At 61.5% G+C, this 54,905-nt stretch carries 60 protein-coding genes and 1 pseudogene (1 of these 61 cut by a window edge); 24 read left to right on the top strand and 37 right to left on the bottom strand.

The features are described 5' to 3' along the window. The first annotated feature begins 30 nt into the window (after positions 1-30). Positions 31-219: a hypothetical protein gene (locus U5A65_RS06520; RefSeq protein ID WP_321910899.1), complete on the top strand. Its 189-nt coding sequence runs from the start codon at positions 31-33 to the stop codon at positions 217-219. A 62-nt stretch (positions 220-281) separates the two neighbouring features. Here the strand turns inward: U5A65_RS06520 and U5A65_RS06515 are convergent, their stop codons facing one another. Next, positions 282-1,268, bottom strand: coding sequence for an alpha/beta hydrolase (locus tag U5A65_RS06515; RefSeq protein ID WP_321935834.1), 987 nt, complete (start codon positions 1,266-1,268; stop codon positions 282-284). Between the two features lie 193 nt (positions 1,269-1,461). Here U5A65_RS06515 and U5A65_RS06510 point away from each other — a divergent pair, with 193 nt between their 5' ends. The 4 genes from U5A65_RS06510 (at position 1,462) to U5A65_RS06495 (ending at position 4,849) form a co-directional block, all read left to right on the top strand. Beyond that, a complete protein-coding gene (locus U5A65_RS06510) occupies positions 1,462-2,082 on the top strand; it encodes a carbonic anhydrase (protein ID WP_321945810.1) in 621 nt (206 codons plus the stop codon). A 112-nt stretch (positions 2,083-2,194) separates the two neighbouring features. Then, positions 2,195-3,724: a SulP family inorganic anion transporter gene (locus U5A65_RS06505; protein ID WP_321910902.1), complete on the top strand. Its 1,530-nt coding sequence runs from the start codon at positions 2,195-2,197 to the stop codon at positions 3,722-3,724. Between the two features lie 200 nt (positions 3,725-3,924). Further along, positions 3,925-4,251, top strand: a complete 327-nt coding sequence (locus U5A65_RS06500; protein WP_321945809.1) for a hypothetical protein — start codon at positions 3,925-3,927, stop codon at positions 4,249-4,251. A gap of 214 nt (positions 4,252-4,465) precedes the next feature. Beyond that, positions 4,466-4,849 carry a VOC family protein gene (locus tag U5A65_RS06495; protein WP_321935835.1) on the top strand — a complete coding sequence of 128 codons (384 nt, stop codon included), beginning with the start codon at positions 4,466-4,468 and terminating at the stop codon, positions 4,847-4,849. A 27-nt stretch (positions 4,850-4,876) separates the two neighbouring features. Here U5A65_RS06495 and U5A65_RS06490 read toward each other — a convergent pair whose 3' ends face one another. Together U5A65_RS06490 and U5A65_RS06485 are read right to left on the bottom strand one after the other, a co-directional pair. Beyond that, positions 4,877-5,344 carry a type II 3-dehydroquinate dehydratase gene (locus U5A65_RS06490; RefSeq protein WP_321910907.1) on the bottom strand — a complete coding sequence of 156 codons (468 nt, stop codon included), beginning with the start codon at positions 5,342-5,344 and terminating at the stop codon, positions 4,877-4,879. A 4-nt stretch (positions 5,345-5,348) separates the two neighbouring features. Further along, positions 5,349-6,692 carry an MFS transporter gene (locus U5A65_RS06485; RefSeq protein WP_415764252.1) on the bottom strand — a complete coding sequence of 448 codons (1,344 nt, stop codon included), beginning with the start codon at positions 6,690-6,692 and terminating at the stop codon, positions 5,349-5,351. A 126-nt stretch (positions 6,693-6,818) separates the two neighbouring features. Here U5A65_RS06485 and U5A65_RS06480 point away from each other — a divergent pair, with 126 nt between their 5' ends. Beyond that, entirely contained in the window at positions 6,819-7,604 is a 786-nt protein-coding gene (locus U5A65_RS06480; protein ID WP_321911322.1) for an IclR family transcriptional regulator, read from the top strand. A gap of 7 nt (positions 7,605-7,611) precedes the next feature. On the opposite strand, the gene U5A65_RS06475 is transcribed toward U5A65_RS06480, so the two are convergent. From U5A65_RS06475 to U5A65_RS06435, 9 genes are all read right to left on the bottom strand, one after another. After that, a complete protein-coding gene (locus tag U5A65_RS06475; protein ID WP_321945808.1) occupies positions 7,612-8,136 on the bottom strand; it encodes a GNAT family N-acetyltransferase in 525 nt (174 codons plus the stop codon). 51 nt (positions 8,137-8,187) lie between these two features. After that, complete coding sequence (locus U5A65_RS06470) at positions 8,188-8,892, bottom strand: hypothetical protein (RefSeq protein ID WP_321945807.1); 705 nt, start codon at positions 8,890-8,892, stop codon at positions 8,188-8,190. A 69-nt stretch (positions 8,893-8,961) separates the two neighbouring features. Beyond that, positions 8,962-9,600 (bottom strand): Type 1 glutamine amidotransferase-like domain-containing protein, encoded by a 639-nt coding sequence (locus tag U5A65_RS06465; protein ID WP_321945806.1) that lies wholly within the window; start codon positions 9,598-9,600, stop codon positions 8,962-8,964. Between the two features lie 196 nt (positions 9,601-9,796). After that, positions 9,797-10,087, bottom strand: coding sequence for a hypothetical protein (locus U5A65_RS06460; protein WP_321910914.1), 291 nt, complete (start codon positions 10,085-10,087; stop codon positions 9,797-9,799). 226 nt (positions 10,088-10,313) lie between these two features. Then, a complete protein-coding gene (locus U5A65_RS06455) occupies positions 10,314-11,009 on the bottom strand; it encodes a dienelactone hydrolase family protein (RefSeq protein WP_321945805.1) in 696 nt (231 codons plus the stop codon). Between the two features lie 101 nt (positions 11,010-11,110). Beyond that, entirely contained in the window at positions 11,111-11,794 is a 684-nt protein-coding gene (locus tag U5A65_RS06450) for an alpha/beta hydrolase (protein WP_321935841.1), read from the bottom strand. A gap of 42 nt (positions 11,795-11,836) precedes the next feature. After that, a complete protein-coding gene (locus U5A65_RS06445; protein ID WP_321910917.1) occupies positions 11,837-12,526 on the bottom strand; it encodes a dienelactone hydrolase family protein in 690 nt (229 codons plus the stop codon). 138 nt (positions 12,527-12,664) lie between these two features. Beyond that, positions 12,665-15,538, bottom strand: a complete 2,874-nt coding sequence (locus tag U5A65_RS06440; protein ID WP_321945804.1) for an ATP-binding protein — start codon at positions 15,536-15,538, stop codon at positions 12,665-12,667. Between the two features lie 71 nt (positions 15,539-15,609). Then, positions 15,610-16,251, bottom strand: coding sequence for an isochorismatase family cysteine hydrolase (locus U5A65_RS06435; RefSeq protein ID WP_321945803.1), 642 nt, complete (start codon positions 16,249-16,251; stop codon positions 15,610-15,612). A 149-nt stretch (positions 16,252-16,400) separates the two neighbouring features. Between U5A65_RS06435 and U5A65_RS06430 the strand changes: the two genes are divergently transcribed. After that, a complete protein-coding gene (locus U5A65_RS06430) occupies positions 16,401-16,958 on the top strand; it encodes a helix-turn-helix domain-containing protein (protein ID WP_321945802.1) in 558 nt (185 codons plus the stop codon). Positions 16,959-17,055: 97 nt separating this feature from the next. Here the strand turns inward: U5A65_RS06430 and U5A65_RS06425 are convergent, their stop codons facing one another. After that, complete coding sequence (locus tag U5A65_RS06425) at positions 17,056-18,579, bottom strand: PLP-dependent aminotransferase family protein (protein ID WP_321945801.1); 1,524 nt, start codon at positions 18,577-18,579, stop codon at positions 17,056-17,058. Positions 18,580-18,860: 281 nt separating this feature from the next. Between U5A65_RS06425 and U5A65_RS06420 the strand changes: the two genes are divergently transcribed. From U5A65_RS06420 to U5A65_RS06400, 5 genes and pseudogenes are all read left to right on the top strand, one after another. Continuing rightward, complete coding sequence (locus U5A65_RS06420) at positions 18,861-20,060, top strand: pyridoxal phosphate-dependent aminotransferase (RefSeq protein ID WP_321910922.1); 1,200 nt, start codon at positions 18,861-18,863, stop codon at positions 20,058-20,060. Positions 20,061-20,093: 33 nt separating this feature from the next. Continuing rightward, on the top strand, positions 20,094-20,810 hold the full coding sequence (locus tag U5A65_RS06415) for a transporter substrate-binding domain-containing protein (RefSeq protein WP_321945800.1): 717 nt from the start codon (positions 20,094-20,096) through the stop codon (positions 20,808-20,810). 35 nt (positions 20,811-20,845) lie between these two features. Then, positions 20,846-21,724 carry a PhzF family phenazine biosynthesis protein gene (locus U5A65_RS06410; protein WP_321945799.1) on the top strand — a complete coding sequence of 293 codons (879 nt, stop codon included), beginning with the start codon at positions 20,846-20,848 and terminating at the stop codon, positions 21,722-21,724. Positions 21,725-21,742: 18 nt separating this feature from the next. After that, positions 21,743-21,949 (top strand): annotated as a pseudogene (locus tag U5A65_RS06405) (aldehyde dehydrogenase family protein); the annotation flags it as partial. 155 nt (positions 21,950-22,104) lie between these two features. Continuing rightward, positions 22,105-23,082: a dienelactone hydrolase family protein gene (locus tag U5A65_RS06400; RefSeq protein WP_321945798.1), complete on the top strand. Its 978-nt coding sequence runs from the start codon at positions 22,105-22,107 to the stop codon at positions 23,080-23,082. A gap of 187 nt (positions 23,083-23,269) precedes the next feature. Here the strand turns inward: U5A65_RS06400 and U5A65_RS06395 are convergent, their stop codons facing one another. Beyond that, positions 23,270-24,019, bottom strand: a complete 750-nt coding sequence (locus tag U5A65_RS06395) for an SDR family oxidoreductase (RefSeq protein ID WP_321945797.1) — start codon at positions 24,017-24,019, stop codon at positions 23,270-23,272. Positions 24,020-24,226: 207 nt separating this feature from the next. Here U5A65_RS06395 and U5A65_RS06390 point away from each other — a divergent pair, with 207 nt between their 5' ends. From U5A65_RS06390 to rpsU, 5 genes are all read left to right on the top strand, one after another. Next, positions 24,227-25,138 (top strand): LysR family transcriptional regulator, encoded by a 912-nt coding sequence (locus U5A65_RS06390; RefSeq protein WP_321945796.1) that lies wholly within the window; start codon positions 24,227-24,229, stop codon positions 25,136-25,138. 273 nt (positions 25,139-25,411) lie between these two features. Then, on the top strand, positions 25,412-25,615 hold the full coding sequence (locus U5A65_RS06385; RefSeq protein ID WP_065065051.1) for a cold-shock protein: 204 nt from the start codon (positions 25,412-25,414) through the stop codon (positions 25,613-25,615). Between the two features lie 277 nt (positions 25,616-25,892). Then, positions 25,893-26,117: a hypothetical protein gene (locus U5A65_RS06380; RefSeq protein WP_321935853.1), complete on the top strand. Its 225-nt coding sequence runs from the start codon at positions 25,893-25,895 to the stop codon at positions 26,115-26,117. A gap of 521 nt (positions 26,118-26,638) precedes the next feature. Continuing rightward, positions 26,639-26,905: a translation initiation factor IF-1 gene (infA, locus tag U5A65_RS06375; protein ID WP_321910935.1), complete on the top strand. Its 267-nt coding sequence runs from the start codon at positions 26,639-26,641 to the stop codon at positions 26,903-26,905. Positions 26,906-27,012: 107 nt separating this feature from the next. After that, positions 27,013-27,225 carry a 30S ribosomal protein S21 gene (rpsU, locus tag U5A65_RS06370; RefSeq protein WP_321910937.1) on the top strand — a complete coding sequence of 71 codons (213 nt, stop codon included), beginning with the start codon at positions 27,013-27,015 and terminating at the stop codon, positions 27,223-27,225. A 107-nt stretch (positions 27,226-27,332) separates the two neighbouring features. Here the strand turns inward: rpsU and U5A65_RS06365 are convergent, their stop codons facing one another. The 3 genes from U5A65_RS06365 to U5A65_RS06355 form a co-directional block, all read right to left on the bottom strand. Then, positions 27,333-27,851: an HPP family protein gene (locus U5A65_RS06365; RefSeq protein WP_321945795.1), complete on the bottom strand. Its 519-nt coding sequence runs from the start codon at positions 27,849-27,851 to the stop codon at positions 27,333-27,335. After that, positions 27,851-29,053, bottom strand: coding sequence for an NAD-dependent formate dehydrogenase (locus U5A65_RS06360; RefSeq protein WP_321910941.1), 1,203 nt, complete (start codon positions 29,051-29,053; stop codon positions 27,851-27,853). The genes U5A65_RS06365 and U5A65_RS06360 overlap by 1 nt, the downstream gene beginning before the upstream one ends. 156 nt (positions 29,054-29,209) lie before the next feature. Continuing rightward, complete coding sequence (locus U5A65_RS06355; RefSeq protein ID WP_321945794.1) at positions 29,210-30,157, bottom strand: LysR family transcriptional regulator; 948 nt, start codon at positions 30,155-30,157, stop codon at positions 29,210-29,212. 201 nt (positions 30,158-30,358) lie between these two features. Between U5A65_RS06355 and adh the strand changes: the two genes are divergently transcribed. Then, the gene (gene adh, locus U5A65_RS06350) at positions 30,359-31,879 is read left to right on the top strand and encodes an aldehyde dehydrogenase (protein WP_321945793.1); all 1,521 of its coding nucleotides are present in this window, start codon (positions 30,359-30,361) and stop codon (positions 31,877-31,879) included. A 58-nt stretch (positions 31,880-31,937) separates the two neighbouring features. Then, positions 31,938-32,327, top strand: coding sequence for a DUF779 domain-containing protein (locus U5A65_RS06345; protein ID WP_321935857.1), 390 nt, complete (start codon positions 31,938-31,940; stop codon positions 32,325-32,327). Here the strand turns inward: U5A65_RS06345 and U5A65_RS06340 are convergent. Genes U5A65_RS06340 through modA form a run of 3 tightly spaced genes read right to left on the bottom strand, consistent with a single transcriptional unit; the run spans position 32,324 to position 34,538 of the window. Then, on the bottom strand, positions 32,324-33,034 hold the full coding sequence (locus U5A65_RS06340; RefSeq protein WP_321910947.1) for a sulfate/molybdate ABC transporter ATP-binding protein: 711 nt from the start codon (positions 33,032-33,034) through the stop codon (positions 32,324-32,326). The genes U5A65_RS06345 and U5A65_RS06340 overlap by 4 nt on opposite strands. A gap of 16 nt (positions 33,035-33,050) precedes the next feature. Continuing rightward, complete coding sequence (modB, locus tag U5A65_RS06335; protein WP_321910949.1) at positions 33,051-33,725, bottom strand: molybdate ABC transporter permease subunit; 675 nt, start codon at positions 33,723-33,725, stop codon at positions 33,051-33,053. Positions 33,726-33,752: 27 nt separating this feature from the next. Beyond that, a complete protein-coding gene (gene modA, locus U5A65_RS06330; RefSeq protein ID WP_321910951.1) occupies positions 33,753-34,538 on the bottom strand; it encodes a molybdate ABC transporter substrate-binding protein in 786 nt (261 codons plus the stop codon). Positions 34,539-34,750: 212 nt separating this feature from the next. On the opposite strand from modA, the gene U5A65_RS06325 reads away from it, so the two are divergent. Next, positions 34,751-35,722 carry a hypothetical protein gene (locus tag U5A65_RS06325; RefSeq protein ID WP_321935858.1) on the top strand — a complete coding sequence of 324 codons (972 nt, stop codon included), beginning with the start codon at positions 34,751-34,753 and terminating at the stop codon, positions 35,720-35,722. 182 nt (positions 35,723-35,904) lie between these two features. After that, positions 35,905-36,825 carry a LysR family transcriptional regulator gene (locus tag U5A65_RS06320; protein WP_321910955.1) on the top strand — a complete coding sequence of 307 codons (921 nt, stop codon included), beginning with the start codon at positions 35,905-35,907 and terminating at the stop codon, positions 36,823-36,825. Positions 36,826-37,012: 187 nt separating this feature from the next. Here the strand turns inward: U5A65_RS06320 and U5A65_RS06315 are convergent, their stop codons facing one another. From U5A65_RS06315 to U5A65_RS06300, 4 genes are all read right to left on the bottom strand, one after another. Continuing rightward, positions 37,013-38,215 carry an NAD(P)/FAD-dependent oxidoreductase gene (locus U5A65_RS06315; RefSeq protein ID WP_321945792.1) on the bottom strand — a complete coding sequence of 401 codons (1,203 nt, stop codon included), beginning with the start codon at positions 38,213-38,215 and terminating at the stop codon, positions 37,013-37,015. Beyond that, positions 38,212-38,382, bottom strand: coding sequence for a rubredoxin (locus U5A65_RS06310; protein WP_321910959.1), 171 nt, complete (start codon positions 38,380-38,382; stop codon positions 38,212-38,214). The genes U5A65_RS06315 and U5A65_RS06310 overlap by 4 nt, the downstream gene beginning before the upstream one ends. Before the next feature lie 34 nt (positions 38,383-38,416). Next, positions 38,417-39,472, bottom strand: coding sequence for an aromatic ring-hydroxylating dioxygenase subunit alpha (locus tag U5A65_RS06305; RefSeq protein ID WP_321935861.1), 1,056 nt, complete (start codon positions 39,470-39,472; stop codon positions 38,417-38,419). Between the two features lie 212 nt (positions 39,473-39,684). Further along, positions 39,685-40,014 carry a hypothetical protein gene (locus U5A65_RS06300; RefSeq protein WP_321910962.1) on the bottom strand — a complete coding sequence of 110 codons (330 nt, stop codon included), beginning with the start codon at positions 40,012-40,014 and terminating at the stop codon, positions 39,685-39,687. A gap of 473 nt (positions 40,015-40,487) precedes the next feature. Between U5A65_RS06300 and U5A65_RS06295 the strand changes: the two genes are divergently transcribed. Then, the gene (locus U5A65_RS06295; protein WP_321945791.1) at positions 40,488-41,159 is read left to right on the top strand and encodes a glutathione S-transferase family protein; all 672 of its coding nucleotides are present in this window, start codon (positions 40,488-40,490) and stop codon (positions 41,157-41,159) included. 61 nt (positions 41,160-41,220) lie between these two features. Further along, positions 41,221-41,664 carry a VOC family protein gene (locus tag U5A65_RS06290; RefSeq protein WP_321945790.1) on the top strand — a complete coding sequence of 148 codons (444 nt, stop codon included), beginning with the start codon at positions 41,221-41,223 and terminating at the stop codon, positions 41,662-41,664. Positions 41,665-41,674: 10 nt separating this feature from the next. Here the strand turns inward: U5A65_RS06290 and U5A65_RS06285 are convergent, their stop codons facing one another. Continuing rightward, entirely contained in the window at positions 41,675-42,865 is a 1,191-nt protein-coding gene (locus U5A65_RS06285) for a succinylglutamate desuccinylase/aspartoacylase family protein (protein WP_321935863.1), read from the bottom strand. A gap of 601 nt (positions 42,866-43,466) precedes the next feature. Next, the gene (locus U5A65_RS06280) at positions 43,467-44,351 is read right to left on the bottom strand and encodes a LysR family transcriptional regulator (RefSeq protein ID WP_321945789.1); all 885 of its coding nucleotides are present in this window, start codon (positions 44,349-44,351) and stop codon (positions 43,467-43,469) included. A gap of 151 nt (positions 44,352-44,502) precedes the next feature. Here U5A65_RS06280 and U5A65_RS06275 point away from each other — a divergent pair, with 151 nt between their 5' ends. Next, positions 44,503-45,534: an NAD(P)H-quinone oxidoreductase gene (locus tag U5A65_RS06275; RefSeq protein WP_321910969.1), complete on the top strand. Its 1,032-nt coding sequence runs from the start codon at positions 44,503-44,505 to the stop codon at positions 45,532-45,534. Positions 45,535-45,579: 45 nt separating this feature from the next. On the opposite strand, the gene arsH is transcribed toward U5A65_RS06275, so the two are convergent. The 11 genes from arsH to U5A65_RS06220 form a co-directional block, all read right to left on the bottom strand. Continuing rightward, the gene (gene arsH, locus U5A65_RS06270; RefSeq protein ID WP_321945788.1) at positions 45,580-46,314 is read right to left on the bottom strand and encodes an arsenical resistance protein ArsH; all 735 of its coding nucleotides are present in this window, start codon (positions 46,312-46,314) and stop codon (positions 45,580-45,582) included. 19 nt (positions 46,315-46,333) lie between these two features. Further along, on the bottom strand, positions 46,334-47,404 hold the full coding sequence (gene arsB / locus U5A65_RS06265; RefSeq protein WP_321945787.1) for an ACR3 family arsenite efflux transporter: 1,071 nt from the start codon (positions 47,402-47,404) through the stop codon (positions 46,334-46,336). A 23-nt stretch (positions 47,405-47,427) separates the two neighbouring features. Continuing rightward, complete coding sequence (locus tag U5A65_RS06260; RefSeq protein ID WP_321945786.1) at positions 47,428-47,922, bottom strand: arsenate reductase ArsC; 495 nt, start codon at positions 47,920-47,922, stop codon at positions 47,428-47,430. Positions 47,923-47,981: 59 nt separating this feature from the next. Further along, positions 47,982-48,458, bottom strand: coding sequence for an ArsI/CadI family heavy metal resistance metalloenzyme (locus tag U5A65_RS06255; protein WP_321945785.1), 477 nt, complete (start codon positions 48,456-48,458; stop codon positions 47,982-47,984). Positions 48,459-48,470: 12 nt separating this feature from the next. Then, positions 48,471-48,794: a metalloregulator ArsR/SmtB family transcription factor gene (locus U5A65_RS06250; RefSeq protein ID WP_321910977.1), complete on the bottom strand. Its 324-nt coding sequence runs from the start codon at positions 48,792-48,794 to the stop codon at positions 48,471-48,473. Between the two features lie 370 nt (positions 48,795-49,164). Then, positions 49,165-50,892, bottom strand: a complete 1,728-nt coding sequence (locus U5A65_RS06245; protein ID WP_321945784.1) for a ShlB/FhaC/HecB family hemolysin secretion/activation protein — start codon at positions 50,890-50,892, stop codon at positions 49,165-49,167. A 690-nt stretch (positions 50,893-51,582) separates the two neighbouring features. Further along, positions 51,583-51,798 (bottom strand): hypothetical protein, encoded by a 216-nt coding sequence (locus U5A65_RS06240; protein ID WP_321945783.1) that lies wholly within the window; start codon positions 51,796-51,798, stop codon positions 51,583-51,585. Between the two features lie 67 nt (positions 51,799-51,865). Then, the gene (locus U5A65_RS06235) at positions 51,866-52,138 is read right to left on the bottom strand and encodes a hypothetical protein (RefSeq protein ID WP_321945782.1); all 273 of its coding nucleotides are present in this window, start codon (positions 52,136-52,138) and stop codon (positions 51,866-51,868) included. Next, positions 52,135-53,172, bottom strand: a complete 1,038-nt coding sequence (locus tag U5A65_RS06230; RefSeq protein WP_321945781.1) for a hemolysin — start codon at positions 53,170-53,172, stop codon at positions 52,135-52,137. The genes U5A65_RS06235 and U5A65_RS06230 overlap by 4 nt, the downstream gene beginning before the upstream one ends. Positions 53,173-53,205: 33 nt before the next feature. After that, positions 53,206-53,475, bottom strand: coding sequence for a hypothetical protein (locus U5A65_RS06225; protein WP_321945780.1), 270 nt, complete (start codon positions 53,473-53,475; stop codon positions 53,206-53,208). Next, positions 53,472-54,905, bottom strand: the end of a protein-coding gene (locus U5A65_RS06220; RefSeq protein WP_321945779.1) for a hemagglutinin repeat-containing protein. Its footprint extends 7,743 nt past the window's final position; the window shows 1,434 of its 9,177 coding nt (coding positions 7,744-9,177); its start codon lies off the right edge, out of view; its stop codon occupies positions 53,472-53,474. Before U5A65_RS06220 ends, U5A65_RS06225 begins: the two co-directional genes overlap by 4 nt.

Here is a 54,905-nt window from a genome sequence, read left to right as displayed (position 1 = left end):
TGAGTTCCCCCGAAAACCATGGAGGGAGCCATGATGACCGTTTATGTAGTGAAGACCGGTGAACAGTACCTCTGCTGCGCAGAGGACGGCGACATTGGCATGGCACCGGAAATTGAAGGGGCCAAGTCCTTTTCGTCGTACGCAGAAGCGGAAAAGGCGGCGCACGAAAACGCCGACCCCGGATACGAAATCGTCACCGTCAGCGTGACTGTGCACTAACGCGGAGTTCGCCGCTGGGCGCCCGGCGAAAACGGGCACTGGCGGCGCAGGCTGTTTTGCATCTACTTACTGGCACTTGTCGCCTGCCCGGCAAGGAAGTTCAAGATAATCTCGTTCACCTCTTCCGGACGCTCTTGCTGCACCCAATGACCCGCCTTCGCAATGAGATGCTTCTTCCATAGGTTGGGAACGTTGAGTTCCAGCGCGTCATAGTCCTTCGCCGCCATCTTCACGACGCCGTCCAATTCCCCCGCGAGGAAAAGCGTTGGCTGCATAATGCGAGCACCATCAAGGAAGCTGGTCAGCGCCCAGTTTCGATCGATATTTCGATACCAGTTGATGGGTCCACGAAACCCGCTCCGCTCGAATTGACCGACTAGATACTGCAAATCCGTTTCGGTCAACCATGCCGGGAGTTCATCGGGTAATGCGAGGTTGTCCACGAGCCGTGTCGATTTTGGAAAGGTCGCGAAATTGGCCAACTGCCCTTTCGCCACCGCATCGCCTGATGCCGTGTACAGAATGCCGAGCACCGAGCGGCGGATATCTTCTTCGAGTTCGCGCTCGGCGCGTCCCGGCAACTGAAAATAGTCCTGATAGAAGTGACATTCCTGCGTGATCTGGGCAAAGCGCACCGATGGACGCACCGGACGTCGAGGCATGTAAGGCACGCTCAGCAGGCCGAGAACGGGAAACAGCTCGGGGCGCAGCAGCGCAGCGTAAGCAGCGACGGCAGCCCCCCAGTCATGGCCGATCAGAATCGCGCGATCTTCGCCGAGAGACTTGACGAGGCCGACCAGGTCCCCGACCAGATTCAAAATATCGTAAGCCTCGACGGATTCCGGGGTATCGGTGAGCCCGTAACCGCGCTGGTCCGGTGCGACCGCGCGATAACCTGCAGCCGCCAACGCTTCTATCTGCCAGCGCCACACGTACCAGGATTCCGGCCAGCCATGGCAGAGCAGCACGAGTGGCCCCGTGCCTTTTTCGACATAGTGCATCCGGATGCCGTTGACGTACGCGAACTTCTGTTGCAGCCCGTTCATCATGGAGTCGACCTCGTTTTGAGCGATGGGAAACGCCTGGCGATCAGTATGTGACAGGGCGTGCGTTGCGGGACTGTTTTTTTATATTCGCCTTGCATTGTTCCGATTTATTTTTTTAAAACATCGCGCGATTTTCTGATAGAAAGCTATACGTAAGGATTGAGCGGAGCCACCGCTCTGAATGGAGCCTCGACGCATGAATCTTCCGAAACGTATGCTCGTTGCCAATGTCGCGTGGGCGCAGGAAATTGCCTCTCGCGACCCGCAATTCTTCAGCGCGCTAGCCACCGGCCAGAAGCCGCAAGTGCTCTGGATCGGCTGCTCCGATAGCCGCGTGCCAGCGGAAAGCGTCACTCACTGTGCACCTGGCGATTTGTTCGTTCACCGCAACATCGCCAACCTTTTTCACTCCGACGACGACAACAACATGAGCGTGCTCGAATACGCGGTACGCGTGTTGCGGGTCAAGCACATCATTGTCTGTGGACACTACGGTTGCGGCGGCGTGCGCGCCTCGCTGCTCCCGCCCGCCGACGCGCTGCCCCACGTGAACCGGCGCATCAAGCCGCTTTGCGCGCTCGCGCAGACACATCGCGCAACGCTCGCGCACTTGCCGTCGGAAGAAGCACGCGTCGACCGTCTCGCCGAACTGAACGTGATCGAACAGGTGCACCTGCTGCGCGAACATCCGCTCGTAAGCGAGAGCGCGCCCGCGCCGCTCGTGCACGGCTGGATCTTTTCGCTCAACAACGGGCAGCTGCGTGAACTTGCGTCGGGCTACGACGCTGAAACCGCGACGGCCATCGCGGCAGCCTGAGCAATCCGCTCAGGATTGCGTGATCCAGGCACGGCCCAACCGTCCGTGCCGCCCGCCAATTGCGTGCGGAATTCGCCGACTCCTCTACTCTTCTTTTCTTCCTGCTTCCGTCATGACTTCGAGAGCTTCCCTGTCTGCGTTTGCGCGCGACCTCGCCGCCGGTACCGTCGTCTTTCTCGTCGCGCTGCCGTTATGCCTCGGTATTGCAAGAGCATCCGGCGCCGAGCCGTTGACCGGCCTCGTGTCCGGCATTGTCGGCGGCATCGTCGTCGCCGCGCTCAGCGGCTCGCGCCTCAGTGTGAGCGGCCCCGCCGCCGGACTCGTCGTGATCGTCGTGGATGGCATCGCACGCCTCGGCAGTTTTTCAGCATTCCTGATTGCTGTATTGCTCTCAGGGGTGCTGCAGTTCGGATTTGGCATGCTCAAAGCCGGGCGGCTCGCCTCGTATGTGCCCACGCCGGTCATCAAGGGCATGCTGGCAGCAATCGGACTGCTGTTGGTGATCAAGCAGGTGCCGCTCGCACTGGGACTGACGTCGGGCAACAACGCCGAATCGTTGACGGGCGCGCTTCAGTCGATCTCGCCTGTCGTCTGCGCGGTTGCCTTGCTCTCGCTTGCCATTCTCGCGGGCTGGGAAACGCGCGCATTGCGACGCTTCGCGCTCGTGCGACTGGTTCCCGCGCCGCTTGTCGTCGTGATTGCAGGCATCAGCGTAACGCTGGTTTGCGGCGCGCCTGGCTCTGGTTTTGCGCTGCCGGTCGAGCAGCGGGTGGCGCTGCCCGCCATCGAATCCTTCGCGGCATTGGGCGAGGCACTGCAATTCGGCGACTTCGAATTGAGCTTCGCGCGGCTTGCCGACCCGGAAATCTGGATCGTGGCCATGACGCTTGCCGTCGTCGCGAGTCTCGAAACGCTGCTGAGCCTCGAAGCGGTCGAGCAGATCGATCCGCAGCGGCGCGCCGCGCCGCCGAATCGCGAACTCAAGGCACAAGGTATCGGCAATATCGTCGCGGGCGCCATTGGGGGGCTGCCCATCACGTCGGTCATCGTGCGCAGTTCGGCAAACGTGCACGCCGGCGCGCAAAGCCGGCTCTCTGCGATCGTGCATGGCGTGCTGCTGCTTGTCAGCGTATTCGCGCTCACCGACGTGATCAATCTGATTCCGCTCGCAAGCCTTGCCGCCATTCTCATTCATACCGGCTTCAAGCTCGCCAAGCCTTCGTTGTTCGTCGCGCTCGCGAAACAAGGCGTGGCGCCTCTCGCGCCATTTGTCGTTACGATCGCCGGCGTGCTTGCCACCGATCTGCTCACGGGAATCGTGCTCGGCGTGCTGTGCAGCGCCGCTCTCGCGCTGTGGGCGAATCTGCACCGGCCGATCGCCCTCGCGTGCCATGACGATCATTTCCTGCTCTCGTTTCGCAAGGACGTGTCGTTTCTCGGCAAGGTGCCGCTCAAGCAGATGCTCGCCGATATTCCGGACCGCGCGACAGTCATTGTCGACACCACACGCGCCGACTTCATCGATCACGACGTGCGCGAACTGCTCGAGCGCTTCGTTGCCGATGCGCCGCTAAGGTCGATCGCGGTGGAGATACGGCATGCCGCAGGCATCCTTCCGCCTGCAACACGTTCTGGCGCTTGAACTGCCGCCCGTGATCGTCTGGCGGCAGCCAGGCCCGGAGTCTTCGTTGGCCGCCACAGCCGTCGTAACAGCAAAAGCTCGCACACCTCGTGTGGTGAAAACGTCAAAACCACGCTGCCGTATTTTTGAAATGTATTTTTTGAGGATCATTATTGGGCAACGAACTTTGAATCCGTTATGCAGGTAAATGGGGGCATTTCATGGGCAGCGCGCTAGTTTGGGCAGCAATCCCTCACAACAGCGATGGGGTCGTGTTTCAGGTTCGCGTAATTCGCGGGCTCCAACGCTTTCATATTTCGCGCCGGTCGCTTGAGGAGGCTTTCGGCCTGGCGCCTCAGGCATCGGATGCACGACAGCTCGAACTCTTTTATCAACACACGACTCACATCTTGAGTCGCGCCATGCAAAAACGTCCGATTGCGGGCGCTGACACCGCTGCGCTTCAGACTGCGGACTTCGCCATGCTTGTGGAAGTGGAACACGGCGCGGCAGCGTATTCGTTGGAAACGCAGGGGTATCTGGCTTGAAAACGGGTGGCTGTTGATGAAAGCGGTCGTTCGTGCGCGGGAAATCGAACGTCGAGCGAACGCCGAGCGAACGTCGAGAACGGGTTGCGTCTGCTCTCAGGTCCGGATGTAGACTTCGGATATGCGCCGTGACGCAGCCGTTGTGCTGGAGGTCTGTCAAGATATCCGGACCGGGCGCACCACACTCGAATCCCCCGTCGCCGGAGGCCGCATTATGGCCACTCAACTCAATCACACCATCGTCTGGTGCTCGAACCGGAGCGCCTCAGCGAAATTCCTGACCGAGATGCTGGGCCGGCCAGCGCCGACCCACTTCGGCCACTTCGACGTCGTCGAACTGGACAACGGAGTCTCGCTCGACTTCGCCGACGCCAACGGTCAGATCCAGCCGCAGCACTACGCTTTCCTCATAAGCGAAGCCGACTTCGACGCCGTCTTCAGCCGCATCAAGGATCGCGGCCTTGAGTACTCGGCCGACCCAATGGGTAGCCGGTCAGGCGAGATTAACCACAACGATGGCGGACGCGGCGTCTATTTTCGCGATCCTGACGGCCACTACCTCGAAGTGATCACCCGGCCTTACGGCAGCAGCGGCTGACAGCGGCCGGGTGGTTCGCACCGGGTGTCATCTGTTTTCAGCGCCGGGCTCAAGCCTGTTGCCCCACAGATCGTCGATCGCGCGAATCGCCAGCAAATAGCCGTTCGCGCCAGCCCCACAGATCACGGCAGTCGCCGCCACCGAGATCGACGAGTGACGATATTCTTCGGAACGCCGGTGGATATTGGTGATATGCAATTCCACCACCGGCCGGCGGACAAGTTTGACTGCATCGAGCACCGAAATCCGGCCGAACGAAAAACCGGCCGGATTGATGATCAGCGCGGCGTCCTGCAGGAATGCTTCCTGGATCCAGTCGATCAGCTCGCTTTCACTGTTGGTCTGGCGGAACACACAGTCGAACTTGAGCGCATCGGCCAGCGTCAGGCAGTTCTGTTCGATATCGTTAAGCGTGGTCGTGCCATAAATATGAGGCTCCCTTACGCCCAGCATGTTCAGATTGGAGCCATTGAGGATGTAGAGTTTTCGATTCATGGTGTCAATGCGTAGAGGAATGTTCCAGGGCGGTGCCTTTGGTTTCCCGGGATACCGCGATCATGACGAAGGAGAGCAGGTTCAGCGAGCCGCACACGGCTACGATGGCCCACGGAGAACCGTGAAAGGCATTGAGCAGCGCCACCGCGACTATCGGCATTGGGCCGCCGGTGAGCAGGTTGGCGCCCGAGTACGCCAGTGCCGACCCCGTGTAGCGCGCCTCGGTCGGAAAGGACTCGGCGAACCAGACCGGCTGGATGCCGCTTTGGAACTGTGTGAAGCCGAGGAACGCGCCCATCACGGCCATTGTCATGGCGATCGAGTTCTGGTTGAGAACCGGAAAATAGATCAGGCAGCATATTAGTGTGCATAACGAACCAATCATCAATGCACGTTTGCGTCCGAGCCGATCGCTCAGGTAGCCGCCCACCAGGGCGCCCACAATGGCACAGACATTCGCAACCATCAACAGCATGAAACCGGTCTGCTTCGGTACACCGAGGTGTTTCGTCAGGTAACTGAGCGAGAAAACCACGATCAAGTAGAACAGCGCAGCCGGGCCACAGAAGAACAACGTGAGGCGCAGCGCGGTGCGCCAGTGATATTTGAAAACGACGCCAAGCGGATTGACGGCGCGTGTGGAAGTGCCGCCCTTCTTGAGCGACTCGAAGGCAGGCGTCTCGCTAACCTTCCTGCGAATGTAGATGCCCAATAACACGAGAACAAAGCTTGCCAGGAACGGGACTCGCCATCCCCATGCATCAAAGTCGTCCGACGAGAGCAGCGCGGCCAGTGTAAAGAGCGAGAAATTGGCGAGAATCTGGCTAAGTGGCGAGCAAATGCCAAGCAGCCCCGAATACCAGCCACGTCGGCTGGCAGACGCATGCTCCACCGCCATCAGTTGCGCGCCTGTCGATTCGCCGCCGAGTGCGAAGCCCTGAATGATGCGCAGCGACACCAGTAGCGTCGGTGCGAGTATGCCAACTTGCTGGTAAGTGGGCAGCACCCCCATCAGGAACGACGACGCGCCCATTACCGACACGGTGATCAGCATCAGTTTGCGGCGCCCCCAACGGTCACCGAGGATTCCGCAAATCACCGCGCCGAGCGGCCGTGCAGCCAGCCCTGCCCAGAAGCTCGCCAGCGACGCTAACAGCGAGGCCGTTGGGTCGAGTGAGGGGAAAAACAGCTTGGGAAAAATCGTGGCCGCGACCACGCCATACAACGCGAAATCGAACCATTCGAGCGCCGTACCGACGGTCGCGCCGGCGACTGCCCGACGCGCCATCAAGTGAGCTTGCGCAGACTGTTCGTTCGCAACAAGGTCAGACCGAGCGAAAGATGACATTTTGTCTCCTGAATTTCCTTATGTTGAACGTTCGTTTCTGGCGACGAACAGATGCTATTGTTTGCGCTGCAAAGGAGGCCCGTTCCGCACCGGAACTGCATTTTATATTGTGAAAAGCTCGCAAAAATGTCGCTAAAGAATGGCCTGAGAGTTCTGGATTTTCTGGCGTCGCAAGGCGAAGGCGCGGGCCTCGTGGCCATTGCCGACGCGTTGTCTCTGCCGCGCAGCACGTGTCATCGCGTCCTCGCCGAGCTGGTCGAAAGCGGGTATGTCCGGCAACTGGTCGATCACAGCCGTTACATCCTGACAATGCGCATGACGTCGAACGGACTCGAATTCCTGAGCCTGACGGGCATCGCGGATATCGCCCAGCCGATCATCGAGCGCATTGCCGCGCAAACCGGTGAACTGGCGCGGCTGTCACTCGTCGACGGCGAAGCGATTATCTGGGTGGGTAAGGCGGACGGACAGCGCGTTGGCTTTCGTTACGATCCCGATATGGGCCACGCGGCACGACTTTCATGCACGTCGACCGGGCACGCGTGGCTCATGACAATGACCGACGAGCAGGCGGTCGCATTGGTGTTAAAGCAGGGCTTCGGACAGCCGAATGAGTTCGGACCCAACGCGCCGACAACGCTCAAGGCGCTATTGGGATTCCTGCACGCTGCGCGCGTGCGTGGCTACGCGATGATCGACGAGGTGTTTGCTCCGCGCATGTCTGCGGTGGCGGCGCCCGTGGTTAGCGGCTCGCGCTGCGTAGGCGTCATCAGCCTGGCCGGTCCGCGGGTACGACTCACTGCTGAGAAGATTCACGAGTACTCGGTACTGCTGCGCGAGGCGGCCAATGAACTGGCCCAATTGAGCAATATGGCGGGATTCCCCAGTCGGCCGCCTCTCGGCAAAGGATGAAGTGACTTCATGATCTCGTGGAAACCGGGTGGGCTGGTCTCTCGTACAGAGACCAGACATACCCGCCGGGTTCCGGCTCCGTGTACAGCCCTGCGCGGATAAAGCCAAGCGACTCGTACCAGGCGCATAGCTTCGCGTTGTGGATGGCGCAGTCGAGTCGAACGAAACGCCGGTTCAAGCCGCTCACCTGGTTAGCGCACCAATCAAGCATGAAGCTCCCGAGCCCGCGCCCGTTAAAGTCCTTGCGCACAGAAAGCCCATGAACATAACCGGCAACCGGTGCTTGAGGCCCCCAGTGATTGTCCTCATCCAGCACGAGCGAAAACGCCCCGACCAGCGTCCCTTCCATCTCGACGACATACACTTCTTTTTCAGAGACATTGTTTCGTACCCAGTTCTCGGAAAACCCGTCGCCTTCCCTGCCCCACGCATAGTCGCGGTACGTCACCTTCTTCGCGTGTGCATCGTTGCGAATCTGAGTCAGTATCGGCACGTCATCTGCCGTCGCCCGGCGGACGCTTTTCGATGTCATCGCTCACTTCTCCGTTGCAGAGTCTCGGCGAGATGAATCACGCCTCGCTGTTCACAGCCGACTCAGAATCTGGCGCTCGTAGGCTGACCAGTCTCTTCGGGAATTCTCAATCGAGAGCTTGGCTAGCGGTAGTTGCTGAAACAGAGCGTCGGTGATTTGCCGATAATCGCGATATAGGGAGATTAACCCGTCTAACCCCTGGTAACCTTTGCGCACACAGTACGGACTCGCGAGTTTCCAGTTCACCTGATAGTCGATCCACTCGGGCCCGCGCTCCGCGCAGACGGTTCGAACCGCTTTTTCGACGTCTTCCTGCCAAAGGTAGAGAACGAACGGATTGAGTGGCGCAATGACTACGGCCAACGCCTTTACGTAGTCAACAATCAGTGCTGTATCGGCGTCCATCAGCAGTAGATGAGTCAGGTCTCCATGAAACAGTTGACCATCCATCACCGGGATTGGCGAATCCCTCTGTGTTGCCTCGACAAAAGCGGCCCATCTGGCCAGCGCACGGTCGGCCAGATCCCGAGGTGTCGCGTCCCGCCACGGCTCGAACCAGTGTTCGAGTTCGTCCGTCGCTCGCACCGGGTGGGGCTCAGTCCTTTCATGTATCGGCAATGCCGCGCGCCCCGAATCTTCCAGGCGCCTGGCAATCAGGCGCATCGTCGTTGACTTGCCCGAACCCATGATGCCTTCGACGATAACCAGCCGATGGGCGGCGGTTTCTGCACCACAGGGATTTGGCGGGATCGCCATTTGTGCTGATAACACCTTGTAAGATGACCGGTAGCTCCAACAACAGCCCTATTCGACGCCCGAGCGCGATCAACCAACAACCTCGCTTCGCATACCATCCATCACAAAGGCCTCACCGTCTCTCAACGTTTGATATGGTATTTGGTGGCGCTCGTAGAATTCCACTTCTTCGCCCACTGCAGCCGATTCGGGATGATCTGATTCGAAGTGCACCACGAGCGAAAGCGGCAACAGTCCGAGCCCGTCCCATACTACCGGTAAATCGTAACCCGGCGGAATCTCAGCGGGATCGCTCACGCGAACCAGTGCGCGCAGCGTGCTCGAGGCAATCACCGCCGCCGCACTAAATCCTGCGTAGACGATTCTGTCGCGCTCCAGCAAATCGGCGATCGCGACATCGAATCCGCTTTGCTTCATTGCCCTGCGCAGGATGAATGCGTTGCCGCCGTTGACCCATACTGCGTCGAACTGCTGTAGTGCCTCACGCAGTCGATCCGTCGCACCAAAGAACTGCCGGAGATCGAGTTCTTGCACGGCGAATCCTAATGCCCGGAGTTTTGTCGACTGACTTTCCAGCCACTGCGCTCGCGCTGCTTCACGATGGTCAAGCGCGTTGACGATAACCGCTGCGCGCATTTCACCGCCGACTAGCCGTACCAGTTGCTCGGGTCTGGCGCCTACATCGAATGATGAAAGGTAGATGCGCATGGCTTGCTGAGTTTGATCCGCCGACAAGCGTGAATGCGTACCGGCGGTGGCTATCAGTGGCCACGGGACGCGTCCACAAGTCGATCGTCACACCGAGTCGTGGAATGCGGTTTGATCATCGGCTCAAAAGGAGGCCCTGCCCTGAGCCCCGCTTTTTCTTACAATATCGAAACTGCGCGCACGCAACGATGCGTAGTCAGGCAAACGCAACCTGTGCAAGATACGTTGCGAAGTAGTCATCGTCCAGCCACCCGGAAACATGCTTCGACGCCTCGATGCGCTGAATCTCTTTCTGGCCTTTATCGGTCAGCATGGCAATCTGGAGCGGCGGGAGATACTTCGTACTGGGAGGAGGTTTCTGGTCAATGGTCTGGATCAGACCCTGCGAGCGAAGCCACGTGAATATTGCCGGTCGCTTGTGCCACGGAATTTGTCGATACAACGCGAGTCGAAGAGCTTCAAGTACAGCGCCATTGTTGAATTCCATGAGCATCCTTCTGGTGGTCGGCTGAAACGTCCGGCTGGCACTGAGTACACACGGTAGCACATGCAGCGGCTCTTTTCGATGACATTCGGGCGCTAACAACGGAATTCGAGAAACGCGTCGTGAGCGGTGGCCGACTCTCGACGAGAAATCGTCGCGGGTCAAAAAAGCGCTCTGGCGCATTCTGGGCTGCTCGCCGGCAAGGCCGAGCAGCCAGCGTCCGCAAGGATCATCGTAGCGCCCGATTCAGGAAATCGCGGGTTCGACCGTTGGCCAGGGCGGCGGCGGCGGGATCGTAGTGGGCGCCATTGTTGCGCGAGAACGCGTGACGCTGGCCGGGGTAGCTGTACACCGAGACATTCGGTTTGCCAGCGAGAGCCGCCTTGATTGCCTCTTGCGCTGGCCTGGTGATGAACTCGTCCTCCTCCCCCAGGTGCATCAACAGTGGCGCATGAAGGCCCGCTACCTCGTCAAGGTAGCTTTCGGTGTCGCTGCCGTGGTAGGCCACGGCGGCATCGACCTCAGAGCGGACCGCGGTCAAAAAGGCCATCAGGGCGCCAAGACAATAACCCAGCACGGCGACCTTTCCGGTGCACCCCGATAGCTCGGCCGTGGTCGCAACGGTGTCCTCGATGTCCCTCACCCCGGCGTCCCGATCGTAAGCCTCGTACAGACGCAGCCCATGCTGCCAGTCAGGTTCTGATCTGACGTCGAGGTCGACGCCAGGCGCTTGCCGCCAGTAAAGATCGGGCGCCACCGCGATGAAGCCCAATCCGGCCAGGTCATCACAATGCTTGCGGATATCGGCGTTGACCCCGAACACTTCCTGCAGGACGACGACAGCCGGCGCAGGCAGATCGGCCGGCCGCGCAATATAGGCTCCGAAGGCGCCGTCCCGGCCCTCGATGACGATACGACTTTCCATCGCTTTCTCCTTCGGCGACCACGTTTGACAGATTCCAGCCGATGTCCGCGGAACGCGCCACGCCGAGCGTCGGTGCGAGCCTTGCCCGGGAGCGCCTCGCTCTAGCGGGCGGCGACCGCGGCGCAAGCCTTGCGGATCACGTCGAGCACCGCTTGCGGCTGCGAGAGCATCGGCACGTGGCTCGCCTTGAGCTCGACGGTTGTGGCGCCCATGCGCCTCGCGGCGAAGCGTTCCAGGTCCGGATGGACGGTTCTGTCCTCTGTGGCGACAATCGACCAACTCGGCTTCGTACGCCAGGCGATTCCGTCGTGCTTCTGGTTGAAGAGGTCGAGTGCCGGCGCGAAGTGAGTCGCATAGACGACCGCCTGCTCGTCCGGCGACAGGTCCTGAGCGAATGCCGCCGGGCCGGAATGCTTCAGCCAGACGCGACCGTTGGCCACCTCGATGTGGTTGAAGACTTCGGTCTTCGGGAATTTGTCCTGCTGACCCTGCGACGTCTCGGTCTCGTCCGGGCCCAGGGCGGCGATATACACCAGAGCGGCGACCTTGGGGTCCATGCCGGCATGGGTGATGACCGTTCCGCCGTAGGAGTGGCCGACCAGCACCACCGGGCCTTCGACCCGTGCGATCGTGCGAACGGTCGCGTCGACATCGCCTTTCAGCGTATCCAGGCCATATTGCGCGGCCATCACGTCGTGCCCCTCCGCCTTCAGCGTCGGGATGAGCTTCTGAAAACAGGACCCATCGGCCCAGATACCGTGCGCGAAAACGATACTCGGTTTCATTGTGCTCTCCTAAGGTGAGTGCTTGCGGGGGGTGCGGGCCTCCTACTCAAAAAGATGCTGCTTGAGGAACTCGACGGTTCTGGCGTTGGCCCTGGCAGCCGCCTTGGCGTCGAAGCGCGAGCCGCTATGCCGCGCGAACGCATGCGAGCAGCCGGCATAAGTCCGAATCTCGACGCCGAGCGGCGTAAGGCTATCGCGGATCGCCTTCTGCGCGGCGGGGCCGATGTACTCGTCCTGCTCGCCCAGGTGAAGCAGCAGCGGCCCACGCACTGCCTGCGCATCGCCGAGGAATTCATCCGTTCTCGCGCCGTAATAGCCGACACCGGCATCGACGCCGACGCGCGTAGCAACCAGATACGCAAGCAGTCCGCCGAGGCAAAAGCCGACCACGCCGACGCGTCCGGTGCACCAGGTCATGGCGCGCGTCTGCTCGACCGTCGCTTGCACGTCGGATACGGCCTGGTCGAGATCGAGCGCCTCGTATAACGCGTGCGCCAGCGGCCAGTCGGTCTCGCCGGACAGCTCGACGCGCGGCTGTTGGCGCCAATACAGGTCGGGACTCACCGCGATGAACCCCTTCGCTGCGAGTTCGTCACAGGTCATGCGAACGTCGGCGTTGACGCCGAATGCTTCCTGCACGACCACCACGGCGGCCGCAGGTCCCGATCGGGGCTCTGCAAGATAGGCGTAAAAGGCCCCGTCGGGTACAAACACTTCGACGCAAGACGCCATGGCCAGCTCCCTCTGCACGGGCGTACGACGTAGGCTAGCCGCCGGCGGATGCAGGCGTGAGTGAATCGTGGTGAATTGCCGTGAATTCTCGCTGCTGGCGCGGGCGAGGTATGCCGGGATCGTGGCCGACCGACTCGACTATCTGTCGATCATCGCTCGTGCCTCTACGAGGTCATACGTTTTGAATCCTTCTGTGAACGACTCAACAATGCGCGCGAGCACCGCGTGGGATACATGAACGGGTTCTTCGCGGTGCAACTTCGCGAGGCTCAAAGCCGTGCGCAGCTGCCAGGCGCACGCGCCCTGGCGCAGCGCGAGTTGAAATGATCGTTGAAAAAGCGCTTCGGCGGCCGACGCCGCACTCGTACCGAACTGGGCGAGCATGAGTTCGCCTTTGGTTCGCAGCAACTCGGGCAGACACCACCGCTCATCGTTGCGCGACGATTGCTCGATTGCCTCATCAACGGCACGCTGCGCCGCGTGCAGTTCACCGATGCTTCCGAGAGCGGCACTGAACTCGCAGAGTGCAGCAGTGTGATACAGCGCGAACCCGGCGCTGCGAAGCTCGTTGATCGCTTGCGAAAGTAGTTTGATTCCCTCGCGTGTGTGGCCGACCTTGATATGAAGAATGCCGCTGAAGCAACGCCCCATGGTCTGCCAGAGCCGCAATTCGTGCCTGGCGGACTGCTCGAGCAGCAACTGTACGTTACGCTGCGCTGCCTCGAAGTCGCCCACGAGCAGCGCGACCGCGCACGCGGATTGCCCGAGCGCATAACACAGCGATAAAGAATGGTTGTGCGCCAATGCCTCTTCGACGCTTGCCTCGGCTTCGCGAAACGCCTGATCGGGGTACCCCTGCACCCAGAGAATCCGCGAAAAAAAGCCTCTGCCGGCCACGACTTGATCGAACTGAAAGCGCAAGATCTGCGCTTTATGGGTTGCGGTGGGCGGCCGGCTCAGCATCCTCTCGAAGTGCGTGCGCGCCGCGCCCTGCTCACCGAGGAAATAGAGAGAGGTTCCCACCAGCCGGTCCCCGACGAACGAAGCGACGGGATCGTGCACCTTCGAGGCAAGCTGCGCGAACTGCTTCGCAAGGGTCAGCCCGGATCCGTGGTTGTCGCCCGTGACCGTGTCGACCCAAAGCCCCCAAAGCGCACGTAAGCGATAGTCCGTGTCGTCGAATCGCTCGGCAAACTGCAACACCCTGGTCCATACCGATCTCGCTTCCGGACCGGGTCCGATCGAATACAAGGCGACGCCGAGGGCGCTAAGGAGTTGCATTTCAATTCTGTCGTCGACGATCTTCGCTGCGGACATGGCCTCGATTGCGCGGTAAATGCGGATCCGGCACTCGTTCATCAGCGAGAGCTTCAGCCAAAGCGGAACCGATGCGATCGAGAGCTCGATACCGAGATTCGGATCGCCTCCCTCGGAGAAGGCCCAGTCGAGGGCTGCGCGGACGTTGTCCGCAACATTGCCCCGCGCACCGCGTTGAATGCCGTCCAACAGCTTTTGATCGGCTTCCTCCGCCTGCTGCAAAAGCTGCAGGTAGTAGTTCGCGTGCCCCCGCGCCAGCGCTTCGATTTCGCCGAGTTCGAGAAGGCGTTTGCGTGCGTACGCAACGGTCGTATCAAGCAGTCTGTAGCGCGTGACGCCGCTGCCGATATCAGCAAAGACCAGCGACTTGTCGACGAGATTGGCGAGGATGCCGAGCATGTCTGCGGCGGTGATGGAATCATTCGCTGCGACCCGGGCGGCCGCCTCCCGATCGAAATAGCCCGCGAAGATCCCCAATCTCCTGAAGACGATCCGCTCGCCTTCCGGGAGCAGGTCGTAACTCCAGTCGAGCGTGACCATCAACGTCTGCTGACGCGCTGGCGCGTCGCGCCGTCCACCTGTCAACAGCGCAAAGCGGTCAGTGAGCAGCGACGACACGCCCTGCACGCCAAACGCGTCAACACGCCCCGCGGCAAGCTCGATGGCGAGCGGATTGCCGTCGAGTCTCCGGCAAATATCCGCGGCAATCGGCGCATCCGGATCGTCAAGCTGGAACGTGCTGACACGCTCACATGTGCGCTCCACGAAGAGTTCGATCGACGCGTAGCCCATGGCGCTCGACGCCGTCAGTGCATCCGACACCAGCGGGGTGCTCAACGGTGGAAGACGATGCAAGACCTCGCCCGTAACCTTGATCGGCTCGCGGCTCGTGGCAAGGATCTGCAGATCGGGCACGCCTTCGAGCAATACGGCGGCCATCGACGCGACCGCGTCGATCAGGTGCTCGCAACTATCGAGAACGATCAGCATGCGCTTGCCGACGAGCCACTCGACCAGGCCCGGAATCGGATTGTCCGACCGGACGCCGCTGCCAAGCGCCGTGGCGAGAGCGCTGGGTACCAGCGCCGCTCCCGTTAGCGGTGCGAGATCGACAAAGCTCACCTGCCCGCTCGCTTCGGCCCGACGTTTGTGTGCAACGGCCACCGCGACGGTCGTCTTGCCGATGCCACCGGGTCCGACGATCGTCACGACACGCCCGTCGAGAAGCTTCGAGAAAATCGACTCGATCGCGTTCTCGCGCCCGACGAGGCGCCTGAGACGGGGCGGGATGCGCGAAGCGGGCAGCAGTTCGTTTGTGGGTGGCCTAGACGTTGGCGCGCGCTCGATGTCGTTGACGGCGGCAACAAAGCAATAGCCTCGGCCCGGCACGTTCACCACGTAGCGATGCTCGCGCCCATCGTCCTGCAAGGCTTTGCGCAGCGCCGCCACGTGGGTTTTCAGATTGCACTCTTCAACGACGGTACGCGGCCAGATCCGGACAATCAAATCGCGCTTGTCCACCGTTTCGCCGTGGCGCTCGACAAGCGCGATCAGGATGTCGAGCGCGCGACTGCCTATCGCAACAGCTTTGCCCCCCTTCAATAGTTCGCGCCTTGCCGGAAGCAACAAGAACGGACCGAACGCGATGCCGTCATTCGAGGAGAGAGCATTTGCGTGCACGTCGAACTCCTCCATGGCTGCGGAAGACACCACTGTCGCCCATGAAACTTGCGCAGACGAAGGGCGCGCCGCGCACCGCGCACGCCTCAGACCGACAGCTTCTCGATGATTTCGTCAGTCGAGACAATAGCGCATGCGTAAGCCGGCATGTTGAACTGTAGCGAGGCGTCCATCTCGGCCGGTCCAAAGCTGCCAATCGCATCTTTCACGAGCGTGACCTCATAACCCAGCTCTGCCGCATAACGAACGGTGGATTCGATGCACGTGTTAGCGCGCATGCCAATCACGATGACTTTCCGCAGACCATGCTTCTTGAGCTGAAAGTCGAGATCCGTGTTGGCGAACCCGCTTGATAGCCAATGTTCCTGAGCGACGATCTCGCCGGGGCGCGGTTCGAAATCAGGGTGAAAACTGCCTCCCCAGGTCCCGTCAGCAAAGACACGTCCCTTGTCGGCGGCGGCCCCGATGGGCGGTATGGTCTTCCAATGATTGTGCAGATCGGATTCGCGCCAACGATGATGAGGGGCGATGAAGACTTGCACACCGGCCGTCCGCGCGGCAGCGAGGATCTGCCGCATATGCTCTACGACGTTGTTCGCCTCCAAGGTCGCGCGGCAGAGTTCGTAGAGCTTGCCGCCCTCCGACAAGAAATCATTATAGGGATCGACGATGAGCAGCCCCGTCAAATCGGGTTCATACGTCAGCCCAGGTGCAGATCGATTTGCCATGTTGAGAACCCTTCTGGTGCGCCAAATGTGTGACTACAATATTTGAAGCGACACAACTTGTAAAGCACAAAGACGGCGTCGATGAACGTTAGCGATCTTGGTTCGCTGCGCCGACAGGTTCAGAATGCAGGGTTTAGTGAGGGATCGAGATGAAACAACAGGATACTGGCGAGACGCGTTGTCCCCTCGCCCGTGCGGCTGCCGTCATTGCGGATCGATGGACTATCCTGATCCTGCGCGAACTTCGAATGGGTAATGATCGCTTCGATGGTATTCAGGCACAGACCGGGATGTCGCCCAATCTGCTTGCCCAGCGCCTCAGGACAATGGAGGACAACGAGCTGATCGAGCGTCGGCTCTATCAGGATCGACCCAAGCGGTACGCCTACTGCATCACTGACAAGACGCGCGAGCTCGACGGGGTGATGCTGACCCTTCGCTTGTGGGGAATGCGGCACTGCGGGCTCGAACCAGAAGCTGAAAGCGCATTGACGATGACGCATCGTCGGACTGGCGCGATCATCGACGCCGACTGGCAACCTGAGCAAGCCGACCTGCCTTTCACCTTCAGCCAGGTTGAGAGCCGGATCAATCCGTCATGGGCGGCCGAGCGAGCCGCTCGCGCAGAGGCCTTTGCTGTCGAGCGGAAAAATCAGGTTTCCAGACGTGCCCCACGAAAACGCAAAACCGCCTCTGTCGAGAATTGAGCTTCCATGTCTGACTGCATGCACGGGATCATAGCGGCCTTGCGGGCGTGAATTGAACGTGATGAGAGGTCGATCGCGCGCGCTTGCTTCCGGCCTGTCACTCATCGGAAAATCGTTCACGGCTGTTTCGGACTCCGGACGGCAATCTGCTCAACTTCGTTACGCCAGTCTCATTCGCCAACGCCGACTGGCGCGCGAGCTGTGCGCATGCGAGCCGGCCAAGGCGGCGGACGCCGTCTTCCATACGCTCGTCCCAGTCGTGCCCGGCGCTCAGGCGAAGGCAATTGCGAAAGCGCCGGCTCGCCGAAAAAACATCGCCGGGTGCGAAGCAAATGCCTTGCTCGAGCGCCTCGTCGAAAAGCGCGCGCGAATCGAAGCGTCTTGGCAATTCGAGCCATAGTACAAAGCCGCCTGCTGGCCGGCTGACTTTCGTTTCGGCGGGGAAGCTTGCCTCGATGGTACGGGTCATGCGCGCCAGGTTCTCTTCGAAGATTCGGCGGATGCTGCGCAAGTGCGAATCGTAGGCGCCACTCTCGAGGAAGTCTGCGAGTGCGATCTGAGGCAAAACCGGGCAGCAGAGGCTGAACGCGAGCTTGCGCTCCATCACTTGCTGCGTGTAGGCGCCGGCCGCAATCCACCCGACCCGGTATCCGGGGGCAAGCGATTTCGAAAACGAGCTGCAGTAGATCGTATTGGCGCCGCCATCGAGTGCGATGAACGGCTTCGGCCGATCGCGACCGAAGTGAATGTCACCATAGACGTCGTCTTCGATGAGCGGTACGGCGTGCCGCGCCAGCACGGCGAGAAGCGCAAGTTTGTCGGCTTCGGCCATCGCGGAGCCAAGTGGATTGTTGAAGCTCGACGACAGCAAACAGGCCGCCACCGGTTCGGTCTCCAGCAAGCGTGCGAGTGCACCGACGTCGATGCCGTGCGTCGGGTGAGTCGGCAGCTCGAATGCCTTCAGGCCGAGCATCTCAATAGTGTGAAGGAATCCGAAATAGGTGGGAGATTCGATTGCGATCGTATCGCCGCGACTGGCGACAGCCGAAAGCGCGAGCGTGAGCGCCTCGGTGCAGCCGCAAGTCACGAGCACGTCGTCGGGCGACAGCGCGTGCCCGACGCGCATCGCGCGCCTTGCGATCTCCCGCCGCAGGCGCGGTTCGCCGTGCGGCGGGCTATAGGTGTTGTAGCGCATACCGTGCTGTCGCGCAGCGCGCGCGAGCCCGAGGTCGAGCCGCTTCGATTGCAGCAGCGCGGCGTCGGGCACGGCACAGCCAAGAGGAACGAGCGTCGAATTCGATGCGTGCTCGAGCAGCGCCGCGACCGCTGCACTGATCGACACCGTCGACGCCTTCGCGCGCGGCCGCGAGGCCGACGGCAATGCGAGGGCGCCACGGCGCGCGGCCGCGACGTAGAAGCCCGACTGCGGACGCGAGACAAGAATGCCCCGATCTTCGAGCATGCGATACGCCTGCAACGCCGTGGAAACGCTCATGCGGTGCTGCTCGCTGATCGCGCGCACCGAGGGCAGCCGCATGCCCGGTGCGAGCGCGCCGTTGTTGATCATGCCGACGATGAGTTCGGCCAGTTGCTCGTAACGAAACGGCGTGTGCGTGTCCATGTAAGCGCTCGTAGCGGAATCAACCCAGATTATCGACGTCGCGCCGCGACTCGCCAAGGTAAATTGTGTTGGTCGATTCTCCGGAAAATTGTGACTGTTATGGTCCGCGAGAGAACGCTACGATGCGTGCAATGCAATCGCGTCCGATGGAACCCGATTCCGTAGCGCAGCAAGGCCCTGCGCACGGCTGGGATTTCCGTCACGGCATGGCGGGAGCGGTCGCCCGGAGGCTCCCAATGCGTCGTCTGACGAATGACCCACGGCAAAGGCAAGGTACAAGCATGAACGCACTCCAACAGGCTTTCGATGAAAAGCGCGGGACTGGCTTCGACGAAGCGCATGCCCACGCATGGCGCGGGAGATTTCCGCGCAACGAGATCATCTCGCTGCTCGATGTGAATCGGCCATTCAATCTGGCGGAGAGCACGTCGCAAGACTTGACGGTCGGCGCATTGCTGGACCTGGCGGGTCTGGACGGCATACGCAATCTGAAACTCGGCTATGGAACCTCGGCAGGTTCGTTGGCGCTGCGCGAAGCCATCGCAGAAGGCTGCGGCGTGCCGGCCGAGCAGATCATCACGACACAAGGCACTGCGCTCGGGCTCTTCCTGCTCGCTTTCGAAGTCTGCCGGCCCGGCGACGAGGCGGTCCTCGCAACGCCGTGCTTTCCGCCAAGTCGTGACTGTCTGCTCGGAGCCGGCGTCGACGTCCGCGAGATCAAGCTCTCGTTTGAGCATGGCTATCGGCTGGATCTGGAACAGATCGAGGCAAGCCTGTCCTCGAAAACGAAGCTCGTCAGCCTCGCCTCGCCGCAAAATCCCGCTGGCGTCCAGACGTCTCGCGCCGACATCGAGAAGCTGCTTGTGCTCATGGAAAGGCACTCTCCGGAAGCGATACTTTTCGTCGACGAGACCTATCGGGAAGCCGCTTATGGCGACAACGCCGTGGCCGATAGTTTTGCGGCGCTCGACGCGCGCATCGTCACCGGCGCATCGGTATCGAAGGCGCTCGGCGCGCCGGGCTTGCGCACCGGCTGGCTCACGGTGGCAGACAGCGATCTTCGGGCGCGTTTGACTGTCGCCAAGATGAATACCGTGATCTCGGGTTCCGTGCTCGACGAGACGCTCGCCACCGTCCTTTTGCGTCACAGGGAAGGTGTGCTCGCGCCGCGCCGCCAGTTGCTCGCCCACGCGCTCAAGGAACTGACGCAGTGGTGCGAGAGCGAGCGCGAACGCATCGAATGGGTCCGGCCCGACGCAGGCGCGCTGTGCTGCGTGCGCCTGCGCGCCGAGGCATTCGACGAGGCTGCCGTCTCGCGCTTCTGGGATCTGTTGCCAGGTCGTGATCTGCAACTGGCATCCGGCGCATGGTTTGGCGAGAGCAGCCGCGTATTCCGGCTGGGCTTCGGCTATCTGCCGCCTGCGCGCCTGCAACCCGCGTTGTCTGCGCTCTCGTCGGTTCTGGACGCTGCTGCTGCCTGACACGCCATTGCCCTGAACATGTGGAGTACTACTATGAAAGTAAGCGTCGCCTATCTCGAGGAGCCCCCCTTCTACTGGACGGGTGAAGATCATCGCGCGACGGGCGCCGACATCGAGCTGGCCGACGTGGTGCTGCGAGCGATCGGTGTGTCCGCGATCGAACATCATTTGACCTCGTTCGATGAACTGCTGCCTGGCGTGCAGGATGGTCGCTGGGACATGAACGTGCCCATTTTCGTGACGGCCGAGCGCGCGCTGCGCGTTGCATTCAGCGCGCCCGTATGGTCGCTGGCCGATGGCTTTTTGCTTCGCCATGGCAATCCGAAAGCGCTTGCAAGCTACCGGGCCGTCGCCGCGCACAACGACGCGCGGCTCGGGATCGTTGCCGGGACGGTTCAGTACGATGCGGCCATCTCGGCGGGCGTGAACGATAGGCAGATCGTGGCCTTCAAGGACCAGCCTCTCGCGATCGACGCACTGCTCGCAGGAGAGATCGACGCCTACGCGAGCACGGCGGTGGGAAGCCGTGCCCTCGCTGGTGCCAATCAGGCACTGGAAATGGTTGCTCTCGAAACGAACAAGGAAGGCGGAGCGCCTGTCGGCGCCTTTTCGTTCAACCAGAACAATCATGCGCTTCTACAGGCCGTGAACGAACAGCTTCGAAAATACCTTGGCTCGGCGGATCATCGTACCCGCATGGCGAAATACGGTCTCACCCGGACCGAACTCGACAGCGTGAGCGCAGCCTGAGCCAGGCGAGTCAGCGCAATTCAGATGAGGAGAACATGAATCGATCCTATAACGTTGTCGACGTCTTTTCCTCCCAACCGCTGCTAGGCAATCCAGTGGCCGTAGTCATGGACGCGCAGGGCCTCACGGTCGACGCGATGCAGGCTATCGCGAGATGGACGAACCTCTCGGAAACGACGTTCGTCCTTCCCGCCACGACAGCCGACGCCGACTATTGCTTGAAGATTTTCACGCCCCGTAGCGAGCTTCCTTTCGCAGGGCATCCGACGCTGGGCAGTGCGTACGCCCTCCTGGAAGCCGGGCGCGTCATACCTCGCCGAACCGGCCGATTGACTCAGCAATGCGGAATCGGCCTGGTCGAATTGACGATCGGAGCGCGTGAGGCAGATCGCGAACTCCACTTCCGTCTGCCGCCTGCGAAGCTCGAGCCAGTTCACACGGCGGAACTAGCGGAGCTGGAGCGCATTCTCGGCTGCAAAGTGGACCTGAAGGCTGCGCCGGGGATCGTGAACGTGGGTCCCATCTGGATCGTGGCACAACTAAACGATGCGGCTTCCGTACTCGCGCTTCGACCTGATCTCGCGAGACTGGCAGAGCTCGAGCGCCGCCTGGGTGTGACGGGTTTGACCGTATTCGGCGCTCGCGAGCGCGGCGACGACGCGGCTATAGAAGTGCGCACATTTGCACCCTCTTGTGGTGTGGACGAGGACCCTGTCTGCGGAAGCGGCAACGGCAGCGTCGCGGCCTTCCAGTGGCAGCGCGGCCTGTTGCCGGCCGGCGGAACCGATTACGTGGCGGCTCAGGGACGCTGCGTCGGCCGGGATGGCAAAGTCAGGATAAGCGTGGACGCGAACGGAACCGTGAGCGTCGGCGGTTCCTGCGTCATTTCCGTGGAAGGCTCGCTTACGCTTTAGACGCCAACCGCACTCAAGGCAGCCGACGAACTGGAAGCCGGCGGGGTCATGATCAACGACTCATCGGATTACCGGATCGATGCCATGCCGTTCGGCGGCTTCAAGTACGGCAGCCTCGGCCGCGAAGGTGTCAGGTTTGCCTACGAGGAAATGACTCAACCGAAAGTCGTGTGTATCAGGAGAACGACGGATGGAAACCAGAAGCATGCAGCAACGGCCCGATAAGGACGAGCCGGCAAGTCTCGCGTTAGTGGCTATTGCAACTGTCTGATAGCGATTCTCGCAGCAGAACACCAAGACAATCGACCGCTCTCTCCACGTCTTCCTATACTGGACTTCGTAAGTCATTGCGTGATCCAGCACCGAAGACGAGGAATGCCATGTCGAAAGCAAACATCACTGCGCTCATCCAGATCGCCTTGATCTGCATTGGCAGCTGTCTCGCGAACGCCGTGCACGCGCAGGTCACGCGAATGGAGGTCATCCCGATTCCGTCCGTGACGCTCACCGACCAGGAATTCCTGAGCGGCCGCGAGGATGGCAAACCTGTCACGGTGGCAGGCGAGCTTCGGATTCCCCGGCCCGGCACGGACCGGCTGCCGCTTGTCATCATGCTGCATGCTTCTGGCGGCGTCGGCAGCAGCGTCACAGACTGGGAGGAGTACTTTCTTTCGCTCGGTGTTGCGACCTTTGTGATCGACAGCTTCTCGGGCCGCGGGATCGTCAGCACGATCAACGATCAATCGCAACTCGGCCGCCTTGCACAGACCGAAGACGCCTATCGCGCGATGGCGGCGCTTGCGAAGCACCCGAGAATCGACCCGAACCGGATCGTGCTCATGGGATTCTCGCGTGGCGGGCAGAACGCGCTTTATGCAAGCCTGAAGCGGTTCCAGAAGATGCACGCCCAACCCGGCACCCAGTTCGCGGCGTTTATCGCGTTCTATCCTGACTGTACCTACACCTATCTCGAAGACGAGGATGTCGTTTCCAGACCGGTTCGCATTTTCCAGGGGACGGCAGACAACTACAATCCAGTCGCGCCCTGCCGCGCCTATGTGGAACGTCTAAAAACGAAAGTGAGCGATGTCCAGTTGACTGAGTACGCCGGCGCCAGCCATTTCTTCGACGCGCGAGCACTCAAGCAACCGCTGCAGTTACCCCAAGCACAGACCACGCGTAACTGCGCGGCTGTCGAGATCGAAAACGGGCTGGTCGTCAACGCCAAAACGAGGCAACCGTTTAGTTACAGCGATTCGTGCGTCGAGCGCGGGACAACCATCGCGTACGACGAGAATGCGGCGGCCAAGGCCAGGGAAGCAGTCAGCGAGATCGTCAAAACCGTGCTGAAGCCCTAGGTTCACGTTGGCCACGTCCAAGGTCTGGCGCCTCGCGTAGTCACAAGGCAACTCGAAACGCGGCAATGGGTTCGCGAACCTGGTTCAGCTACGGCCGACTGCGCCTGGCACCAGCCGGCCATCCTCGTGTTATCACAGGCATGGGCGGAATCGATCGAAAGCGGATATCCGCCCTGCCTCGGCCCTATCAGACCTGGGCCATGCCGCCGTCCACGAAGAGCTCGGTTCCGTTGATGAAGCTGGCCGAGTCCGAAGCGAGGAAGGCAACCGCCTTGCCGATTTCTTCAGGCTCACCCAGGCGGCCGAGCGGCACTTGCGCAGCCAGCGCGTCGTACAGCCCCTGACGGGCTTCGTCGGGCACGAGGCCGCCAAGGCCAGGCGTGCGGATCGGGCCCGGGCTGACGACGTTCACGCGAATGCCACGTTCCTTCAGGTCCAGCGCCCACGAGCGGACGAAATTGCGCACCGCCGCCTTGCTCGCGCTATACACGCTGAAGTTGGCCGTACCGGTTACCGACGTGATGGACGATGTCAGGATGACCGATGCGCCGTCGACCAGCAGCGGCAATGCCTTCTGCACGGTGAACAGCACGCCGCGCACATTCGTCCCGAAGATCCGGTCGAAATGCTCTTCGGTGATGGCGCCGAGCGGCAGCATGTCCCCGCCGCCGGCATTCGCAAAGAGGATGTCGAGCTTGCCGGCCGCTTTGGCGATCTGGGCGTAGACCTCGTCCAGATCCGACAGCACCGAGGCGTCCGCCCGGATGGCCGTGGCCGCCGGGCCGATGGCCGCTACCGCGGCGTCGAGTTCGGCCTGCCGGCGGCCGGTGATGAACACACGCGCGCCCTGCTCCGCGAGTTCCTGCGCTGCGGCGAGGCCAATGCCCGTGCTGCCGCCCGTGACGAGTGCGATCTTGCCGTTCAGTTGCTTGCTCATGATGTGCTCCGTTGCGTGGTGTGAAAGGGATCTGCAAATGCGTCCGACCGTGTTTTCGTCGCTGCCTGAGTCCGTCGCGCACTGCATGGAAAGCACTTTAGGGAAAAGCGGTTTTTTGATAAATATGGAAACAATGAAATGACTATCCACCACCATGTATAATCGACGCACCTGACATCCGGTCGGGTTTTCGGGAGTCCGTTCGCGATGGATCAGTTGCTGGCAATGCGGGCTTTCAGCCGCGTGGTGGAAGCGGGCAGTTTTACGCGAGCCGCGGAGTCGCTCGACATACCCAACACCACGATGAGCAAGCTGGTTCAGGAGCTCGAGGCGCACCTCGGCGTAAAGCTGCTCCAGCGCACAACGCGCAAAGTCACCGTAACGCCGGAAGGTCAGGACTACTACGCCAAGGTCACGCGCGTGCTTCGGGACCTCGAAGACATCGATTCGTCGTTCAGCGTGGCACGGAGCAATCCGCGCGGCAATTTGCGCATCGACGTTGGCGGCTTGACGGCACGCGACGTGCTGATTCCCCTGCTTCCGGACTTCATGGCACGTTACCCGGACATCCGAATCGATCTGGGCGTCGCCGACCGCTCGGTCGATCTGATCGGCGACAACGTCGATTGCGTCATCCGGGGCGGCCCGCTCGACAACTCATCGCTCGTCGCGCGCAGTATCGGCGAAGCGACGATGGTGACATGCGCCACGCCCGCCTATCTGAAGCACTATGGCGTTCCCGCGTATCCGGACGAGTTGAGAAATGGACACCGGTTGATCGGCTACATCTCCACCCAGACCGGCAGGGCCATGCCATTTCGTTTCGAGCACAGAGGCGAGCGCACCGAGATAAAAATCGAACACCGGCTCGGCATCAACGAAAGCAATGCGCATCTGGCCGCCGGCGTCGCGGGACTCGGGATCGTTCAAACCTTTGCTCATGCCGCCAATTCCGCGCTGCGGGATGGATCGCTCGTGGAGATACTGAAGAAATGGCGGCCGCCGTCGTATCCGTTTCATGTCGTGTATCCGCAGAACCGGTACGTAACCCATCGTTTGCGGGTGTTCATCGACTGGCTTCTCGAATATTTTCCCGCCAGGGTCCGAGGTATCGAGTAGCCGTCGCTGTAACAGGTGCATGCGGCAGGCGCATGCGCCCAGCCGGGCAAGGGCCGCATCGCTTCGTCTGCAAAACGGGCCGCATGGGGATTCAGTTACAAGATACTTATTGACGCCGACCCAGCCGTCGGGTAATGTGCCGGGCGAAGGTCAGGAAGTTCGATTGCTGTTCATCAATTGCTCGCCTCCCGGCGGTATTCGTGGTCCTCTCCCTCCTTGTCGCTTCAGGCGCTCTTTAAGAGCAAATTTTCGTTTTTTTCTCAAGGATTCTTCATGGAAACCGGTACCGTTAAGTGGTTCAACGACAGCAAAGGCTTTGGCTTCATTACCCCGGACAAGGGCGGCGACGACCTGTTCGCTCACTTCTCCGAGATCAAGACCGACGGCTTCAAGACGCTGGCTGAAAATCAGAAGGTGAGCTTCGAAACGAAGCAAGGCCCGAAGGGTCTGCAAGCGGCTAACATCAAGCCGCTGTAAAGTTTGAAGGGCCCGGCATCCGACAACGGACGCCGGGCTGCAGCGACACCCTCGCGGAGCTTTGTCTCCCATAGTTGGCGCAATCGCTTTTTGCTGCACCTGCTCGTTCAGCAGCGTGCCACGCGCCACACGCCTCGTTGCACCTCATTCTCCCCTCTGGCTTCAACGCCCTTTTTCGCTCTCCGACTGTTTCAGATTCGGCTTGCAATGGCTTTGGATCGGCGCATCCGTGCACATTTCGCACGGCACACGCCTATCGAACATCAATAAAATTAAAATGCAAAACAAACAAGTTCAACAATACAACGGCTATGCCGTCCAACCCTCGGCGCATCGTTTGCCCGACGGTAGCTTTTCCTCAAACCTGTTGCTCGAACGCACCGATAGCGCGCGAGCCGAAGGCTGCTACCAGTTCTATTCGCTCGATTACTTCGCGAGCGAAGAGCAGGCGCTGCAGCACTCGGCGCGCTGGGCACGCAATTGGGTCGACACGCGCGGCTAAAGGCAACGCCACGATTCGAAGTACCCAACGCATCTGAGGCACCAGGGCGCGCGCAAGCAAACGCGCCCAAGCATCGCCGCGATCCCGCACCGCGCCTCGTCGGCACACATGGCCGACAACATCTTTCCTTCTGGCCCCGCCGATAGTGGCAGGCAGACGGCGGCCTTCGGTTACAATGCAGGGTTCGTTTGCTTCGCACAGCACTTAAGCGACACGTGTTGGTTAGCGGCGAACTTTCCTTTGATCGATAGTTCAGTGAGGCCGGCGATAACAGTGCTCGCTGGACTGCACGCCCCGACTCGCATCGGAGCTGTATTGCGAGCCGCCGCGTCTGACCCCATCCCCTCGCGTATCTGATTCGCCGCCCGGACACGGCGGTGTCAGCGACTTCCCGGACGCAAGGGCTGCCCAGCAAACTCCTTGCTTCTCACTACCGCGCGAGCGCGTGTCGATCAGCGCTCGCGGCGTCTACCTCAATGCAGCACCGACCCCATGTCCCGCCAATTGATCAGGAACCTTGAATGGCCAAAGAAGAACTGCTGGAACTCGACGGTATCGTCGACGAAGTACTGCCAGACAACCGCTACCGCGTCACGCTCGACAATGGTGTGATGGTAGCGGCGTACGCTTCTGGTCGTATGCGCAAGAATCACATTCGCATCATTGCAGGCGACCGGGTAACGCTGGAACTCTCGGTGTACGATCTCACGAAAGGACGAATCAATTTTCGTCATAAGGATGACCGCAGCGGCGGCGCAACGCAAAGACCTGCATTTCGCCGTCGTTGATGGCGCGGTACGCAAGCGTCGACTGTGACCCTTACCGGTACCACGACGCTGCGTGCACATCCAGATCACCATCCACTATTGCTGCTGGATTTCAACCAGGAAAACAATTGACTACCGTAATTCTGAAACCTGACGAGCCCGTGGAAGTTGCATTGCGTCGTTTCCGTCGCGCAATCGAGCGCACTGGCTTGATTCCGGAACTTCGCGCCCGGACAGCCTATGAAAAGCCGACCGCAGTACGCAAACGCAAGAAGGCTGCCGCAGTGGCACGCCTGCGCAAGCAGATCAAACGGTCGTTGCCGCCGAAAAAGCGCTACTGACCGGGAATGGCTGGGCAGCCGTGCTGAAACGGCCGTCCAGCGCCCAGCCGGTGCCACGCATCACCTGCGTGTGGGCCAAGCGGCCCTGATCCAGGCACGCTCGAGAATCACCCTGCCCGGTTTGGCCACGTGCCGCGCTTGACGATTGCCCAATACAGCCAGCCGATCAATACCAGCGACACCGCGCCAGCCATCGTTGGGAGTGCCAGGAAAGACCATCCTGGCTGCGCCGCGAAGATAATGACCGGATTGCTGCCGGCCGGTGGATGAACTGTGCGCGTCATCATCATCAACATCAATGCGCACGCTGCGGCGCCTGCCATCGGCACGTATCCCGGGCCAAACAGATGCAAACACACCAAGCCCGTCAACGACGTCAGAACGTGTCCTCCGACAACGTTTCGCGGCTGAGAGAACGGGCTTGACGGAAAGCCGAACAGCAGAACGCAGGTGGCCCCGAATGAACCGAGAATCCACGGTTCCGAGGTCGTCTGCGCCAGCATGCCCACGAGAGCCAACGCCACGAACGCACCCAGGCCAGCAAGCAGTATTCTCACCGCCTGGGCGCGCCACGTAGAGGCCCCGTTGGTGCCGGCGGGTGCGGCAGACGGGGTCGTCATCGACATCAGGCCACCTTGAAGCGGGCCGCTTCTTCCGATCCCTTAGTCGCGTTGCCCGCGCTGTACGAGTGCGCACCGACACCGGCGAGCTTGCCACCCTGCACGATCAGATATTCGTCGCGAATCGGGCGGCCTTCGAAGTAGCACTCGAGGATCTCGCGCGTTCCCGCTGCGTAGCGGGCCTGTGCGGAGAGGCTGGTGCCGGAGATGTGAGGCGTCATCCCCTGATGCGGCATGCTGCGCCACGGATGATCCGCCGGTGCCGGCTGAGGGAACCACACATCGCCGCCGTAGCCCGCCAGCTGACCGCTTTTCAGCGCATCGACGATCGCGTCGCGGTCGCACAGCTTGCCTCGAGCCGTATTGATCAGATAAGCGCCGCGCTTGAAGTTCTTCAACGTCGCCGCGTTGATCATGTGCTCGGTTTCCGGATGCAGCGGGCAGTTCAGCGTGACCACGTCGCACACGCGGGTCAAGCTTTCGAGGCTCGTGTGATGGGTGAGATTGAGCTCCTTCTCCACCGATTCGGGCAGGCGGTGACGATCGAGGTAATGCAGCTTCATGTCGAACGGCTTGAGCAGGCGCAGCACGCGCAAACCGATACGGCCTGCCGCCACCGTGCCGACATGCATGCCCTCGACGTCATACGAGCGCTCGACGCAATCGGCAATGTTCCAGCCGCCTTCATTGGCCCAGTTGTGCGACGGAATATAGTTGCGCACGAGAGCGAGCGTCGTCATCACGACGTGCTCGGCCACGCTGTTACTGTTGCAATAGGTGACTTCCGCCACGGTGATCCCGCGATCCATGGCCGCCTGCAAATCGGTGTGATCCGAACCGATCCCGGCGGTGACGATCATCTTGAGCTTCGGGGCCTTCGCAATGCGCTCGGCCGTCATGTACGCCGGCCAGAACGGCTGCGAGATCACGATCTCGGCGTCGTGCAATTCGCGGTCGAGCACGCTGTCGGCGCCGTCTTTGCTGGAGGTCACCACCAGCTGGTGGTCGTTCGACTCCAGATACTTGCGCAGGCCTAGCTCGCCTGACACGCAGCCCAGCAAATGCCCCGGCGTGAAGTCGATTGCGCGGGGCGTCGGCGTGGTCTGCCCGTCGGGATAGCGCGTGATTTCAGGAAGGGTGTCACGGGCGTACTGCTTCGGCATACCGTTGACCGGGTCGTCATACAGCACACAAACAATTTTTGCCACGATATCTGTCTCCACTCTGATGGGCGAGGAACCGGAAGCGCCGTGGGCGCCACCGGCTGTCCGATCGCGCTACCTGCGACCGATCGACGGACAGAGTGTCGACGAGAAGCGGAATGCAGATCCAATCTTTTCGACGTATCACCTGATAAGTGCGGCTTATGAAACGCTCGCCGGCACTTCACCAATCGCGCGCGGCCGATCGAGGAATGCGTCGAACCTCGTTTGCAGATCGAGGTGTTTCGCCGCCCGCCACAGGGCTGCCACGAGCGGCGGGCGGGACGGAAGGTCGCGGGCTATCAGGCCGATCTCCCGGGTGAGTTCGGGCTCGAGCGGAGTGACCGTGTCCCGCCCGGTACTGTCGTTGACGCACAGCACGCTATGAGGCAATACCGTGTGAAGCCCTGCATGCAGGACATTCGACATCAAGGTGAGCAACGAGTCAGCCTCGACAACGACTTTGGGCTGAACGCCCGCGCGACGAAACGCGGCGTTGATGACCTGGCGGTTCTGCATTGAGGAGTCCAGAAGACCAAACTGCAAACCGCCCAGTGCGTCCCAACGCGCGGCACCGATGCGTGCATGCTCACCCGATCCGGATGGCGAGACCAGGACATAGCGTTCGCGGTAGAGCGGCAGCACTTCGAATCCGGCCTGTGTGTGATCGTCGAGATAGGTGAAGCCAACGTCGAGCTCATATTCGTCGAGCTGCCGCAATATGGCGTCCGAACTCAGCGAGCGCACCGCATAGCGGAGCATGGGATGCGCTTCACGGCAGCTTGCGATCATGAGGCTCACGACTGGCATCGTCGTGGGAATCACCCCGATCCTCACGGTGCCGGTCAACAGGTTCGAAGCGCAGACGTCCTGCCTCATATGGTCGAGGGCCGCGATCGTCTGCCGTGCCCAACCTAGCACGCGCTCGCCTTCCTCGGTGAACCCGAGAAAGCGGCGGCCGCGCCTCACGATCACGAGACCCAGTTCGTTCTCGAGACTGCGTATCGCGGACGAAAGTGCCGGTTGCGTCACGTTGCAAAGCTCCGCAGCGCGCGCGAAATGCCGCTCCTTTGCCAACGTAACCAGGTAGTTGAGTTGCCGGATGAACATCGCGCGTTTCGCCCCTCGATATATTCGGTGATATATTACGCGAATTCTTCCCCGGTGCCGACCTGGCGCCGGCGCTGTCGCTCCTGGCTTGTGCGGCGCAAAACCAAAACTTCGGAAATTGTCCGAATAGGGGCGTAGTATTCCTTGCGATATAACGAAGTGGTCCAACCCCTGTTCGGCCGATATGCGAGGAGCACGCCCATGAACCACGCAGAACTGCAATATCTCACCACGGAATATCCCTTCCGCAAGCAATACGACAATTTCATCGGCGGGCAGTGGGTCAAGCCCGTCGGCAATGAGTACTTCGACAACATCTCGCCGGTCACGGGCGAGCCGTTCACGTCGATCCCGCGCTCGCGCGAAGCCGACATCGAGTTGGCGCTCGACACCGCCCACAAGGCGAAGGACGCCTGGGGCCGCACCGCCCCCGCCGACCGCGCGAATCTGCTGAACAAGATCGCCGAGCGCATCGAGGCCAACCTCACGCGGCTCGCGGTGGCGGAAACCATCGACAACGGCAAGCCGCTGCGCGAAAGCATGGCCGCCGATATTCCGCTCGCGATCGACCACTTCCGCTATTTCGCGAGCGCGATCCGCGCGCAGGAAGGCGCCATTTCGCAGATCGACGACAGCACGGTCGCGTACCACTTTCACGAGCCGCTCGGTGTGGTGGGCCAGATCATTCCGTGGAATTTCCCGATCTTGATGGCCACGTGGAAGCTCGCGCCGGCGCTCGCTGCCGGCAACTGCGTCGTGCTCAAGCCCGCCGAGCAAACGCCGGCCTCGGTCCTCGTGCTGATCGAGCTGATCCAGGACCTGCTGCCGCCCGGCGTGGTCAATGTGGTGAACGGTTTTGGTCTCGAAGCGGGCAAGCCGCTCGCCTCGAACAAGCGCATCGCGAAGATCGCCTTCACGGGCGAGACCACAACGGGCCGGCTCATCATGCAGTATGCGAGCCAGAACATCATTCCCGTCACGCTGGAGCTGGGCGGCAAGAGCCCCAACATCTTCTTTGCCGACGTGATGGATCACGACGACAGCTTTCTCGACAAGGCGCTGGAAGGCTTCACGATGTTCGCGCTCAATCAGGGCGAAGTGTGCACGTGCCCGTCGCGTGCGCTCGTCGACGAGAAAATCTACGACCGGTTCATGGAACGCGCGCTCAAGCGCGTGGGCGCGATCGTCCAGGGGCATCCGCTCGATCCGAAAACGATGATCGGCGCGCAGGCCTCGCAGGAGCAGCTCGAGAAAATCCTCTCGTACCTCGATCTCGGCAAGCAGGAAGGCGCGCAATGCCTCACGGGCGGAGAGCGCAACCCGCTCGATGGCGAGCTGAAGAATGGCTACTACATCAAGCCAACCGTGTTCCGCGGCCACAACAAGATGCGCATTTTCCAGGAGGAAATCTTCGGGCCAGTCGTCTCGGTCACGACGTTCAAGACCGAGGAAGAAGCGCTGCAAATCGCCAACGACACGCTCTACGGGCTTGGCGCCGGCATCTGGACGCGCGACGGCACGCGTGCCTACCGCTTCGGCCGCGCGATCCAGGCGGGGCGTGTATGGACGAACTGCTATCACGCCTACCCGGCGCACGCGGCGTTTGGCGGCTACAAGCAATCGGGCATCGGGCGCGAGAACCACAAGATGATGCTCGACCATTATCAGCAGACGAAAAACCTGCTGGTGAGCTATAGCGACAAGCCGCTCGGCTTTTTCTGATGTGTGCTGCGCGCCTCGCCGCTTGAGGCGGGGCGCGGAACGGTTGGGAGAGCTGACCATGGCCGAAGAGGTGTCCCGCGTCGTTGCAACGCCGGCGGCCGTCGCGCTGATCCAAAAGCTGGTGGCGCAGCACGGCCCAGTGCTTTTCCACCAGTCGGGCGGCTGCTGCGACGGCAGCGCGCCCATGTGCTTTCCCGCGGGCGAGTTCATGGTCGGCAATGCCGATGTGAAGCTCGGCGTGATCGCGGGCGCACCGTTCTACATGAGCGAATCGCAGTTCGAATACTGGCAGCACACGCAGCTCATTATCGACTGCGTGCCAGGCAATGGCGGCATGTTCTCGCTGGAGCGCCCAACCGGGCTGCGCTTTCTCACGCGCTCGCGGCTGTACGACGACGCGGAATCGGCGTGGCTCGATCATCATCCGGTCGAGCGCGTGCAGGGCTAAGGCATCGCGCGCGTTCGATACGTGAGCGCATCCGGCAGCGCCTCGGTGTCGACGTGCCCGTCGATGAGCGGCACCACCTCGTCGCCAAACGCGGCGACATCTTCGGGGTCGTGCGTGATGAGCAGCATGGGAATGTCCAGGCGCGTCTGCAGCGCCAGCAGTTCGCGGCGCATACGTTCGCGCAGCGCGTGATCGAGCGCCGAGAATGGCTCGTCGAGCAGCAGCAGCTGCGGCTTCGAGACCAGCGCGCGCGCGAGCGCCACGCGCTGTTTCTGGCCGCCCGAAAGGTGCACGGGATGGCTGCCCGCCACGCCACGCAGCTCGAGCGCATCGAGCCAGTATTCGACGTCGGGATGCGCATCGCGGCGCGCCGGATTGAACCATCCCTTGTGCAGCCCGAACGCAATGTTCTGCTGCACATTCAGATGGGGAAACAACGCGTAGTCCTGGAACAGATACGCGATCCGGCGCATCTGCGGCTTCAGGTCGATGCCGCTCGCGCTGTCGAACAGCGCTTGCCCGCCCAGACGAATCACGCCTTCGTCGGGCCTCAGGAGGCCCGCGACCGCCTGCAGGGTCAGCGTCTTCCCCGAACCCGATGGGCCGAACAGCACGACGCGCTGTGCGTGCGTTTCGAACGCGACGTCGAGCAGAAAACGGCGTCCGGCGGATTCGAGCGTTTTACGGACAGCGACGGTCAGGGACATGGCGCTAAGCGTGAGATCAACGCGAGGTCAACAGCGAGTGCTGCGGCACCAGCCTGCCCGCGAGCACGAGAATCACGACGCACGTGACCGAGGTGACGACCACGAGGAAATTCGCCGTGCTGTCGTCGCCCGCCTGCACAGCCGAATAGATCGCAACGGAAAGCGTTTGCGTGCGGCCCGGCAGATTGCCCGCGATCATCAGCGTCGCACCAAACTCGCCGAGCGCGCGCGCAAATGCGAGCAGCGTGCCTGCCACGATGCCGCGCATGGCGAGCGGCAGCGTCACGCGAAAGAAGATCGCGGCCTCGCTGATGCCGAGCGTGCGCGCAGCACGCTCCAGTTGCGGATCGACCGATTCGAATGCGGCGCGCGCCGACTTCAGCACGAGCGGGAACGCCACGACCATCGACGCCAGGACGGCGCCTTGCCACGTGAACACGAGCTGGATGCCGAGGCTGTCGAGCCAGCGGCCAAATACGCCGCGCCGCCCGACCAGCACGAGCAGGTAGTACCCGAGAACCGTGGGCGGCATGACGAGCGGCAGCGTCAGCAGCGAATCGAGCAGGTCTCGCGCGCCGGAATGCCAGCGCGCGAGACCGTAGCCGGCGGCCACGCCGAACACGACGTTCAACGCCGTGGCCCAGCCGGCGACCTTCAGCGAGAGCAGCAGCGGAACCCAGACCTGTCCCATGAGGGGCGCTCCTCTTGCGCGGGCGGATCAGTGCGCCGTGCCGGCCGGCTTGAAGCCATACTTCGCGAGTATGGTCTGCCCGGCGGGCGACAGCACGTAGGCGATGAAGGCCTTCGCATCCGCTGCATGGCGGCTGCCCTCCACGAGCGCAATCGGATAAGTCACGGGGGTTTGCGTCGGCACGGTCAGTGCGACCTTCACGCGCTCGGGCATGATCGCGGCGTCGGTGGCGAACACGAAGCCCGCGTCGACCTCGCCACGCGAGACGTAGTCGAGACTCTGGCGCACGTCGCCCGCCAGCACGCTCTTCGCGTTCACCGCGTCCCACAGGCCCGCCGCTTCGAGCGCGCCTTTCGCGTAGCGGCCGATCGGCACCGACGCCGGATCGCAATACGCCACGCGCTTCACGCCCGGTTGCGCGAGGGCGTCGAGCGACGTCGGCATGAACGAACTGTCTTTCGGCACGATCAGCACCAGCGCATTGGCCGCGAAATCCTGGCGCGTGGCGGGATCGACCACCTTCTCGGCGACGGCCTTGTCCATCGCCTTCTGGTCTGCCGACGCGTAGACGTCGGCGGGCGCGCCCTTCACGATCTGCTGCATCAGCACGTCGGAGGCGCCGAAGTTCAGCAGTACCTTCGTGCCCGGGTGCTGCTGCTCGTATGCCGCGCCAATCGCCTTGAACGCATTGGTGAGGCTCGCCGCGGCGGAGACGATGAGCTCGTCGGCGCGTGCGTTCGCGCAAACGGCCATCATGCCGACGCCGATGACGAACAATGTCTGCTTCAGAAAACGTGGGAACGATACGCGCATGGTCTGATATCTCGAGATTAATGAATCAACGTGAAAGCAATGTAATGTTCCGGAATCGAAATATTACACTGTATATAGCGATAGTCGAGCTTGGCGCGCTGATTCAGAATATCTAGCCGTTGCATGACGAACGCGCTATCGACGTAGAATCCGTTTTTCTGCGCTCCGGAGTTGCGATGCGCCCTCACCCGAACGCCATGCCAGGAGCCGTCATGCCGGGAATCACGTTATCGAGAGCCTTCGGCGTGGGCCGCGCCGCGCGGCGGCTTACATGGCACGCGCTGGCAGCAACGCTCCTCGCCATCGCGGGCTGTCACAGCGCGCCATTTTCTGCACCCACGCGCGTCGAGCTGAACGCCCAGCCGAACGCAATCGCCGTGCGTCCCGGTGACGGCGCGCTATTCATCACCGACGACCGGAGCAACGACATCCTGTGGTCTTCGAACCAGTCGGACTTCCGCCCGTATGCCAGCCTGCCCGCTATCGCGGGTCAGCCCAACAGCCTCAGCCAGTTCGTGTTCCTGCGGCCTGACGCACTGCTCGCCCAACGATTTGGCTTTGGTAAGACAGGCGCCCTCTTCGTCGTTTCCGCCGCCGGTGACGCCCATGCCCTGAGCGGTCCGGCTTCCGGGCGACGCAGACTGGGACTCGTATCGATCGGTCCCGGCCGTGCGCTGTCGAGCTGGTTCATCAAGCGGGAAAACGAGCCGCCAACGGGCGGCGTCAGCCTCGTGAGCTACGACCTGACGACATACGCCGCTACCGAGCGCGATCTCGTCAGTGGTCTTGCGAAGCCTGTGGGAATCGCGGTCCACGGCGGCGCGCTGTTTGTCGCGGACCAGGGCGCGGGTGAGATTCTGCGCTACGACCTCGCCGAATTGCTGGCCAAACCGGAGCCCTCACACAGCGGCACGGCGTTCGCGAAAATCGAAAGCCCGGACCTGCTCGCCGCCGATGCATCCGGAGCGCTCTACACAAAATGTGGCGCGCACGGATTCTGCCGCATCACGCCGGACGGCACGGTGTCGAGCCTCGCCGACGACTTCCAGGACGCGCGTGGCGTAGCCGTCGACGAGACGCGCCACGTTGTCCTTGTCGTGGACCGCGCGAAAGGCGCAAACGCAACGACCAGCGCCATCCGCGCGTTCGCGCTAGCGAGCAGCGAGGCAAGCGCGGATCACTGAGCGCTAGCGCGCGGCCGCATGAATTCGTGCATGCGGCCTCGCACATAGTGCAGATGCACCTTCCGTTATAAGCCCGAATCTGCAAGGCACACACGCGTGGCCAGGCATTTCCCCGGAATTGACGCACCGTTATATCGAACCGTATATAGCTAGGAACGGCGTCAATCGAAACGGTGTTCTGCATGTCCCGGGAAGTCATCGACTCTTATCTGCTGAAGGTTCTCCATACGCTCATCTGCGAAGCCAGTGTCTCGCGCACTGCCGCGCTGCTCGGCCAAACGCAGCCGGCAATCAGCGTCGCACTACGCAAACTGCGTGCGATGACGGGCGATCCGCTCCTCGTGCGCAGCGGCAGCCACATGGTGCCCACGACGCACGCGCTCACGCTGATCGAGCCCACGGCGCAGGCGCTGGCGGGCATCGCCGCCGTGCTGCATCCCACCACGGCATTCGATCCCGCCACGACGCGCAGGACTTTTCACATCGGTTCGCCCGACTATCTGGACGTGTTTTTCCTGCCCGCTATCGTCGATGCGTTCCATACCGAAGCGCCGCGCGCACGTATCGAGTTTCAGCATCTGATGATGGTGAATGGCGGCTACGAGCATGGTCTGGAAAGCGGTGCGCTCGACCTCGTGATTGGCAACTGGCGCACACCGCCCGAGCATCTGCACCTCCAGCCGCTGTGCAAGGACGAACTCGTCTGCCTGATGCGTGCGCAACACCCGATCAAGCCCGGCAAGCTGACCCGGGAGAGGTATCAGGAGGCCGCGCATCTGGCCGTCACCACGCATCATGCGGCGGGACTCGGCACCATCGATATCGAACTGGGTCGCAGCGGCCTGTCGCGCAACGTGACGACCAGCCTGCCGTACTTCGGCATGGCGCCGTATGTGCTGATGCGCTCGAACCTGCTTTTCACGACCACGCGCGCGCTGGCCGCGCACTACTGCAATCTGCTCGATCTGCGCATGGAGCCCATTCCCGGCGAGCGCCAGGCGCTCACCTATTACCAGCTTTGGCATGACCGCACGCATCGCGGTGCGGCCGCAATCTGGCTGCGCCACCTCGTGGCCCAGATCGCCAAGGGACTCGCGCGATAAATTTCGGAACCCGAATCATTTTAAAAAGAACCGCGAGCATGGCTCGCGGCGGCAAACGTCCGGCGCTCGTGCCCGGAGGACTGGTAACCGGATACGAACGCCAGAGCGCAACAGGGGTCGGTCAGTGGAAGCTGCCTGTCGTCGGACGCGCGTGACCGCGTTCGGTTGTCGTGATGCTATGCCTCGCCTAGCCGGTCAACGACCCGTTCGAGCCGGACGCCATCTGCTTCAATAGCGCGGCCTTGTGCGCGGTGGCGCCGCCAATGAGAGCAAAGCCGGTAACACGCTTTGTCCCCGCGTCTTCACATATCGCGCGTACCGACTCGGGCGACTCGTGCGTGGCCACTTCGACGCTCCAGCGTCCGCCCGGCATGCCCGGTGTCGCGACAACGGCCGGCGCCGCCGGCGTCTTCACGACAACGGGCATCACCGGAAAATCGACGCGCGTGAGCGTTCCCGACAAGGTGCGCGCGAGCGCACGCGCCGCATGCATGATCGGCAACACATAGGGCTGCACCCGGCCGTCGATGGCCGCGCAGTCGCCGAGTGCATAGACGTGCGGCGCGCTGGTGCGGCACCACGCATCCGCGCTGATGCCGCCATCGACGCGCAAGCCAGCCGCGCTCGCGAGCGCCGTTCGCGGCACGAGCCCGACCGCCGAGACCACGATATCGGCCTCGAGCGTGGCGCCATCCGCAAGCGTTAGACGATATCCCGGATCGCGCCGCGAAACGGCAGCGACCCCGATGCCGAGCCGAACGTCGACGCCTGCGCGGGACAACGCACTGGCGAATACTGCACCCGCCTGCTCCGGCAGCAGCCGCGAGAGCGGCGCGCTGGCCGGATCGATCAGACACACCGGATGCCCCGCAGCGACAAGATCGTTCGCGAACTCGCACCCGATCAGACCCGCGCCGAGTATGGCCACCGAATGACGCGACGCAAGCGCCTCGCGAAAACGCGCGTAGTCGCCGAGATCGTTGATCGACAGCACGTCTGCCGCGCCATCGCCCTCGATCGGCACGCGCCGCGGGTCCGCGCCCAGCGCGAGCACCAGCGCGCGATAGCGCAGCCGCTGCCCATCGACGACAACAACACGCTCGTCTGGCGCGATGCGTTCGACATGGCGATGGGTCCAGATACGTGCATCCAGTTGCGCGGCCATCGCCTGCGCGTCGAAGCTCGCGAGTTCGTGCGGCGCCTTCTTCATCGCGAGCGCATTCGACAATGTGGGCTTCGAATAGAACCTGCCGTCGTCGCGGCTCACGATAACGATAGGCGTGTGGGCGTCGAGCTTGCGAAACTCGCGCGCCATCGTATAGCCCGCGAGGCCCGTGCCGACGATCACGAGTGGATCGCCTTGCGCCCCGCCGATGATATCCTCGCTCATACGCTCACCACCTGCATTTCGAAGTCGTGCTTGCCCGTCGCGCAGTCCGGGCACATCCAGTCCTCAGGTACATCTTCCCAGCGTGTACCGGGCGCGATGCCCGCTTCGGGCAGCCCTTTGGCCTCGTCGTAGCGAAACCCGCAAATCACGCATTCCCAGATCTTCATGGTCGCTCCTTTCCCGCCGCATCAACGCACAAAGTCAACGTACATAGCGCTGCCCCAGCCCGATCTCCGCGAGCGCGCGCCGGTACGCACCGGAGGAGCGATCGGCGAGAATCGGTGCCTCCTGGGAGCGGTCGACGGGCAGTTCTTCGGGACACTGCAACTCGACAATCGCGCGATCCTCCTCGAATACCTGACGGTTGAACGCATAGACGTCGTCGAGCGGCAAGTCCTTGTCGAAGTTACGCGCGATCGGCACAAACAGGCGCGTGAGTCGCGCGGACACCGGGCTTGCAGCATTGAGGATTGCCAATCGTCCATTCTCGGGAAAGTGCACCGTCAGCCGCGCGAAGAACGGCACGTCGACCTCGAACACCCTGCGCCACAGAAAACCCTCTGGCGCACGCTGCTGCATCGACTTCGGGAAATTGCTCACGGTGCTCACGTATTCCGCGCGCAAACCGTTCGGGCGCCGCTCCACGGAGTACTGCGGAACAACGGGATTTCTGCGTTCCGCGAAGCTGTCGTGATGAATCCACGCAAAATGCGCAACGTCGATGAAGCCTTCGGTTTGCCGCCCAGCGGAGGCGTGGATATCGATAGAAGGCGGGAGGATTTGCTGATACCCCTCCGTGTTCCACGCAGGGAACTCGGGCAGCGGCAGCTCGCCGCCGCCAAGCGACACCCACACGAGCCCATACGCTTCTTGCGCGGCGTATGTCGTCAGGCACAGGCGCTCGGGAATCGGGCCTTCCGGCTGCGAGGGAATGAAGCTGCATTTGCCGCTCGCGCCATATTCGAGCCCATGATAGGGACAAACGAGATTCGCGCCGTTCATCCAGCCACGGCTCAGCGGCGCGCCACGGTGAGGACACACATCGCGCGCCGCGACGATCCGCCCTTCCGAGCGGAACAGAACGAGCGGTTCGTCGAGCAACGTGACACCGAGCGGCTTATCGCTCAGGTCGTGCGCGAAGGCAACGGGGTGCCAGTAGCGGTGCAAGATTTCCCAGTCGCGGGAATCGAAAGTGCAGTTGCGGGGCATGACGGCCGACCCTGCACGGGTCAGCGCCACCACTTGGGGTTCGCTCATGCGTGTCTCCTGAATCGTGTGAATTCGTCGCGGCGTGCTGACCGCTCTGCCGGTCACGCCGTGTACACAACGATATTCAGTTGAGCGCGTCTCTCCCATCCCTCGCCGGCGATGTAGTCCATGCTCCGATCAACATGGACTCACCGCCATCCAGACTGCCGGGACCGCAGCCGAAGCGTGCGTACCGATGTAAAGCTCGTCAAGGCGCGGCGTCACTTGCCGTCTTTCACCGGTGCGTCGTGAATCGCCTCGAGCGGCTTATGCTGCTCGTCGCCAACGCCAGGAAAGAACGCATTCCACACCGCGCGTACGCCGACCGCTGCCGTTGCTGCCGCGTCAATTGTCTCGACGTCGGCAGACCTGGCCGGATCTGAACTCAGGCCGCGCCAGTGCGTGAAGACGAGTAGCGGCTTTTCGGTCCATTCGCCAGCGGCGAAATTCGCAAATGCCGTATCCCCGCTTACAAGGCGGACCTCATACCATCCCTCGCGAACCGGCGCATACCGGGCCAACGGAAACCATCGGGTCGATTGAATTTGCATGAGGGCCTCCCCCAATCGCGTAGATCGTCACGAATCAATCCGCATTCCACGTGCCTGAATGTTGGGCCCTTCGTTCTCTGGATAGCGTCTTGCGGGCGGCACACCCTCCACGGCGTCAACGTCATTTCGCAGCGCGGCAACAATCAGACCGTTAGTCGCAAAAGCCATCAACGGATCGCAAGCAGTGAATGCGCTGAGGAATCGGAAGTCATCCGCGACGGCTTCACGAAAGGCGCGTGGCATGCCCAGTCGCCGCCGTCAATCCACTCCCCCACCACGTCACGCCCACGCAGCAACATGTTCGACGCTGTCGAACGATTTCATCCACCAGTTCGAACGGCAATCGCGCATTGCTCGCCCACCATTACGTCAGTGAGACGCGCTCAGTCTCGCAGTGCGCGCGACCCACGCGGGTTTGAACTACAGCTTCATCTCCGATCGACCTTCTCTTCTGCTTTACAAAGGAAACCTCAATGATCAAGTTTTACTTCCACCCGTCGCCGAATCCCATGAAAGCGGCCCTTCTGCTCGAAGAGCTGGAATTGCCGTTCGAGCTGATCGCCGTCGACACGTTCAAGGGCGAGCAACATCTGCCGGCATTCCGCAACGTCAATCCGAACGGCAAGGTGCCCGCCATCACCGACGAGGACGCGACCGTTTTCGATTCGCATGCCATCTTGCTGCACCTCGCCACGAAGCACGGCAAGTTCGTTCCCGCCGATGCTGCCGGGCGCGCCGAAATGCTCTCGTGGCTGATGTTCGTGGCAACGGGGCTCTCGCCGTTCTCCGGTCAGGCCGTGCATTTCCAGCACCACACGCCGGAGCCCTTGCCCTATGCGCGCAACCGCTACCTGAAGGAAGTCGAGCGTCACTATCGCGTGCTCGACGAACGGCTCGCCAGAACACGGTATCTGGCAGGTGAGCACTATTCGATCGCGGATATGGCGCTGTGGGGCTGGGCCATGTTCGCCGGCTACATTCTTGGCGAAAAAGGACTGAGTGACTACGCCAACGTCAAACGCCTCGTCGACGAAATCGGCAACCGCCCCGCCGCCGCACGTGCGCTCGCACTGAAGGAACGGCTCACGCTGAAGACCGACTTCGACGAAGAAACGCGTCGCGCGCTTTTCCCCCAAAACGTCTGACGCTTTCCAGACGCATCGCGGCGCTGCCCGCGATGCGTCTCTCTAACGAGGAGCCCGGCTCATGAGTACCGCACAATCGCCGCAGCCAACGGCTGCACCCGCACTACGTCTAAACAATTTCGCGCTCGCCGTTGCGAATCTCGACGCCATGGTTGCCTGGTATGTCGACGTACTTGGCCTCGCCATCGCAGCGAAGGGGCACTTCGATGCCGTAGGCGCGGACTACGCCATGCTCGACGGCATGGGCTTCCGGCTCGAACTCGTTTCGCGAATTGGCACGCCCAAGGTCGCGGCAAAGCGCACACCGCCGCCACAGCACCTGGACGAAACGGGTTGGAAAGCGCTGGTGCTGGAGAGCGCCGATCTTGCGGGTACGACTGCCACACTCGCGAAGCGCGACGTGGAAATCGTCTGGGCGCACGCGCCACTCACGCCCGCCATTTCCTCGACGATGATCCGCGACCCCGAAGGGAACATCATTCACATTCTGGGCCAAAGGCAATAGCGCACCACGATCACTCGGAGTAGTCCTCAGGATTTTCTCTGGCCGGGCTCTGATAAAGAATCATCACGATCGGAATGCGGGGCTCGGCCGTGGCATCGTTGCGCCGCCCTGTCACCTCGCCTGCAACCGAGGTCGTGTACTCCGCAACCACTTCGCCAAACGTGTTGCGCTGAATCGCCACCTTCTGCCCCACCTTGACCTTCTCGTTGAGCTTGACCAGCAGTTCGACGAAGCCGCCGTGCGTCGTCAGGATCGTATGAGCGCTATTGCCCACAAAGATCCCGGAGTCGCGCCCGGTGCGTCCCATTGCACCGGGAACGACGCCATAACGCTTGAGCACATTCATCGTGCCTTCGACAAACAATGGAATCAGGTCGAAATCGAACACGCGCGCAGCGCCAATCTCGGGCGTAATAGCCGGGATCCCCACATCGATCAGCGCGTTGGCCAGCAACGTGGGATACGCAGGATTGTCGAAAATCTGGGCGATGGGAAAAAGCTCCGCCATTGCGCGCGGCTCGGTGAGTTCCATTCTGGCCAGATTGAATGAAGTCAGGTCCATGCCCGTCGTGCCAGTATGAAAATCCAATGCGTAGTCGGCGTTCGGCCGCAGGAGCCGGTTGAACAGCAGGCCCGCGTGACGGCTCGGCGCGCTGGCGCCATTCTCATTGCCAGGCCATTCGCGGTTGATGTCGATGAGGTCGACGCCTCTGCCCGAATTGGGCCATCTGCGCTCCATCGCTTCTAGCGCGGGGCGCGATACGTCGAGCACAGCCAGTACGGTCCCGGACATTTGCGCCGGATCGAGCTGGCCAATCACGGTTTGTATCATATGCACCGGACTCATTTCGTCGCCATGCACGCCGCTAATCAGCGCGACGCGCTTGCCCGGCTTCGCGCCGCAAACGACGATGACCGACACATACCAGTCCTGCCCGGTCGGCATCTGCACGCCCTGGAAATAGAACATATGCTTCTTGCCGCGTTCCAGGTCACTGACGTCGAGCGCGCTAATGACCTTCTTTCCCTGGATCACATCCCCGGTGTAACGCGTCCCACCGCTGCGGCCGGGCGGCGAAGTCGTGCCTTGGGCGTTCGCGACGCCGCTTTGCCCGGCCAGTGCAGTCGTTGCGCCAACCAGCGCAACCGCTGTCTTGATGAAATCGCGCCGGGCAATACCATCCTTCGATTCACTCTGCATGGCATGGACTCCGTACATTGCAAGTGGAGAGAAGCGCAATCCATCTCTCGTCGATTGCGCTTCGTGGACATGACGAATCCAAACGTTCTGACGTGGCTCTTTTCGCAACTACGCTGTTCCCAACATCAGCGTAATCCAGTCCGCAAAGACTTGCACTGACGGCTGGACTCGATGCCTGCCGTACGCGATCAGGCAGCAAGAATCGGAGTGCCGGCGTCGAGGCGCCGCCCTATCGTGTGCACACAAGCGCACCGTAGACGAGATCGTGGGACGAAGCAGGGTGCACTCGAATCGCTTCATTGACTGGAGTCCTATCATGTTGCCGTTTCTCTCGCTTCACGCACTCGCGGCTCAACGCGGCGATGGACTGCGCCCTGAGCTCAGGGCCTTGTTTGAACGCCATGTGCGGGCAGCGACGGGTCTTGCCGCTGCCATCGAGCCCGTCGAAACAGAGTCGTGTGCTCACGCAGCAAACGCGGTCGCCGGCGCTCCTGTGACGGCGTGCGAGGCTGATGGGTCATCGGCGAGCGTCGCAGCGTCGCGTTAAACGCATGGCACGCGGCATCATCCGGCGTTTCACGCGTCGCGATGCCATGCGTGCCTATTTCGTGTGAATCGTGTGATCTTCGAATGCGGCGACGATATGCTCGATCATCGCGGTGATGCGCGCGGTATGCCGAAGGTCTTGATGCGTGACGAGCCAGATTTCATAGACAGCCCCACGTGGGGGCTCCGGCCATAGCTGCACGAGTCCGTCATGTTCGGCCAGATGGATCGGAAGCTCGCCAATGCCGATGCCGGCCTTGACCGCGCTGCGCAGCATGAGGCTCGTATTGAAGGTCGAGACGATGCGCCCCGCGTGTATCGGTTCGCCTGCCAGTGTCTGCGATCGATGACCCGTCCAGTTTCCCTGATAGACGACGAGATCGTGACCCGCGAATGCGGAGCCCGCAACAGGCGTGCCGTGCTGCTCGATGTACGCATGCGAGGCAAAGAGCGCCATTGGCCACCGGGCGAGGCGCCGCGCGACCAGATCGGGGTTATCCGGGCGCACTGAGCGGACCGCGATATCGGCTTCACGCTTTGCCAGGCTAAGCATGCGTGTGGACGTGTCCAGCAGCACGCGCACTTCCGGATGCACAGCGTGCAACCGCTCGATGGCGGGAAGCAGGAATTCCAGCGCGATAGAGTCGGTGCTCGTGACGCGTACGTCTCCCGCAAGCCGCGTATCGGTGCCTTGAGTTCGTCTGACGAGTTCGTGCGCGGCGTGCTCCATTTTTTCCGCCGATTTCAGCGCGGCCTCGCCGGCCGTGGTCAACGCATATCCGTCGGAGGTGCGCAGAAAGAGCGTGGCGCGCAGTGCGTGCTCCAGTGCCGCGATTCGTCTGCCGACCGTCGCCTGATCGAGATTGAGCGTTCTGGCCGCCCCACGAAGCGTTTTTTCGCGCTCGACCGCAAGAAACACGCGCGCGTCGTCCCAGTTCATCGCCTCACCCTCCTGATGCAAATTTGCATCCCACGATGCGAATAATGCTGCGCGAATTCATCAAAGTCGAGCCCTATACTGGCTTCAAGAGTTGCTCGTTCACTGGTCCGCCCGGATCAAACGAGCCTCATCCATAGAAGGGGTCGTATCCATGTCTGCGTCAACTTTTCGCGTCCCGTCGTCGATGACGGCCATCGAGATCAAACAACCCGGCGGCCCTGAGGTGCTGGTGCCGACTACGCGCCCGGTGCCGGTGCCGGCCGCCGACGAGGTTCTCATTCGCATCCATGCCGCAGCCGTCAACGGTCCGGACGTGTTCCAGCGCAAGGGGCTGTATGATCCGCCCCCCGGCGCGTCGGACATTCCGGGGCTCGAAGTGGCGGGTCAAGTGGTTGCCATTGGCGCGGACGTGACTGAATTGCGCATCGGCGAACTGGTCTGTGCGTTGATTCCCGGCGGGGGCTATGCGGAGTATGCAGTCGCGCACGCCTGCAATACCATGCGCATTCCTAACGGTCTGACGCTGGTGGAAGCGGGAGCCATGCCGGAAACGTTCATGACGGTATGGCTGAACCTGTTCCAGCGCGGCAAGTTCGCTGCTGGCGAAACCGTGCTGATCCACGGCGGCGCATCAGGTATCGGTACGACGGCGACCATGTTGGCCAAGGCGTTTGGCGCTTCGAAAATCATCACGACCGTGGGCTCGCAGGCGCATCGGGAGGCCAGCCTCGCGTTGGGCGCGGACGTAGCGATTGACTATCGCGAAAGCGATTTCGTGGCCGAAACGAAGCGATCGACCGATGAGCGAGGCGTCGACGTGATCCTCGACATCATTGCGGGCGACTACGTGGGCAGAAACTATGAAGCCGCCGCCATGGACGGCCGGATCGTCCAGGTAGGCGTGATCAAGGGACCGGCGAAGGAACTCAACCTCGTCCCGATGCTGACAAAGCGCCTCACGCATATGGGCTCGACCTTGCGCTCGCGCACAGCCGCGGACAAGGCGACCATCATCAGCGAACTGGAAAGGCACGTCTGGCCGCTCATCGAGCGCGGCACCGTCAAGCCGGTCGTCTACCAGACGTTCGCGCTTGCCGATGCTCGCGGCGCGCATGAGCTGATCGACTCCGGCACGCACTTTGGCAAGATCGTGCTCACGACAGGCGCCGACCTCATCGGTTGAAACCTCGATGACCGGCGAACCGGACGTGCTGCGAGCCAATTGACTTCAGATGCTGGCCTGGTTGACTCGCTTCATCAGCTCCTCGGCGCTTTCCTTGCGCTCGCTGTAGCGATCAACCAGATACGGACCGATATCGCGCGTGAGCAGCGTGAACTTCACCAGCTCTTCCATGACGTCCACGACGCGGTCGAAATACGCCGAGGGTTTCATGCGGCCGGCGTCGTCGAATTCCATGAACGCCTTCGCCACCGACGACTGGTTCGGGATGGTCAGCATGCGCATCCAGCGCCCGAGCACGCGCATCTGGTTGACCGCATTGAACGACTGCGAGCCGCCGCTGACCTGCATCACCGCGAGCGTCTTGCCCTGCGTCGGCCGCACTGCCCCGACAGACAGCGGAATCCAGTCGATCTGCGACTTCATGATGCCGGTCATCGCGCCGTGACGCTCCGGCGAGCACCAGACCATGCCTTCCGACCACAGCACCAGGTCTCGCAGTTCGGCCACCTTGGGGTGCGTGTCCGGCGCATCGTCCGGCAGCGGCAGGCCGCTCGGATTGAACGTGCGGACTTCGGCGCCCATCGCCGTAAGCAGTCGTGCGGCCTCCTCGCTCAGCAGGCGGCTGAACGAGCGCTCGCGCAGCGAGCCGTAGAGCAGCAGGATGCGCGGCGCATGCACAGAGGCTTTCGCGGCCTGCAGCCGCTTGATATCGGGGACGCGGAACAGCACCGGATCGACCTGCGGGAGGTCGGTCGTCAGGTCACTCGCCAGCTCAGACACACTTGTTCTCCTTGAATCTTCAGGCGCACTCGTACCAGTGCTTCGACCGGTTGACGATGCGCACGACGAGCAGCATGACCGGCACTTCGATCAGCACGCCCACGACGGTCGCGAGCGCGGCGCCCGAGTTGAAACCAAACAGGCCGATTGCCGTGGCGACGGCCAGTTCGAAGAAGTTCGACGCGCCGATCAGTGCAGACGGGCAGGCAATGTTGTGCTTTTCGCCGACCGCGCGATTGAGCCCGTACGCCAGCGCCGAATTGAAGAACACCTGGATCAGGATCGGCACCGCGAGCAGCACGATGACGAGCGGCTGCTTCAGAATGGCCTCGCCCTGGAACGCGAACAGCAGCACGAGCGTTGCGAGCAGCGCGGTGATCGACCACGGACCGATCTTCGCCATTGCGGCGTCGAAGGCCGCCTGCCCTTTGGCGAGCAGCGCGTGGCGCACGATCTGCGCGAGGATCACGGGAATGACGATGTAAAGCACGACCGAGGTGAGCAGTGTCGCCCACGGCACCGTGATCGCCGACATGCCGAGCAGGAGGCCGACGAGCGGCGCAAACGCGACGACCATGATGCTGTCGTTCAGCGCCACCTGCGAGAGCGTGAAGAGCGGATCGCCGCCGGTGAGCCGGCTCCAGACGAAGACCATCGCCGTACACGGGGCCGCCGCAAGCAGGATCAGACCGGCGACGTAACTGTCGAGCTGCCCGGCGGGCAGCAGCGGCGCGAACAGGTGCTTGATGAAGAGCCATGCGAGCAGTGCCATCGTGAATGGCTTGACCAGCCAGTTCACGAAAAGCGTGACGCCAATGCCCTTCACGTGCTGACGCACTTCATGCAGCGCGCCGAAATCGACCTTGACGAGCATCGGGACGATCATCACCCAGATCAGCAGGCCGACCGGCAGATTGACGTGCGCATACTCCATCCGGCCGATCGTCTGGAAGACGCCGGGCATCACCTGGCCGAGCAGAATGCCCGCGATAATGCACAGCGCGACCCATACACTCAGGTAACGCTCGAAGAAACTGATGGCCGGCTTCGGAGCCGTCTTGCGCGAAGCGGCGACGTTGGGGGCGCTCATGGGACAACTCGATAAAGAAGTGATTAGCTGTGCAGGATGTCGTCGAGCGCCTGCTGAAGCTCGACATTGTCCAGGCGCTCGAGGGGAAGCTCGAGCAACTGCAACATACGATAGCCGATGGCCTGGCGCGTAAGCTCGAACGCCTGGCGCTTGCCTTCATCGCCGCCCGGTGCATTCGACGGATCGGCGTAGCCCCAGTGCACCTTGACCGGGCTGCCGGGCCAGAACGGGCACGCCTCGGCGGCCGCGCTGTCGCACACCGTAATGACGATACGCATGGGCGGCGCGCCGTCCTGCGCGAACTCGTCCCAGCTCTTGCTGCGATAGCCCCGTGTGTCGATGCCCGCGCGCATCAATGCTTCGAGCGCGAACGGATTGATGCGGCCGCTCGGCGCGCTGCCCGCGCTGAACGCACGCACGTCCTTGCCGAGTTTGCGCGCCCAGTGGTTCAGCATGCCCTCCGAGAGCACGCTGCGCGCGGAATTGTGCGTGCAGAGAATGAGTACGTTCGTGGTCATGGCGAATTGCCTGTGCAAATCAACAGCAGGTTGTCAATCGTGTCGGCCGCGATGCTCATTCAGCAGCAGGCCGAACCAGCGGGCTTCACGGGAACACCAACGGGCTTGCCACGCGGGCCGCAGCGCGCCGGCGCGCTTGACGGTTGCGCGCCCTGGCGGCTCTCGCCGTAGACCGCGGCGCTGTCGAGCGTATGGAAGTGCTCCCAGGCGATCCCTTGCGGATCGACGATCCAGTGCTTGTCGCTGCGCGCATAGCAGCAGGTGGTTTCGCCCTGGTCGAGCAGCGCCATGTCCGCGGCCTGCGCACGCTGGGCGAGTTCGGCCAGCTCGGCTGGGTCGTCGACCTGGAAACCAAGGTGGTCCACGCCGGTTTTCGCGCCGCGTGTGGATATCGCAAAGTTCACGCGGGGATCGTCCAGCATCCATTTCGCGTAGTCCGCCTCGACGCGCGTGGGCTCAGCGCCGAACAGCTTCGAATAGAACATGACACTGGCTGCGATATCGTCAACGTGGACGTGGATATGAAACCGCTTCATGAGGGTTCTCCATCAGCATTGGCATGAACCGGCGCCCTGATCCAGACAAGGCTGCCCTTGGCAACAGTTCTCGGTCAGAAAGCCGAGGACTGCGTTCATCTGCTCATAGGCAGCCCGGTAGATCAGGCTGCGCCCCTCGCGCTCCTGCGTGACCAGCCCGGCGTGCATCAACTCCTTCAGGTGAAAGGAGAGCGTCGCGTTAGGAATATCGAGCTGCGCCGCGATCACGCCCGGCGTCAATCCGCCCGGGCCGGCGACGACCAGCATGCGGAACACGCGCAGGCGCAATTCGTGGGCGAGCGCCGCGAGGGCACGGATGATGTCTTTCTCTTCCATATTTCCAATATATTCGAAATGATGAGTCGACGCAAGCGCCCTCGCCCGATGCGACGTCGACCTGATTCTCGAACGATGCGGCGCTTCCATCGCGCAGGTTCGCGCCGTCTTACTTCTTGACGCGGAGATACCCCGCAATACCGCTATTGCGCTCGAAGACCGCGCGGACGAGCGGACCGCGCTGCTGCTCCTGCTGGACTGCCTAAACCTCCACAGCTGACAACGTAAGCTGGCGCAAATTCGTCGAAGCGGTCGCACGCAATGCGCGCCGCCGGCCAGATGACAGCCTGAGCCCCGACGAGGCGTTCAAGCTGATGGATGAGGCACAGGCCGTTTCACGCCGCTCATACGTCCAGCAAGGAGCACGCGCCTAAAACGCCGCTGTCAACTGGAACCCGAATGTCACGCGGGCAGTCGGAAATCCCGACGGCTTGTAGATCGGTGTTCCCGCAAACAGGTCATACGATACTCCGACATACTTCGCCGGCAAACCGCCGCGTATGCCAATCACCGCGCCCGCCAGTTGTGTTCCCGCCAGTAGTTCCGTGTTCGGTCCAAACACGCGCCCGTAGTCCAACCCTGCATACAGCGTTTGCCCCGTGTTGAACACAGGCCATTGCAGTTCGTTGCGCCAGTAAAAACCTTTCTCTGCTGCGAGCATCGTTTCGCCGTCGAAGCCGCGCACCGTGTAGCGGCTGCCGATGGTCAGGTCGTCGATGTAGAACAGCGTGTCGTTCGTGAACTGCCCGTGTACTGTTCCCACATAGGCAAAGCGCTGGCTCCCCACCGCAAACGGAAGCGACAGGTTTGCATCGAGCACGGCCATATGGAAGCGGTACGTTGGGCCGTCAGGATACGGGTCCGCGGTCGCGCCGAATCCCCCGATACCCTGGCGGTAGGCGAGCGTGCCATCGAACTGCGCAGGACCGAAGTAGTGACGGTCCGTCGCGCCCAACTCCAGAAACGTGTTGTTGCGCGCCTGAGTCGGAATCACCGTGTCGTCGATGAAGCTGTCGCCGAAGCGCTTCGAAAGCTGGACATAGCCGCCGAGCACGTCGTTCTGGCTGCGTGAGATAACGCGAGCGATACGCAGCGCGGCCGTTTGTGAATTGCCGCTCGAAACGAAGGTCTGGTTCACGCCCGCGATGTTCTGGTAGTACGTGTTCGTGTTGCCCGAAAGCGTCGCGGTCCAGTATCCCCACGGCACCGAATACGACCCGTTGAACCCGTGCGAGCCGAGCGACTTGTTGCCGAAGGACAAATCCTGATTCGCGCCGAGCGAGAGGATGTCGTTCAGGCCAAGCGGATTGTTCAGCCCGAGGTTGACGTTGCCTTGCCACTTGCCCGTCGACTCCGTGCCCGAGTTATCGACCGAAGCGACAAAGGTCCAGGGCTTCGAGCGCTTGACCGTGAGGACAACGTCACTTTCATCCGGTACGTCGGTCGGCCGGATTTCCATGTTCACGTCCTGGCTGCTGACGCGCTTCATCTGTTCAAGACCCTGTTCTAGATCGCGCAGATTCAGCACGTCGCCGCTACTGGTCGGGTAAGCGGTCTTCCATGTGCCCCACAACGACGGATCGGCGAAGGCGATCTTGCGCACGATACCCGGCACAAGCGCGAACTTCAGGGTTCCGCCTGACAGGTCTTGCGGCTGCACGAGTACGCGCGTGGTCACGTAGCCACGGCTCAAGATTGCCTGCTGCAATCCTTTTGTGAGCACGTCGATACCTTCCTTTCCGACACACTGACCTTGATAGTGGTCGAGCCATTCGCGGGCGAATGCGAACGGGTCTTGCGGTAATGCTGACGCGCCTTTCTTTTGCGTCGCGGCCGGCAGGGATTCAAGCACCTTTAGCGAGAATGTGTCGACGCGAAAGCAAGGAGACTCGTGCGGAAGTGCGGGATACGCTTCGATCTTCGGCAGGTCAGAGCGCACGACCGGCGCCGACACGGCCGCCTCACGCTGCTGCGCGTCCCGTCGTTGCTGCTGGTTTTGTTCGGTTTCGATACCGCCCAGGCTTTGCGCCGGGACATTGGGCGCGAGAGTGACCAGGGCTGTAAGCGGCAGTGCCGCCAGCCTCTTTCGAATTTTCATGATGCTCCAGGTTACAGCTCATGTGTATTGCCGTCGTCGTCGGAGAGTGCGGCCATTAAAAATTTCGGACTCGCGAATACAGAAACGCTGTCGAGCACGGCCAGTTCGCTTTCGGAGCCGAGATTAAATTCGTCTGTATAGGCGCGAGGGGTTTGCGCCCGTGCTCGCGTTCGTACTACGTGGTGCCGCACTCTATCAACCGCCAGATGCCGTAAGCGATAGTCGTTCGGTTCATGACTTGTTCTAACGGCGCCTCCTTGACCACACAATTGCCATGACCACGATTGCTGCCAGAGTACCTTTTACAGCTATGCTCTTTTGATTCACGGCGGCCAGTAGCGTAAATAAATCAAGCCGTTCGAAACAGCCCGACATGAAGGCACAGTTCAGAAGAAGCCCGCCGAGCCAAATGACATAGAAGCCGGCGACACACACGATCACCAAGCCTGCAAACACTAAGAGCCAACGTATCATTTTGACTGCCCATTTATATTTGGAAGTTTTTGGGCAGCGGCCCCCGCGACTTCCTGACCACTACCACCCGCGAGCGTACCGAGAACCAAAGCCGCAGAGTTCGGATTGAAGAGATTCCATCCACTACCGGACCATACTCCTGTCGTGGCCCAATTCGACGGGTTGAGGCCCGGTTTACGCAGGACAATTGAATCTGACCCATGAACCAAAGACCCGTCACTTGTTCTTAAGGTAGGAAACCGTCGCGAAGACCCAGAAAACACCGGCTAACAAAGTTCCTTGCTTCAGTACGAACCAAACGTCGCCCAGTCCCCAAGGCCAGTGTCCGCCGTAGAGCAGCGTCACGAAAAGGATGACTACCACCCGTATCGAGGCGACGCCAGCTATCGCTATCAAAAACAACTTTAGGTACGTCGCAAGCAGCTTGAGCATGGTCATTTGATTAAAAATGCAACGCCTAGAAATACGAGGCACACCGTTGCTGCTACTAGCCCGCCGCTCATTTCTTGTCCTCGTCGTCCTTCGTTTCGTAACTCTTGCGCGCTTTTTTGTAGCTGTTGTCGAAGGGCTTCAGTCCGAGTGCGCCCGCGCGTGAGGCATACCCGCCAATCCCGGCGATGGGCAAGCCCAAGATCGCGAATGCGAGGGCTATTGGCCGCGGAAAAAAGTCAAGCCCAAGACCGCAGCTGAACATTCCGATCCCCAAGATGATTAGACCGATTCGGCCCCACTCTGAGATGTTTCCGTCCACAATGAATTTAATCTTGCTCACTGGAAATGTCCTATTAGCTTCGACCAATTTTTGTTCACCCATTCCTGCGCATTCTGAGCTTGCCCGCTGTTGCTCGTTATATTGCCAAATTCATTGATTACCGGTGCGGCTACTGGATAACGATTGCTAAGTGCTCCGGTCATTTGGCCGATTGCCGTTGAAACTGCGTAGTTTCCTGTGTTTGGGGTAGCCGCCTGTTGGACGCCATTCAAGAGCCATGAACCGAAAGTGGCACCGACTGCAATGGTTCCTGCCGACACAGAGACGTAGGGAATTGGTGAGCCCGCAGCCTCAAACGCCGTCGCAAATGCAGCGGTGCGGTCTAGTTGAGTAGCACCGAAGCCCGCGACGGATCCAGCCGTGCTTCGCACGAACTGCGCATCTGACTGGTCGAATTTCGTAAACGGCCCGGTGACATTCATCGAGCCGCTGCCCGTCTGTTGATACGTGAACTGACTCGGCACTTGTCCTGACGATGCGCTGTTGTAGTTCGAGAGGATATAGGACTGCAACGCCGGATCGGCCTGCGCGGTCACTTGCGTCAGGATCGGTTGACCGTTCGCTGTCGTGCCGCCAGATATCCACTTCGCGCCCGAATCCGTAGGTGCCGGCCCAATCAGCGTTGTCGGCGCGCCAGATTCGCTCGTGCCGTTGTCGCTGACGCCCATGATACGCATCTGGTCTTCGATTTGCGCTTGCGTATATTTGCCGCCGCTCTTGTCGGCGAGTTGCTTCGCGAGTGTCTTTTCTTCTGGGTGCAATTGCCGGTTATAGCGGTCCACGTCCGAACTGGAGAATGCTCCTGCGCCACCCGCAGCAGCGCCCGCGCCGGTCGCGATGACATTCGCGACGATGTTCCCGAGCGCCTGGTTGATGTCCGCGTCGCCGGTCGGGTTCGACGCGGCATTCGAGTCACTGAGCCTGTTCAGGTTGCCGCCCATCTTGGAACCGATGGCTGCGCCGGCCGCACCTTCGACAGCACTCGCCACGCCACCACCAAGGCCCGCGACCACCGCCGCGCCCGCAGCCTGCATCGCCGCGCGCTTGCTTCCTCCTTCCGCCCAGATTTATTTGCGCCTGTGCTTGTGGAGAAGCAATTTCACTGCATTGCAAATTTCGATGAGGATGCCAACAGAAATCATCGCAATCGCCACTTTTTGAACAAGTCCGATCCTGCTGGGGTCAACGACTAGGGTTCTGTGATTGATCCATCGTTCTACCCAGGAAGCTAGGGGTTCAACATTGGCGATAACGAGGAGAAATAAGAGTTCGCAACCAACACGCACGCCAATACCTCCCCATCCATCAGACCGAAGCCATTTATCAATAACGCTCATTTTTTGAGTTTTCCCGCGTCTTGACTTGGTACGAACGAACTCATTCCACCTGTAAACGAACCGGCGGCGGTACCTATGTTAGCTGGCAGCGCATTTTTGCTGCCTTGGAAGATTGCTGGAACACTTGGATTCATGTTGCTCGAAAACACGATGGGCGGGAGAACTGACCCTGCAAGCTTACTCACACCCATTCCGACCGGATAAGCCAAACCTGCGAAACCAGAACCTGCAGCAAACGCAAGAATCGTGCTGTTGTTTTCACCGTAATACAGGTTATTGAACGCCGTTGTCGTTGCCGCCCCGGCACCGCCCAGCAAGACATTTCTTATGAAGTCTAGGCTACCACCGACAGGGCCGGCTATTGCACCAACAGTGGCAGCAAAGGCAGACTGGGCTGGGCGAATCTCGCCAGTTTGTGCAAGTTGGCCGGCGGCGTCCATACCGCCGCTTACTGTTCCGCCAATAACTGCCGCTGCGGTTGTTCCGGCCGTGGCGATGATCGGTGCGCCTACAATGCCAACTCCGGCTGTGGCAGCCGCAATGACACCACCGCCCATCAGATTCCTGTTCGCCTGTTCGTGGGCAGCGCTATTCTGGATCTGCTGGGCTGACGGCTGATTCGGGCCAACACCGTTCGGATAATAGCTTCCATACATGTTCGAGTTTGCCTTCTGATCCGGCGTTGCATAAAACATGTAGCCTGGCCCGCTGTTGCCATCAGAAGGCAACATCCCATGCGCCTGATCCAAAAACGCGCTCGCGTTTGAATTCCACGCACCCGACGATCCGTTTTGTACCTCGCGATTCGCCTGTGCAGTCAGGTCGCTTACAGCCTGGTCAACCGAAATGCCTTGCTGCGCGGCATACCGGGCGGCATTGTCCTTGATCCACTTGTTTTCCTCGGGGTGAAGCTGCCGATTGTAGCGGTCCACGTCTGAACTGGAAAAGGCGCCAGCGCCACCCGCAACCGCACCCGCGCCGGTCGCGATGACGTTCGCGACGATGTTTCCGAGCGCCTGGTTGATGTCTGCGTTGCCGGTCGGGTTCGACGCGGCAATCGAATTACTCAGTCCGTTGAGCGTGCCGGCCATCTTCGAGCCGATAGCTCCGCCGGCTGCGCCTTCGACAGCACTTGCCACGCCGCCGCCAAGGCCCGCGACGACTGCCGCGCCTGCAGCCTGCATCGCCGCGCGCTTGTTTCCGCCTTCCGCCCACTCAGGATCGCCTGTTGCCTTTTCCTGTGCATTCGCGTAATCGCCGATGCGCTGCGCAACTGCTTGACCTGCTGCCTGTGCCGCGCTCATCCGGTCGGCCTGCTGGTTTAGCAGTGCATTCACATCCGGCGTGTTCGCGACCTTGCCGTTCGTGTCCGTTGTATCGCGGCTCAGGCTCGCGACGTCCTGCGTCTGGTGCGCCGTATCCGTGACCGT

It is taken from the genome of Paraburkholderia sp. J10-1 (assembly GCF_905220165.1).
GTDB lineage: Bacteria > Pseudomonadota > Gammaproteobacteria > Burkholderiales > Burkholderiaceae > Paraburkholderia.
This window is presented reverse-complemented; position numbering and strand designations above follow the sequence as displayed.

Excerpts from the sequence above, each read along its gene's own strand:
- U5A65_RS06520 (WP_321910899.1), top strand. The coding sequence starts at position 31 with ATGATGACCGTTTATGTAGTGAAGACCGGTGAACAGTACCTCTGCTGC.
- U5A65_RS06515 (WP_321935834.1), bottom strand. The coding sequence starts at position 1,268 with ATGATGAACGGGCTGCAACAGAAGTTCGCGTACGTCAACGGCATCCGG.
- U5A65_RS06510 (WP_321945810.1), top strand. The coding sequence starts at position 1,462 with ATGAATCTTCCGAAACGTATGCTCGTTGCCAATGTCGCGTGGGCGCAG.
- U5A65_RS06505 (WP_321910902.1), top strand. The coding sequence starts at position 2,195 with ATGACTTCGAGAGCTTCCCTGTCTGCGTTTGCGCGCGACCTCGCCGCC.
- U5A65_RS06500 (WP_321945809.1), top strand. The coding sequence starts at position 3,925 with ATGGGCAGCGCGCTAGTTTGGGCAGCAATCCCTCACAACAGCGATGGG.
- U5A65_RS06495 (WP_321935835.1), top strand. The coding sequence starts at position 4,466 with ATGGCCACTCAACTCAATCACACCATCGTCTGGTGCTCGAACCGGAGC.
- U5A65_RS06490 (WP_321910907.1), bottom strand. The coding sequence starts at position 5,344 with ATGAATCGAAAACTCTACATCCTCAATGGCTCCAATCTGAACATGCTG.
- U5A65_RS06485 (WP_415764252.1), bottom strand. The coding sequence starts at position 6,692 with ATGTCATCTTTCGCTCGGTCTGACCTTGTTGCGAACGAACAGTCTGCG.
- U5A65_RS06480 (WP_321911322.1), top strand. The coding sequence starts at position 6,819 with ATGTCGCTAAAGAATGGCCTGAGAGTTCTGGATTTTCTGGCGTCGCAA.
- U5A65_RS06475 (WP_321945808.1), bottom strand. The coding sequence starts at position 8,136 with ATGACATCGAAAAGCGTCCGCCGGGCGACGGCAGATGACGTGCCGATA.
- U5A65_RS06470 (WP_321945807.1), bottom strand. The coding sequence starts at position 8,892 with ATGGCGATCCCGCCAAATCCCTGTGGTGCAGAAACCGCCGCCCATCGG.
- U5A65_RS06465 (WP_321945806.1), bottom strand. The coding sequence starts at position 9,600 with ATGCGCATCTACCTTTCATCATTCGATGTAGGCGCCAGACCCGAGCAA.
- U5A65_RS06460 (WP_321910914.1), bottom strand. The coding sequence starts at position 10,087 with ATGGAATTCAACAATGGCGCTGTACTTGAAGCTCTTCGACTCGCGTTG.
- U5A65_RS06455 (WP_321945805.1), bottom strand. The coding sequence starts at position 11,009 with ATGGAAAGTCGTATCGTCATCGAGGGCCGGGACGGCGCCTTCGGAGCC.
- U5A65_RS06450 (WP_321935841.1), bottom strand. The coding sequence starts at position 11,794 with ATGAAACCGAGTATCGTTTTCGCGCACGGTATCTGGGCCGATGGGTCC.
- U5A65_RS06445 (WP_321910917.1), bottom strand. The coding sequence starts at position 12,526 with ATGGCGTCTTGCGTCGAAGTGTTTGTACCCGACGGGGCCTTTTACGCC.
- U5A65_RS06440 (WP_321945804.1), bottom strand. The coding sequence starts at position 15,538 with ATGGAGGAGTTCGACGTGCACGCAAATGCTCTCTCCTCGAATGACGGC.
- U5A65_RS06435 (WP_321945803.1), bottom strand. The coding sequence starts at position 16,251 with ATGGCAAATCGATCTGCACCTGGGCTGACGTATGAACCCGATTTGACG.
- U5A65_RS06430 (WP_321945802.1), top strand. The coding sequence starts at position 16,401 with ATGAAACAACAGGATACTGGCGAGACGCGTTGTCCCCTCGCCCGTGCG.
- U5A65_RS06425 (WP_321945801.1), bottom strand. The coding sequence starts at position 18,579 with ATGGACACGCACACGCCGTTTCGTTACGAGCAACTGGCCGAACTCATC.
- U5A65_RS06420 (WP_321910922.1), top strand. The coding sequence starts at position 18,861 with ATGAACGCACTCCAACAGGCTTTCGATGAAAAGCGCGGGACTGGCTTC.
- U5A65_RS06415 (WP_321945800.1), top strand. The coding sequence starts at position 20,094 with ATGAAAGTAAGCGTCGCCTATCTCGAGGAGCCCCCCTTCTACTGGACG.
- U5A65_RS06410 (WP_321945799.1), top strand. The coding sequence starts at position 20,846 with ATGAATCGATCCTATAACGTTGTCGACGTCTTTTCCTCCCAACCGCTG.
- U5A65_RS06400 (WP_321945798.1), top strand. The coding sequence starts at position 22,105 with ATGTCGAAAGCAAACATCACTGCGCTCATCCAGATCGCCTTGATCTGC.
- U5A65_RS06395 (WP_321945797.1), bottom strand. The coding sequence starts at position 24,019 with ATGAGCAAGCAACTGAACGGCAAGATCGCACTCGTCACGGGCGGCAGC.
- U5A65_RS06390 (WP_321945796.1), top strand. The coding sequence starts at position 24,227 with ATGGATCAGTTGCTGGCAATGCGGGCTTTCAGCCGCGTGGTGGAAGCG.
- U5A65_RS06385 (WP_065065051.1), top strand. The coding sequence starts at position 25,412 with ATGGAAACCGGTACCGTTAAGTGGTTCAACGACAGCAAAGGCTTTGGC.
- U5A65_RS06380 (WP_321935853.1), top strand. The coding sequence starts at position 25,893 with ATGCAAAACAAACAAGTTCAACAATACAACGGCTATGCCGTCCAACCC.
- infA (WP_321910935.1), top strand. The coding sequence starts at position 26,639 with ATGGCCAAAGAAGAACTGCTGGAACTCGACGGTATCGTCGACGAAGTA.
- U5A65_RS06365 (WP_321945795.1), bottom strand. The coding sequence starts at position 27,851 with ATGTCGATGACGACCCCGTCTGCCGCACCCGCCGGCACCAACGGGGCC.
- U5A65_RS06355 (WP_321945794.1), bottom strand. The coding sequence starts at position 30,157 with ATGTTCATCCGGCAACTCAACTACCTGGTTACGTTGGCAAAGGAGCGG.
- adh (WP_321945793.1), top strand. The coding sequence starts at position 30,359 with ATGAACCACGCAGAACTGCAATATCTCACCACGGAATATCCCTTCCGC.
- U5A65_RS06345 (WP_321935857.1), top strand. The coding sequence starts at position 31,938 with ATGGCCGAAGAGGTGTCCCGCGTCGTTGCAACGCCGGCGGCCGTCGCG.
- U5A65_RS06340 (WP_321910947.1), bottom strand. The coding sequence starts at position 33,034 with ATGTCCCTGACCGTCGCTGTCCGTAAAACGCTCGAATCCGCCGGACGC.
- modB (WP_321910949.1), bottom strand. The coding sequence starts at position 33,725 with ATGGGACAGGTCTGGGTTCCGCTGCTGCTCTCGCTGAAGGTCGCCGGC.
- modA (WP_321910951.1), bottom strand. The coding sequence starts at position 34,538 with ATGCGCGTATCGTTCCCACGTTTTCTGAAGCAGACATTGTTCGTCATC.
- U5A65_RS06325 (WP_321935858.1), top strand. The coding sequence starts at position 34,751 with ATGCCGGGAATCACGTTATCGAGAGCCTTCGGCGTGGGCCGCGCCGCG.
- U5A65_RS06320 (WP_321910955.1), top strand. The coding sequence starts at position 35,905 with ATGTCCCGGGAAGTCATCGACTCTTATCTGCTGAAGGTTCTCCATACG.
- U5A65_RS06315 (WP_321945792.1), bottom strand. The coding sequence starts at position 38,215 with ATGAGCGAGGATATCATCGGCGGGGCGCAAGGCGATCCACTCGTGATC.
- U5A65_RS06310 (WP_321910959.1), bottom strand. The coding sequence starts at position 38,382 with ATGAAGATCTGGGAATGCGTGATTTGCGGGTTTCGCTACGACGAGGCC.
- U5A65_RS06305 (WP_321935861.1), bottom strand. The coding sequence starts at position 39,472 with ATGAGCGAACCCCAAGTGGTGGCGCTGACCCGTGCAGGGTCGGCCGTC.
- U5A65_RS06300 (WP_321910962.1), bottom strand. The coding sequence starts at position 40,014 with ATGCAAATTCAATCGACCCGATGGTTTCCGTTGGCCCGGTATGCGCCG.
- U5A65_RS06295 (WP_321945791.1), top strand. The coding sequence starts at position 40,488 with ATGATCAAGTTTTACTTCCACCCGTCGCCGAATCCCATGAAAGCGGCC.
- U5A65_RS06290 (WP_321945790.1), top strand. The coding sequence starts at position 41,221 with ATGAGTACCGCACAATCGCCGCAGCCAACGGCTGCACCCGCACTACGT.
- U5A65_RS06285 (WP_321935863.1), bottom strand. The coding sequence starts at position 42,865 with ATGCAGAGTGAATCGAAGGATGGTATTGCCCGGCGCGATTTCATCAAG.
- U5A65_RS06280 (WP_321945789.1), bottom strand. The coding sequence starts at position 44,351 with ATGAACTGGGACGACGCGCGCGTGTTTCTTGCGGTCGAGCGCGAAAAA.
- U5A65_RS06275 (WP_321910969.1), top strand. The coding sequence starts at position 44,503 with ATGTCTGCGTCAACTTTTCGCGTCCCGTCGTCGATGACGGCCATCGAG.
- arsB (WP_321945787.1), bottom strand. The coding sequence starts at position 47,404 with ATGAGCGCCCCCAACGTCGCCGCTTCGCGCAAGACGGCTCCGAAGCCG.
- U5A65_RS06260 (WP_321945786.1), bottom strand. The coding sequence starts at position 47,922 with ATGACCACGAACGTACTCATTCTCTGCACGCACAATTCCGCGCGCAGC.
- U5A65_RS06255 (WP_321945785.1), bottom strand. The coding sequence starts at position 48,458 with ATGAAGCGGTTTCATATCCACGTCCACGTTGACGATATCGCAGCCAGT.
- U5A65_RS06250 (WP_321910977.1), bottom strand. The coding sequence starts at position 48,794 with ATGGAAGAGAAAGACATCATCCGTGCCCTCGCGGCGCTCGCCCACGAA.
- U5A65_RS06245 (WP_321945784.1), bottom strand. The coding sequence starts at position 50,892 with ATGAAAATTCGAAAGAGGCTGGCGGCACTGCCGCTTACAGCCCTGGTC.
- U5A65_RS06240 (WP_321945783.1), bottom strand. The coding sequence starts at position 51,798 with ATGCTCAAGCTGCTTGCGACGTACCTAAAGTTGTTTTTGATAGCGATA.
- U5A65_RS06230 (WP_321945781.1), bottom strand. The coding sequence starts at position 53,172 with ATGCAGGCTGCGGGCGCGGCGGTGGTCGCGGGCCTTGGTGGTGGCGTG.
- U5A65_RS06225 (WP_321945780.1), bottom strand. The coding sequence starts at position 53,475 with ATGAGCGTTATTGATAAATGGCTTCGGTCTGATGGATGGGGAGGTATT.